The 56,606-nt window shown below is 68.1% G+C and carries 50 protein-coding genes and 1 pseudogene (1 of these 51 running past the window's edge); 42 read left to right on the top strand and 9 right to left on the bottom strand.

What is annotated here, in order from left to right:
- Nucleotides 1–636, top strand: the 3' portion of a protein-coding gene (locus K5880_RS21750; protein WP_297657555.1) for an alpha/beta fold hydrolase. Its footprint begins 354 nt before the window's first position; 636 of the gene's 990 nt are visible here — the last part of the coding sequence; the start codon falls outside the window, past its left edge; it ends in the stop codon at nt 634–636.
- Here K5880_RS21750 and phhA read toward each other — a convergent pair.
- Both phhA and hppD read right to left on the bottom strand, forming a co-directional pair.
- Nucleotides 558–1,412, bottom strand: coding sequence for a phenylalanine 4-monooxygenase (gene phhA / locus K5880_RS21745; RefSeq protein WP_297657553.1), 855 nt, complete (start codon nt 1,410–1,412; stop codon nt 558–560). The genes K5880_RS21750 and phhA overlap by 79 nt on opposite strands.
- 11 nt (nt 1,413–1,423) lie before the next feature.
- Nucleotides 1,424–2,545, bottom strand: coding sequence for a 4-hydroxyphenylpyruvate dioxygenase (gene hppD / locus K5880_RS21740; protein WP_297657550.1), 1,122 nt, complete (start codon nt 2,543–2,545; stop codon nt 1,424–1,426).
- 118 nt (nt 2,546–2,663) lie between these two features.
- Here hppD and K5880_RS21735 point away from each other — a divergent pair, with 118 nt between their 5' ends.
- The 20 genes from K5880_RS21735 (at nt 2,664) to K5880_RS21640 (ending at nt 23,444) form a co-directional block, all read left to right on the top strand.
- Nucleotides 2,664–3,137: an Lrp/AsnC family transcriptional regulator gene (locus K5880_RS21735; protein WP_297657547.1), complete on the top strand. Its 474-nt coding sequence runs from the start codon at nt 2,664–2,666 to the stop codon at nt 3,135–3,137.
- 87 nt (nt 3,138–3,224) lie between these two features.
- The gene (locus K5880_RS21730) at nt 3,225–3,953 is read left to right on the top strand and encodes a GNAT family N-acetyltransferase (RefSeq protein ID WP_297657544.1); all 729 of its coding nucleotides are present in this window, start codon (nt 3,225–3,227) and stop codon (nt 3,951–3,953) included.
- A 93-nt stretch (nt 3,954–4,046) separates the two neighbouring features.
- On the top strand, nt 4,047–4,913 hold the full coding sequence (locus K5880_RS21725) for a transporter associated domain-containing protein (RefSeq protein ID WP_297657541.1): 867 nt from the start codon (nt 4,047–4,049) through the stop codon (nt 4,911–4,913).
- 14 nt (nt 4,914–4,927) lie between these two features.
- Complete coding sequence (gene lnt, locus K5880_RS21720) at nt 4,928–6,811, top strand: apolipoprotein N-acyltransferase (protein WP_297657538.1); 1,884 nt, start codon at nt 4,928–4,930, stop codon at nt 6,809–6,811.
- A 140-nt stretch (nt 6,812–6,951) separates the two neighbouring features.
- Entirely contained in the window at nt 6,952–8,403 is a 1,452-nt protein-coding gene (locus tag K5880_RS21715; protein WP_297657535.1) for a hypothetical protein, read from the top strand.
- A 126-nt stretch (nt 8,404–8,529) separates the two neighbouring features.
- On the top strand, nt 8,530–9,435 hold the full coding sequence (glyQ, locus tag K5880_RS21710) for a glycine--tRNA ligase subunit alpha (protein WP_297657533.1): 906 nt from the start codon (nt 8,530–8,532) through the stop codon (nt 9,433–9,435).
- A gap of 25 nt (nt 9,436–9,460) precedes the next feature.
- Complete coding sequence (gene glyS / locus K5880_RS21705; RefSeq protein ID WP_297657530.1) at nt 9,461–11,587, top strand: glycine--tRNA ligase subunit beta; 2,127 nt, start codon at nt 9,461–9,463, stop codon at nt 11,585–11,587.
- 7 nt (nt 11,588–11,594) lie between these two features.
- Nucleotides 11,595–12,182 (top strand): D-glycero-beta-D-manno-heptose 1,7-bisphosphate 7-phosphatase, encoded by a 588-nt coding sequence (gmhB, locus tag K5880_RS21700; RefSeq protein WP_297657527.1) that lies wholly within the window; start codon nt 11,595–11,597, stop codon nt 12,180–12,182.
- A 28-nt stretch (nt 12,183–12,210) separates the two neighbouring features.
- A complete protein-coding gene (locus K5880_RS21695; protein WP_297657580.1) occupies nt 12,211–12,948 on the top strand; it encodes a lysophospholipid acyltransferase family protein in 738 nt (245 codons plus the stop codon).
- A 132-nt stretch (nt 12,949–13,080) separates the two neighbouring features.
- Nucleotides 13,081–13,980 (top strand): SprT family zinc-dependent metalloprotease, encoded by a 900-nt coding sequence (locus K5880_RS21690; protein WP_297657524.1) that lies wholly within the window; start codon nt 13,081–13,083, stop codon nt 13,978–13,980.
- 94 nt (nt 13,981–14,074) lie between these two features.
- On the top strand, nt 14,075–14,494 hold the full coding sequence (locus K5880_RS21685; protein ID WP_297657520.1) for a MerR family DNA-binding transcriptional regulator: 420 nt from the start codon (nt 14,075–14,077) through the stop codon (nt 14,492–14,494).
- A 47-nt stretch (nt 14,495–14,541) separates the two neighbouring features.
- Nucleotides 14,542–14,910 carry a DUF1304 domain-containing protein gene (locus tag K5880_RS21680; protein ID WP_297657517.1) on the top strand — a complete coding sequence of 123 codons (369 nt, stop codon included), beginning with the start codon at nt 14,542–14,544 and terminating at the stop codon, nt 14,908–14,910.
- 195 nt (nt 14,911–15,105) lie between these two features.
- Nucleotides 15,106–15,489 carry a PaaI family thioesterase gene (locus K5880_RS21675; protein ID WP_297657577.1) on the top strand — a complete coding sequence of 128 codons (384 nt, stop codon included), beginning with the start codon at nt 15,106–15,108 and terminating at the stop codon, nt 15,487–15,489.
- 38 nt (nt 15,490–15,527) lie between these two features.
- The gene (locus tag K5880_RS21670; protein WP_297657514.1) at nt 15,528–16,709 is read left to right on the top strand and encodes an isovaleryl-CoA dehydrogenase; all 1,182 of its coding nucleotides are present in this window, start codon (nt 15,528–15,530) and stop codon (nt 16,707–16,709) included.
- Nucleotides 16,710–16,738: 29 nt separating this feature from the next.
- Nucleotides 16,739–17,398, top strand: coding sequence for a carbonate dehydratase (gene can, locus K5880_RS21665; protein WP_297657512.1), 660 nt, complete (start codon nt 16,739–16,741; stop codon nt 17,396–17,398).
- Nucleotides 17,399–17,436: 38 nt separating this feature from the next.
- On the top strand, nt 17,437–18,621 hold the full coding sequence (locus tag K5880_RS21660) for an acetyl-CoA C-acyltransferase (RefSeq protein WP_297657509.1): 1,185 nt from the start codon (nt 17,437–17,439) through the stop codon (nt 18,619–18,621).
- Between the two features lie 100 nt (nt 18,622–18,721).
- Nucleotides 18,722–19,390: an SDR family oxidoreductase gene (locus tag K5880_RS21655; RefSeq protein ID WP_297657506.1), complete on the top strand. Its 669-nt coding sequence runs from the start codon at nt 18,722–18,724 to the stop codon at nt 19,388–19,390.
- 20 nt (nt 19,391–19,410) lie between these two features.
- A complete protein-coding gene (locus K5880_RS21650) occupies nt 19,411–20,541 on the top strand; it encodes an acyl-CoA dehydrogenase family protein (RefSeq protein ID WP_297657503.1) in 1,131 nt (376 codons plus the stop codon).
- A 44-nt stretch (nt 20,542–20,585) separates the two neighbouring features.
- The gene (gene trkA, locus K5880_RS21645) at nt 20,586–21,977 is read left to right on the top strand and encodes a Trk system potassium transporter TrkA (RefSeq protein ID WP_297657500.1); all 1,392 of its coding nucleotides are present in this window, start codon (nt 20,586–20,588) and stop codon (nt 21,975–21,977) included.
- A 6-nt stretch (nt 21,978–21,983) separates the two neighbouring features.
- On the top strand, nt 21,984–23,444 hold the full coding sequence (locus K5880_RS21640; RefSeq protein ID WP_297657497.1) for a potassium transporter TrkG: 1,461 nt from the start codon (nt 21,984–21,986) through the stop codon (nt 23,442–23,444).
- 130 nt (nt 23,445–23,574) lie between these two features.
- Here the strand turns inward: K5880_RS21640 and K5880_RS21635 are convergent, their stop codons facing one another.
- Nucleotides 23,575–24,279, bottom strand: a complete 705-nt coding sequence (locus K5880_RS21635) for a glutathione S-transferase N-terminal domain-containing protein (protein ID WP_297657494.1) — start codon at nt 24,277–24,279, stop codon at nt 23,575–23,577.
- Between the two features lie 112 nt (nt 24,280–24,391).
- On the opposite strand from K5880_RS21635, the gene K5880_RS21630 reads away from it, so the two are divergent.
- Both K5880_RS21630 and K5880_RS21625 read left to right on the top strand, forming a co-directional pair.
- Nucleotides 24,392–24,583 carry a DUF1496 domain-containing protein gene (locus tag K5880_RS21630; RefSeq protein ID WP_297657490.1) on the top strand — a complete coding sequence of 64 codons (192 nt, stop codon included), beginning with the start codon at nt 24,392–24,394 and terminating at the stop codon, nt 24,581–24,583.
- A 13-nt stretch (nt 24,584–24,596) separates the two neighbouring features.
- On the top strand, nt 24,597–25,082 hold the full coding sequence (locus K5880_RS21625; RefSeq protein WP_297657486.1) for a universal stress protein: 486 nt from the start codon (nt 24,597–24,599) through the stop codon (nt 25,080–25,082).
- Nucleotides 25,083–25,105: 23 nt separating this feature from the next.
- Here the strand turns inward: K5880_RS21625 and K5880_RS21620 are convergent, their stop codons facing one another.
- The gene (locus tag K5880_RS21620) at nt 25,106–26,995 is read right to left on the bottom strand and encodes an SLC13 family permease (protein WP_297657483.1); all 1,890 of its coding nucleotides are present in this window, start codon (nt 26,993–26,995) and stop codon (nt 25,106–25,108) included.
- Nucleotides 26,996–27,119: 124 nt separating this feature from the next.
- Between K5880_RS21620 and K5880_RS21615 the strand changes: the two genes are divergently transcribed.
- From K5880_RS21615 to K5880_RS21605, 3 genes are all read left to right on the top strand, one after another.
- The gene (locus tag K5880_RS21615; protein ID WP_297657480.1) at nt 27,120–27,545 is read left to right on the top strand and encodes a rhodanese-like domain-containing protein; all 426 of its coding nucleotides are present in this window, start codon (nt 27,120–27,122) and stop codon (nt 27,543–27,545) included.
- On the top strand, nt 27,542–27,919 hold the full coding sequence (locus tag K5880_RS21610) for a YchJ family metal-binding protein (RefSeq protein WP_297657477.1): 378 nt from the start codon (nt 27,542–27,544) through the stop codon (nt 27,917–27,919). Before K5880_RS21615 ends, K5880_RS21610 begins: the two co-directional genes overlap by 4 nt.
- 108 nt (nt 27,920–28,027) lie before the next feature.
- Complete coding sequence (locus K5880_RS21605; protein ID WP_297657474.1) at nt 28,028–28,690, top strand: HAD family phosphatase; 663 nt, start codon at nt 28,028–28,030, stop codon at nt 28,688–28,690.
- On the opposite strand, the gene K5880_RS21600 is transcribed toward K5880_RS21605, so the two are convergent.
- Nucleotides 28,655–29,707, bottom strand: coding sequence for an AraC family transcriptional regulator (locus tag K5880_RS21600; RefSeq protein WP_297657470.1), 1,053 nt, complete (start codon nt 29,705–29,707; stop codon nt 28,655–28,657). The two genes, K5880_RS21605 and K5880_RS21600, sit on opposite strands and share 36 nt — an antisense overlap.
- A 109-nt stretch (nt 29,708–29,816) precedes the next feature.
- On the opposite strand from K5880_RS21600, the gene K5880_RS21595 reads away from it, so the two are divergent.
- Genes K5880_RS21595 through rhtB form a run of 8 tightly spaced genes read left to right on the top strand, consistent with a single transcriptional unit; the run spans nt 29,817 to nt 38,591 of the window.
- On the top strand, nt 29,817–31,439 hold the full coding sequence (locus K5880_RS21595) for a carboxyl transferase domain-containing protein (protein ID WP_297657574.1): 1,623 nt from the start codon (nt 29,817–29,819) through the stop codon (nt 31,437–31,439).
- A gap of 40 nt (nt 31,440–31,479) precedes the next feature.
- On the top strand, nt 31,480–32,616 hold the full coding sequence (locus K5880_RS21590; RefSeq protein WP_297657571.1) for an acyl-CoA dehydrogenase family protein: 1,137 nt from the start codon (nt 31,480–31,482) through the stop codon (nt 32,614–32,616).
- A gap of 1 nt (nt 32,617) precedes the next feature.
- On the top strand, nt 32,618–33,409 hold the full coding sequence (locus tag K5880_RS21585) for an enoyl-CoA hydratase/isomerase family protein (RefSeq protein WP_297657467.1): 792 nt from the start codon (nt 32,618–32,620) through the stop codon (nt 33,407–33,409).
- A gap of 15 nt (nt 33,410–33,424) precedes the next feature.
- Nucleotides 33,425–34,054: a DUF4126 domain-containing protein gene (locus K5880_RS21580; protein ID WP_297657464.1), complete on the top strand. Its 630-nt coding sequence runs from the start codon at nt 33,425–33,427 to the stop codon at nt 34,052–34,054.
- On the top strand, nt 34,054–36,060 hold the full coding sequence (locus K5880_RS23190; RefSeq protein ID WP_366883392.1) for an acetyl/propionyl/methylcrotonyl-CoA carboxylase subunit alpha: 2,007 nt from the start codon (nt 34,054–34,056) through the stop codon (nt 36,058–36,060). The genes K5880_RS21580 and K5880_RS23190 overlap by 1 nt, the downstream gene beginning before the upstream one ends.
- A gap of 25 nt (nt 36,061–36,085) precedes the next feature.
- A complete protein-coding gene (locus K5880_RS21560) occupies nt 36,086–37,006 on the top strand; it encodes a glyoxylate/hydroxypyruvate reductase A (RefSeq protein ID WP_297657461.1) in 921 nt (306 codons plus the stop codon).
- A 21-nt stretch (nt 37,007–37,027) separates the two neighbouring features.
- Nucleotides 37,028–37,936, top strand: a complete 909-nt coding sequence (locus tag K5880_RS21555; protein ID WP_297657459.1) for a hydroxymethylglutaryl-CoA lyase — start codon at nt 37,028–37,030, stop codon at nt 37,934–37,936.
- A 13-nt stretch (nt 37,937–37,949) separates the two neighbouring features.
- Complete coding sequence (gene rhtB / locus K5880_RS21550) at nt 37,950–38,591, top strand: homoserine/homoserine lactone efflux protein (protein ID WP_297657456.1); 642 nt, start codon at nt 37,950–37,952, stop codon at nt 38,589–38,591.
- A gap of 9 nt (nt 38,592–38,600) precedes the next feature.
- On the opposite strand, the gene K5880_RS21545 is transcribed toward rhtB, so the two are convergent.
- Entirely contained in the window at nt 38,601–40,505 is a 1,905-nt protein-coding gene (locus K5880_RS21545) for a hypothetical protein (protein ID WP_297657452.1), read from the bottom strand.
- Nucleotides 40,506–40,671: 166 nt separating this feature from the next.
- Here K5880_RS21545 and K5880_RS21540 point away from each other — a divergent pair, with 166 nt between their 5' ends.
- The gene (locus K5880_RS21540; RefSeq protein WP_297657449.1) at nt 40,672–41,175 is read left to right on the top strand and encodes a YbaK/EbsC family protein; all 504 of its coding nucleotides are present in this window, start codon (nt 40,672–40,674) and stop codon (nt 41,173–41,175) included.
- Nucleotides 41,176–41,403: 228 nt separating this feature from the next.
- On the opposite strand, the gene K5880_RS21535 is transcribed toward K5880_RS21540, so the two are convergent.
- Entirely contained in the window at nt 41,404–42,789 is a 1,386-nt protein-coding gene (locus K5880_RS21535) for a hypothetical protein (RefSeq protein ID WP_297657445.1), read from the bottom strand.
- Between the two features lie 95 nt (nt 42,790–42,884).
- Here K5880_RS21535 and K5880_RS21530 point away from each other — a divergent pair, with 95 nt between their 5' ends.
- Together K5880_RS21530 and K5880_RS21525 are read left to right on the top strand one after the other, a co-directional pair.
- On the top strand, nt 42,885–43,124 hold the full coding sequence (locus tag K5880_RS21530) for a DUF1289 domain-containing protein (protein ID WP_297657442.1): 240 nt from the start codon (nt 42,885–42,887) through the stop codon (nt 43,122–43,124).
- Nucleotides 43,121–43,792, top strand: a complete 672-nt coding sequence (locus K5880_RS21525) for a 2-hydroxychromene-2-carboxylate isomerase (protein ID WP_297657439.1) — start codon at nt 43,121–43,123, stop codon at nt 43,790–43,792. The genes K5880_RS21530 and K5880_RS21525 overlap by 4 nt, the downstream gene beginning before the upstream one ends.
- A 16-nt stretch (nt 43,793–43,808) precedes the next feature.
- Here K5880_RS21525 and K5880_RS21520 read toward each other — a convergent pair whose 3' ends face one another.
- Nucleotides 43,809–44,888, bottom strand: coding sequence for a substrate-binding domain-containing protein (locus K5880_RS21520; RefSeq protein ID WP_297657436.1), 1,080 nt, complete (start codon nt 44,886–44,888; stop codon nt 43,809–43,811).
- A gap of 146 nt (nt 44,889–45,034) precedes the next feature.
- On the opposite strand from K5880_RS21520, the gene K5880_RS21515 reads away from it, so the two are divergent.
- The 3 genes from K5880_RS21515 (at nt 45,035) to K5880_RS21505 (ending at nt 50,274) form a co-directional block, all read left to right on the top strand.
- A complete protein-coding gene (locus K5880_RS21515; protein WP_297657434.1) occupies nt 45,035–46,753 on the top strand; it encodes an NADH-ubiquinone oxidoreductase-F iron-sulfur binding region domain-containing protein in 1,719 nt (572 codons plus the stop codon).
- The gene (locus K5880_RS21510; protein WP_297657431.1) at nt 46,750–49,746 is read left to right on the top strand and encodes a molybdopterin-dependent oxidoreductase; all 2,997 of its coding nucleotides are present in this window, start codon (nt 46,750–46,752) and stop codon (nt 49,744–49,746) included. The genes K5880_RS21515 and K5880_RS21510 overlap by 4 nt, the downstream gene beginning before the upstream one ends.
- Nucleotides 49,747–49,836: 90 nt before the next feature.
- Nucleotides 49,837–50,274 (top strand): universal stress protein, encoded by a 438-nt coding sequence (locus tag K5880_RS21505; protein ID WP_297657428.1) that lies wholly within the window; start codon nt 49,837–49,839, stop codon nt 50,272–50,274.
- A gap of 30 nt (nt 50,275–50,304) precedes the next feature.
- Here the strand turns inward: K5880_RS21505 and K5880_RS21500 are convergent, their stop codons facing one another.
- Nucleotides 50,305–51,432, bottom strand: coding sequence for an ABC transporter substrate-binding protein (locus K5880_RS21500; RefSeq protein WP_297657426.1), 1,128 nt, complete (start codon nt 51,430–51,432; stop codon nt 50,305–50,307).
- 231 nt (nt 51,433–51,663) lie between these two features.
- Between K5880_RS21500 and uvrA the strand changes: the two genes are divergently transcribed.
- Nucleotides 51,664–54,975, top strand: coding sequence for an excinuclease ABC subunit UvrA (uvrA, locus tag K5880_RS21495; RefSeq protein ID WP_366883403.1), 3,312 nt, complete (start codon nt 51,664–51,666; stop codon nt 54,973–54,975).
- Nucleotides 54,976–54,983: 8 nt separating this feature from the next.
- Nucleotides 54,984–56,606 (top strand): annotated as a pseudogene (locus K5880_RS21490) (excinuclease ABC subunit A); the annotation flags it as partial.

Raw genomic sequence — 56,606 nt, 5'->3', positions numbered from 1 at the left:
GCTGGCCCATCGGACGCGGACACACCTGCCGTGGTGCTCGTCCATGGCTTCGTGTGCAACCGGGGGTTCTGGCTGCCGTGGATGCGCCGTTTGCGCGCCCAGGGCATTCCCTATGCGTCGGTCAATCTGGAGCCCGTGTTCGGCGACATCGACGACTACATCCCGCTGATCGACGACGCAGTGCGCCGCGCGCACGCACTCACGGGGCGTCCACCGATGCTGGTGTGCCACAGCATGGGCGGTCTGGTGGCGCGGGCCTGGATGGCGAGCGCGCTTGGCACTCCAGTGCATGCCGTGGTGACCATTGGCAGTCCGCACCGCGGCACCTGGCTCGGGCGCTTCAGTCGCGTGGCCAATGGCCGTCAGATGCGACTGGACGGAGACTGGCTGCGTGGGCTGGTGGAGCGGGAGTCCCGGAACGCGCTCGCGAGCACCTACGCGCGCTTCGTGTGCTGGTACTCCAACGCCGACAATATCGTGTTTCCGGCGTCCACCGCCACGCTGCCCGGGGCCGACAACCGGCTTGTGCACGGCGCCGCCCATGTGGCGATGGCGTTTCACCCCAGGGTGATGGATGAGTCGCTGGCGATGCTGGCGTCGGCGGGCAGATCGCCGAGCGAGCGCACGGCCTCATAGAGCGGCGCGAAGTCGGGCGCCGTCATTTCGAACAGTTGCTCGAAGCTGTCGATCACGAAGTAGGTGGCCTGATAGTCGTCGATCTTGTAGCGCGTGCGCATGCAGCGCAGCAGGTCGAGCGCGATGCGCCGCGCTTGCGGGCTGGTGACGCTGTGGCGCAGCTCGCCCGATGAACTCAGGATGCCGGCCCCATAGGCGCGCAGCCCGTCGGGCTGGCGGATCAGTCCGAACTCGATCGTGTACCAGTACAGGCGCGAGAGCAACTCGCCAGCGCCCAGGTCGTGCGCCTTGAGGCCACCCGCACCGTAGCGCTGCACGTAGTCGGCGAACACCGGGTTGAACAGCAGTGGCACGTGGCCGAACAGGTCGTGGAACACGTCGGGTTCGACGATGTAGTCGAACTCCGCCGGTGTGCGGATCCAGTCCGTCACGGGAAATCGCCGGTGCGCCAGCAGGTCGAAGAACGGGCGCTCGGGGATCAGGCCCGGCACGGCCACGAGCTCCCAGCCGGTTGCCGGCCGTAGGCGCTCGTTGATTTCCTCGAAGCGCGGGATCCGGTTGCTCACGCCCAGTGAGGGCAATGCGTCGATGAAGGCCTGGGCGGCCAGCCCCGGCAGCAGCGCGCTCTGGCGTTCGTGGAGCCGGCGGTAGGTGTCATGGTCCGCGTCCGTATAGGCGGCCCAGTTCTGGGGGCAGGTGTAGTCGTCGCGGGCGCGCGAATAGTCGCCGCGCGGCGGACGCTCGCTGGCGCCGTAGACGACAGGTTCGACGGCCATGTTGCGCTCCTTCAGGCCTTCAGCACGCCACGTCGGACCTGGTCCAGTTCCATGGTCTCGAACAGCGCCTTGAAATTGCCCTCGCCAAAGCCCTGGTTGCCCTTGCGCTGGATGAACTCGAAGAAGATCGGGCCGAGCTGGTTCTCGCTGAAGATCTGCAGCAGCAGTTCGCCGGGCGTGCCGTCAACGAGGATGTTGCGTTGCTTCAGGGCCTCCAGGTCTTCGCCGTGGTTCGGGATGCGCCGGGGCAGCAGCTCGTAATAGGTTTCGCTGGTGTCGAGCAGCTTGACGCCGCTGAGCTCCAGCGCATCCACCGTGTCGTAAAGGTTGGTCGATCCCATGGCGATGTGCTGGATGCCTTCGCCGTGGTAGCGATCCAGGTACTCCTGGATCTGGCCGGCCTTCTCGTTGCCCTCTTCGTTGATCGGGATGCGGATCTTGCCGCAGGGGCTGGTCATGGCCTTGCTCTTCACGCCCGTGGCCTGGCCTTCGATGTCGAAGTAGCGCACCTCGCGGAAGTTGAACAGCCGCTCGTAGAAACCAGCCCACTCGTCCATGCGTCCGCGGTGCACGTTGTGGGTGAGGTGATCGATATAGGTCAGGCCGTGGCCCAACGGGTTGAGCTCGGCTCCGGGCAAGGGTTCGAAGTCCACGTCGAAAAAGCCGATGTTGCCGATGTCGCCGGTCCTTGCGCCGTTCTTGCCGCGCCACTTGTCGATGAAATAGATGATGGAGTCGCCAATGCCCTTGATCGCCGGGATGTTCAGTTCGCCGGGCCCCGCCGACTGCGCATAGCCCCAGGCGCCCAGCCCGATGGCGCGTTCGTACGCCGCCTTGGCGTCCTGCACGCGGAAGGCGATGGCGCACACGCTCGGGCCGTGCAGGCGTGCAAAGCGCTGCGCGAAGCTGTCGGGCTCGGCGTTGATGATGAAGTTGATCTCGCCCTGGCGGTACAGCGTGACGGCCTTGTGGCGGTGCTTCGCGATCACCTTGAAACCCATGCGCTCGAACAGCGCGCCCATGGCCACGGGATCGGGTGCGGCGTATTCGATGAACTCGAAGCCGTCCGTGCCCATGGGGTTCTCCCAGGCGGCGGTGGCGGTCTGGGCGGCGGCGGACAGGGGGGTGTTCATGGCAGTCTCCGTGGGCGTGAATTGGGATGCGCCACTGTATCGGCGCAGGGTGTCACGATTCCGGCGTTTGAGGGCGTTCCACTTGTCCGGATTGCAGGAAACCTGCAAAATTCAGGCGATGCAAGCACTGGACAAGCTGGATCGGCACATTCTGCGCAGCCTGCAGGCCGACGGGCGCGCCACCTATGACCAGATCGCGGAGGCGGTCGGGCTCTCGCCCAGCGCGGTGTTGCGCCGCGTGCGCCGGCTGGAGGACGCACATGTCATCGAGCGCTACGTTGCGTTGGTTCGCCCGGAGGCGGTGGGCCTGGGGCTGACGGCCTACGTCAATGTGCGGCTGGAGAAACACGCCGAGAGCGCCAAGCGCAACCCGATGGACCAGTTCCGGGCCAGCGTACTGGCCTGGCCCGAAGTGGTGGAGTGCGTGGCGCTTACCGGCGAGATGGACTTCCAGTTGCGACTACTGGTCTCGGACATGGCGGCCTATTCGCGCTTCATGATGGACACCTTGCTCAAGCACCCCAGCGTGCAGGACTGCAAGACCAGTTTCGTGATGGACAGGGTCAAAAGCACTACCGCACTGCCTCTGTGAGGGCCCATGGAGCCCGTCCGTCGGGCTGCGCCTTGTTTAGGGACAACAGTCCTTGTCGATATAGGGATAACCCGTACATTCCTTTCCATGGTTGATCCCACCCGCTGGTTCAAGTCGCTACCGCTGCAGGCGCAGGCCGTGGCGCGCGCGGCCTCGTCCGCACCCGGGGCCAGGCCGAATACGCCCAGCTCGGTGGTGGTGCCCATCCGTTCGATCGGCCCGGGCCAGCTCGACCGGATCGAAAACCACCTGCTGGAGCTGGACGCGCACGACCGCTACCTGCGCTTCGGCTATGCGGCCAATGACGAGCAGATCCGGCGCTATGTGGCGCAGCTGAACTTCGAGCGCGACGAACTCTTCGGCATCTTCAACCGGCGGCTGGAACTCATCGCCATGGCCCACCTGGCCTTTTCACTTGACCCGCAGTACACCAGCTGCGCCGAGTTCGGCGTGTCGGTGTCCAAGTCTGCCAGGGGGCGCGGTTACGGCAGCCGGCTGTTTGAGCGCGCCGTCATGCACGCGCGCAACGAAGGCGTGCAGATGCTGTTCATCCACGCGCTGTCCGAGAACACCGCCATGCTCCGGATTGCGCGCAAGGCGGGGGCGGACATCGAGCGCGATGGCTCCGAGTCCGAGGCACACCTGCGCCTGCCGCCGGCCGACTTCGACTCGCGCGTGACCGAGTTGGTCAACGAGAGGGTGGCCATCACCGACTACCACCTCAAGGCCCAGGCCCGTCAGTTCTGGGGCATTCTGGCAATGCTTCAGGAGATCCGGCAGGGAGTGCGCGAAGCGCGGGAACGCGTGCGCGGCTGAAAGCGGCCCCAGGCGCCCGGCCGGCCGCGGCTTTGCGTCCGGGCACGTGCTTGCGGTATCCTTTCGCACCGTTACAACCTCTCTCCATCCTCAGTGGCCGAATCCCCTCCCAGCGGTGGACCGCAGCGCAGCCTGCGTCAAGCTGACAAACGTGGTTTCCTGCAAAAGCTCGCGGAGTTCATCCATCCCGGCCCGGATTCCAAGGACGAACTGATCGAAACCCTCGCCGAGGCGGAGGACAACGACATCATCAACGCCGAGTCGCGCGTGATGCTCGAAGGTGTGATCCGCATCGCCGACATGAGCGCCGGCGACGTCATGGTGGCCGCGCCGCGCATGGACGTGCTCGACATCGATGCACCCTACGACGAACTGCTGCACCTGGTCATCGACACCGCCCACTCGCGCTTTCCGGTGTTCGAGGGCGAGCGCGAGAACATCATCGGCATCCTGCTGGCCAAGGACCTGCTCAAGCTGCAGCGCGCGCCCGAACTCAACATCCGCGCGCTGCTGCGCCCGGCCACCTTCGTGCCGGAGAGCAAGGGGCTCAACGACCTGCTGCGCGAGTTCCGCGGCAACCGCAACCACCTCGCCATCGTGATCGACGAGTTCGGGCGTGTGGCGGGGCTGATCACCATCGAGGACGTGCTGGAAGAAATCGTGGGCGAGATCGAGGACGAATTCGACGTGGTCGAAGACGACGGCGACATCTTCGCTCTGGCCGACAGCACCTGGCGGGTGAGTGGTGACACCCCCATAGAACGCATCAACGAGTCCTTCGGTCTGGCGCTGTCCGAGGACGACTTCGACACCATTGGCGGCATGATCGCCCACGCCATGGGCCACGTGCCCCGGCGCGGCGAGGTGCATGAACTCGATGGTCTGCGGTTTACCGTGCTGCACTCCAAGGGTGGCGCGGTGAAGTGGTTCAAGGTCCTGCCCGTGCCGGGCGAGGCCTGAGGCAGCGCCCGCCCATGCGCAGCCTGTTCGGGTCACTGCACACGCCGTCGAGCTTCAACCCGATGAGCCGCCGCCCACCCGGGCGTGCCGCGCGCGGTAGCGGCTTCGTCTGGTGGCTGGTGTGCCTGCTGGGGGGCGCGCTGCAGGCCGCATCCATCGCCTGGCCCTTGCCAGAATGGGTCTTGCCGGGCGCCGTGCCGGGTCAACCCAGTGGCGGCTGGCAGATCGTCTCGCTCGCCCTGCTGGTGCTGGCCCTGCAGTACGCCACGCGCGTCGGTCAGGCGGTCTGGCGGGGCTGGGTGTTTGCCACCGTCTGGCTGGCTGGCACCTTCTGGTGGCTGTTCATTTCGCTGCACACCTACGGTGGCCTGCCGGCCTGGCTGGCCGTGCTGGCGGTGTTCGCGCTGGCCGGCTTTCTCGCCATCTACTACGCGCTGGCCGTGGGCTTCCTGTGTGCCTGGGCGCCAGTCTCACGCACCGCCCAGGCCCTGATGTTTGCCTCGGTGTGGACACTGGCGGAGCTGGCGCGCGGCCACTGGTTCACCGGCTTCCCCTGGGGTGCCGGCGGTTATGCGCAGGTGGACCTGATGGCGCCCTGGGCGCCGCTGGTGGGGGTGTACGGCATGGGTTTCCTGGCGGCGGTGCTGGCCTACGCTCTGGCATCGCTCGTGTCCGGCGCGTGGAGGCGCTTCAGCGCCTGGATGCTGTCGCCGGTCAGCCGCCCCGCGAGTCGCACGGCGGCGGGATCGCGCATGGCCGCGCCCATGCCGCGCGTGCAGGCCCGGCTGGTGCCCGGTCTGGCCGATGGCTGGCCCGGCGCACTGCGCGCGCTGGCGCTGCTGCTGCTGGTGGGCGCGCTGCTGACCAGCCTGCTGGGCGGTGGCGCGGCGTGGCGCGGGCTGGGTCAGCGCGACACGGCAACCACCGGGGAACTGCGCGTCTGGCTCCTGCAGGGCAACATCGCGCAGGATCAGAAGTTCGAACCCGGCACCGGCGTGGCACAGGCGCTGGCCTGGTATCCGCAGCAGTTGGCCGCCGCCGTGCAGGCCGCACGCGGCAGCGCCACCGGGCCGCAGCTGGTGGTGGCACCCGAGACCGCCGTGCCCCTGCTGCCTGGGCAACTCGGTCCCGATTTCTGGCAACCCTTGCTGGGCGATCTGGCCCAGCAGCCGGCCGGCACCGGTGTGAGCGCACTGCTGGGTCTGCCACTGGGTAGCCTGGAGCAGGGCTACACCAACTCCGTCTGGGGGCTGACCTCTGGCGCCGCCATCCGTCTGCAGGGTCAGGCCCCCCTGGACACCCCGGACAACGGCCTTTTCCGTTACGACAAGCACCATCTGGTGCCGTTCGGCGAATTCATTCCGCCACTGTTCCGCTGGTTCACCGACCTCATGAAGATCCCGCTCGGCGACTTCAACCGCGGCGCGCTCGCGCAACCGGCCTGGGCCGTGGCGGGGCAGCGCATCGCGCCCAACATCTGCTACGAGGACCTGTTTGGCGAAGAGCTTGCGGCCTCGTTCCGCGACCCCACCGCGGCTCCCACGGTGCTGGTCAACCTGAGCAACATCGCATGGTTCGGCGACAGCATTGCGATCGACCAGCACCTGCACATCTCGCGCCTGCGCGCGATCGAGCTCGGGCGGCCCATGCTGCGCGCCACCAACACGGGCGCCACGGCCGTCATCGACCACCTGGGGCGGGTCACGCACGAACTGCCGCGCCTCACGCGCGGCCGGCTCGAGGCAGTGGTGCAGGGCCGCAGCGGCCTCACCCCTTATGCCCGCTGGACGGCGCGCTGGGGCCTCATGCCCTTGTGGGTGGGCTGCCTGGTGCTCGTGCTGCTGATCGCCTCGATGCGCAATTTCGGACGGCGCGGCGGTCGCACCCGGCGGCGCTGAAGGCGGCTGCCGTGCACGCGGCGGTGCACGGCTCCGGCGTCCGTCATGAAACGGTCATGAATACCTCATGAATGCCTCATGGCCGGGCGACCCGTCGAGGCTACAAAGGGTGCCGCACACAGCCTTTCGGGAACCCGCCGATGCCATCCACCATTCCTTTCGACCACCCGTCCCTGGTGCTGGGGCACGTGGTGGACACCGAACTGCTTGCGCTGCTCGAAAAGATGGGGGGATTGCAGGCCAGGAGCGATGCGGCATTCGACAAGATGAATTCGTTCATTGCCCTGCGGCGCGGCCTGAGCATGACGATCAACGAGATGGTGGGGCTGGGCGTCGACGTCACGGAGCTCAAGGCGCGCATCACCGACCTGAATCAGCAGGTGAGCGACGCGGCGCGTGACTACATGACCGCGCGGGTGACCAACGATGCCGCGACGCAGAAGATCCGCGAAGACATGGGGGCGATCGACAACGTGTCCGGGCTGGAGAGCCCGCTCGATTTCACAGGCGTGCAGGTTGCGCGCCTGCCGCTGGGCGCCGATTCGATCCGCATGGACGTGCAGTATTTTTCCTACGGCAGCAACGACGACGCCGCGGCGACCGCGCTGTCCGGAATCGAAAGCACCATCCGCGAATCTGTCTCTTCCATGGGGCCCCATGCGCGCGAGATCGCCCGCACCGCCGGTGCCCAGATCGACCAGCAGCGCAAGCACCACAACGTCAGTGGCACGCTGGTGATCACCGCCAGCTGCACCCACCGCGCGACGGCCATGCTCGACCCCCTGAACATCGACGTGGACCGGGCGATCGAAATCTGGAACCGCATGCACGGCGCGGGCGCTGCCGCGCTCGGCGCCGTGGGCGTCAAGGCCATGCAGGCTGCGGCAAAGGCCCCCGCTGGACCGGGCGACAAGAGCATGACGCTGCTGGTAGGCGCCCATTACGGCTCCAGCTTTGTCGGCATGGTGCACATGGTGAACCAGGAGATGACAGGGACCGGCCTGCAGGCCGGACAGGAGGAAGCCCTGCAGGAGCAGATGCGCCTGGGCGGCTGGCTGCAGGCTGCTGCTGGGGGCTTCGGCGTGGACGAGTCGGTGGTCGACAACGTGCGCAAGCTGCTGAGCACGCAGAGCGTGTCCACCCACGCCAACGTCATCGCGCTCGGCGTGGTGCCCACGTTCAGCTCCGCCCAGCTGCAGATGGGCGTGGCCAAGGTGCTGGACGACCAGTCGCGGCGCATGGGCTCGCAGGCCGAGGTGGTGCATGGCCTGGGTGGCGACGGTCTGCGCACCGTGCAGTCGAGCGCCGATGCGGCGCTCAAGGGGGGCCATCTGATGGCCATGCAGGGCGGCATGATGCAGAACCTGATCCAGGGGCTGGGCAAGATCGACCAGGGGGCCAACCGGGTCATGGACCTCAACAGCCTGATGAACGCATTCACGAATTACCTCGAACAGGTGCGCCAGCCGACGGCAGCGGGCATGCCGGTGAGCTTCCTGTTCCGCAAGATCACACGGGCACAGCTGGCGCGCCTGTGGCTGGAGAAGTACTACCCCGCGACACCGTCAACGGTGACCGGTACCGGCAACTGAGACCGGCACGCACTGCGCGTGCACCGTGCCGGGGTGGCGCGCCCGTAAAATCGAGGGCTCGCACGGGGGATGGGTCCATCCCCCGTGCCCCTTTGTTGCCACCCCCCGGCCGCGCCGGCCAGCCCCATGTTGACCTTCCAGCACATCATCCTGACCTTGCAGTCCTACTGGGACAAACAAGGCTGCGCACTGCTCCAGCCCTACGACATGGAGGTCGGCGCCGGCACCAGCCACACCGCCACCTTCCTGCGCGCGCTCGGCCCAGAGCCCTGGAAGGCTGCCTACGTGCAGCCCAGCCGCCGGCCCAAGGACGGCCGCTATGGCGAGAACCCCAACCGCCTGCAGCACTACTACCAGTACCAGGTGGTGCTCAAGCCCGCGCCCAGCAACATCCTGGAGCTGTACCTGGGCAGCCTGGAGGCGCTGGGCTTCGACCTGAAGAAGAACGACATCCGCTTCGTGGAAGACGACTGGGAAAACCCCACACTGGGCGCCTGGGGCCTGGGCTGGGAGGTCTGGCTCAATGGCATGGAGGTGACCCAGTTCACCTACTTCCAGCAGGTCGGCGGCATCGACTGCAAGCCCATCACGGGTGAGATCACCTACGGCCTGGAGCGCCTGGCCATGTACCTGCAGGGCGTGGACAACGTCTACAACCTGAAGTGGACCGACACCCTGAGTTATGGAGACGTTTACCTGCAGAACGAGAAGGAGCAGTCGGCCTACAACTTCGAGCACAGCGACGCCGACTTCCTCTTCACCGCCTTCAACGCGCACGAGAAACAGGCGAAGCACCTGATGGAGCAGCAGCTCGCGCTGCCGGCCTACGAGCAGGTGCTCAAGTGCGCGCACAGTTTCAACCTGCTGGACGCGCGCGGCGCCATCAGCGTGACCGAGCGTGCCGCCTACATCGGCCGCATCCGCAACCTCGCGCGCGCCGTGGCCCAGAGCTACTACGACAGCCGCGAGCGCCTGGGCTTCCCGATGGCGCCGCGCGAGTGGGTGGAACAGATGGTGAAGAAGGCCGCGTGAGCGCAGGCCAGGTGAAAGAACAAGAATGACTGCACAGAATCTGCTCGTCGAGCTGTTTGTTGAAGAACTGCCGCCCAAGGCGCTGAAGAAACTCGGCGATGCCTTTGCCGGCGTGCTGGCCGACCAGCTCAAGGCCCAGGGTCTTGCGCCGGCCGATGCGGCCGTGACGGCCTTCGCTTCGCCACGCCGCCTGGCCGCGCACGTCACGGGCGTGTTGCCCCGCGCGGCCGACAAGGCCGTCTCACAAAAGCTCATGCCGGTGAGCGTGGGCCTGGACGCGAATGGCCAGCCCACGCCCGCGCTGCTCAAGCGCCTGGTCGCACTCGGTGCCGATGCATCGGCCGTTGCGGGCCTCAAGCGCGCGCCCGACGGCAAGGCCGAGGCCTTGTTCTACGACAGCGTGGCGCCCGGTGCCGAGCTGGCCGCTGGTTTGCAGAAGGCACTCGACGAGGCGATTGCCAAGCTGCCCATCCCCAAGGTCATGAGCTACCAGTTGGAGACCGACTGCGAACTGCCGGGCTGGAGCAGCGTGAACTTCGTGCGCCCGGCGCACGGCCTGGTCGCACTGCACGGCGGCAGTGTCGTGCCGGTGAAGGCGTTGGGACTAACGGCAGGCCACACCACGCAGGGCCACCGCTTCGAAGCGGCGGTCTCGCCCGTGGTGCTGAAAGACGCCGACAGCTATGCCGCCACGCTGGCGAAGGACGGCGCCGTGATCGCCTCGTTCGCCGAGCGCCGCGCCGAGATCGTGCGCCAGCTCGCGGCGGCCGCTGCCAAGGTGGGCGGTGGCTGCAAGCCCATCGAGGATGATGCCCTGCTCGACGAGGTGACCGCACTCGTCGAGCGCCCCAACGTGCTCGTCTGCGAGTTCGAGCCACAGTTCCTCGGCGTGCCGCAGGAATGCCTCATCCTCACGATGAAGGCGAACCAGAAGTACTTCCCGCTGCTCGACGCGCAGGGCCGCCTGACGAACAGGTTCCTCGTGGTCAGCAACATCACGCCCGACGATGCGAGCGCGGTGATCGGCGGCAACGAGCGCGTGGTGCGCCCGCGCCTGGCCGACGCCAAGTTCTTCTTCGACCAGGACCGCAAGAAGACGCTGGCCTCGCGCGTCGAAGGCTTGGGCAAGGTGGTCTACCACAACAAGCTGGGCACGCAGGGCGAGCGCACCGAGCGCGTGCGCGCCATCGCCCGCGCCATTGCCCAGCAGTTGGGCGGCGACGTGCTGGCGAAAAGCGCCGACACCGCCGCGCAGCTGGCCAAGACCGACCTGCTGACCGACATGGTGGGCGAATTCCCGGAACTGCAGGGCATCATGGGTGGCTACTACGCGCGCCACGATGGCCTGGGCGAGGACATTGCCTTCGCGATCGAGGATCACTACAAACCGCGCTTCGCGGGCGACGAACTGCCACGCAACATGCCGGGCGTGGTAGTGGCGCTGGCCGACAAGCTGGAGACGCTGATGGGTTTGTTCGGCATTGGCCAAAGACCCACGGGAGACAAAGACCCCTTTGCATTGCGTCGTCATGCGCTGGGCGTCATTCGGATCGTGATCGAGAAGCAGATTCCGTTGTCGGCGGATGAATTGGTGAACGCGGCCATTGGTGGATTTCCCCAAGGCTTCAGCGACGCAGGCACTGACGTTCTGCAGTTCATGGCGGAGCGGCTTGAAAGCTACTGCCGCGAACAAGGTTTCTCGACCGCCGAGGTGGATGCCGTAGTGGGCGCTGGTCGCTGGCTTGGCCTGGCCGCGTTGCCGCGCATGTTGTCTGCAGTACGTGCCTTCGCAGCCCTCCCCGAAGCCCCTGCACTTGCCGCCGCCAACAAGCGCATCGGCAACATCCTCAAGAAGGCCGACGGCGAGGGTGCGGAAGTCGTCAATGAATCTCTGCTTGTCGAAGCCGCCGAGCAACAACTGTTCGCCGCCATGCAGGCCACCGTGCCCGCCGCCAACGCGCAATTCGACGCCGGCGACTACACCGCCTCGCTGCAAGCCCTCGCCGCGCTGCGCGCACCGGTCGACGCCTTCTTCGACGGCGTGATGGTCAACGCCGACGATGCTGCGCTCAAGGCCAACCGCCTCGGTCTGCTCAAACAATTGCACGATGCGATGAACCGGGTGGCCGACCTGTCCCGTCTCGCGTCATGATCACCGCATGAAACTCCTCATCCTCGACCGCGACGGCACGCTCAACCGCAGCCGCGACGACTACGTCGCCTCGCCCGAGGAGTGGGAGGCCCTGCCCGGCGCGCTCGAGGCGGTGGCGCGGCTCAACCAGGGTGGCTGGCGCGTGGTGCTCGCCACCAACCAGTCCGGCATCGGGCGCGGCCTGTTCGACATGGCCTCGCTCAATGCCATCCACGCCAAGATGCACCGCCAGCTCGCCGCGGTGGGTGCACGCGTCGAAGCGGTGTTCTTCTGTCCACATGCGCCGGAAGATGCCTGTGCCTGCCGCAAACCCGCGCCCGGCCTGTTCACGCAGATCGGTGCGCGTTTCGGTGCGCCGCTGGCCACCGTGCACGCTGCCGGCAACGCGATGCGCCACGTGCAGGCCGCTGCGACCGCCGGCTGCATGACCCATTTGCTGATGACCGGCAAGTCCGAACACCTGCGGGGTCGCCTGGGTCAGGGCTTGCCCGCCGACCTGGCCGCGCTCGCTCCCGACCTGCCGCCCGGCGCGCACCCGCACGACGACCTCAATGCCTTCGCCGACTGGCTGCTGGCGCAGCAACCATCGGCCTGAACCTTCTTCGCCCCATTCCATGATCCTCATCAACCTGTTGCGCTCGGTCCTGCACACCCTGTTCATGGCCGTGACCGTGGTGCCATGGGCGCTGGCGGTGCTGGTGGCCGCGCCCTTCCTCAACAGCACGCAGATCTACTGGATGTGCGCGGGCTGGCTCAAGCTGGCGGTGGGCAGCGGCCAACTGATCCTGGGCATCCGCAACCACGTCATCGGCTACGAGAACCTGCCGGTGGGCAGCACCGCGCCGGCCGTCCTGCTGCTCAAGCACCAGTCCACCTGGGAAACCTTCTGCATGCCCGCGCTGATGCCGCACCCGCTGGCCTATGTGTTCAAGAAGGAACTGCTCTACGTGCCCTTCTTCGGCTGGGCCATGGGCCGCATGGACATGATCCACATCGACCGCAGCAAACGCGCGCAGGCCTTCAACAAGGTGGTCGAACAAGGCCAGCGCCTGCTCAACCAGGGCACCTGGGTCATCATGTTCCCCGAGGGCACGCGCATCCCGCGCGGCCAGAAGGGCACCTACAAGAGTGGCGGTACGCGGCTGGCGGTGGAAACCGGTGCGCCGGTGATCCCGATTGCCGTGACCTCGGCCAAGTGCTGGCCGCGCAAGGCTTTCATCAAGAAGCCCGGCACGGTGGAGTTTTCCATCGGCAAGCCCATCCCGAGTCAGGGCCGCGAGCCCGACGAGCTGATGCGTGAGGTCGAGACCTGGATCGAGGCCGAAATGCGCCGACTCGACCCCGACGCCTACAAAACATGAATACCCCCGTTGCTTGCTCACTGCGTGTCGCCGCATCCCCCCTCAAGGGGGCAATGCCTGTGGCCCGGCAAAGCCGGTTCCACGGCATTTCTGGTTCAGGGGTGCGCGTGCCTGACACGAGGTAACAAGGCCATGCAGCGCTTCGTGCAACTGGCGCTCGATTTTCTCGGCGGTTCCGCGCCCGAATCTTTGCCGCTTGCGCCCGCGCCGCCGCCTGCCTCCCAGGTGGCCGCGCCCCCGGCCCTGCCCATGACGCAGGTGTTCCAGCCCGCAGCCTGGCACCACCCGCGTGCCAACCGCATGCTGCGCCTGGGCTCCTGCGACGTGGCCTATGAGTTCAAGCGCGGCAAGCGCCGCACCATCGGCCTGTCGGTCAGCACCGATGGCCTGAGTGTGAGCGCGCCGCGCTGGACGCCGGTGGGCGAGGTCGAGGCGCTGCTGCACGACAAGTCGGCCTGGGTGCTGGAGAAACTGCAGAGTGCGCGCCAGCGCGCTGGCGAGATGGCGCAGGCGCGCATCCGCTGGGCCGACGGTGTGGAGTTTGATTACCTGGGCGAGCGGCTGCGCCTGGTGCTCGATCCCACACATGCGTTCACGCAGGTGGGTGCCGTGTTCGAACCCGCCGCAGTGCCCGGTGGCGCGGCGACCTTGCGCATCGGGCTGGCGCGCAACGCGCAGGAGACCCAGATCCGCGATGCCGCGCAGGCCTGGCTGATGAAGCGGGCCAAGGCATTGTTCGCCGAGCGCCTCGACCACTTCGCGCCACAACTGGGCGTGCGCTACAGCAAGCTGCGCCTGTCCAGCGCGGGCACGCGATGGGGCAGCGCCAGCGCCGACGGCTCGATCCGCCTGAACTGGCGGCTCATCCACCTCAAGCTGGACATGATCGACTACGTGGTGGTGCACGAACTCAGCCATCTGCACCACATGGACCACAGCCCGCAGTTCTGGGACGTGGTGGCCAGCGTGCTGCCCGACCACGCGCAGCGGCGGCGCGCGCTGCGCGAGGCGGCGGTGCCACTGGACGAGTGAGTAGCGAGCGCGCGTGCCCGTGACCGAGACAGGGTGATTCCGTTAAGATCGCCGCCTGACGTTGACGTAAACGTCAATAACAGGGCACGAACCCATGGCGACGAACCCGACCTACACCATCAGCGACCTGGCGCGCGAGTTCGACCTGACCACCCGCGCCATCCGCTTCTACGAGGACATGGGGCTGCTGCAACCCCAGCGCGAAGGCCCGGGCGGTCGCAACCGGGTCTACACCGCCCGCGACCGCACGCGCCTCAAGCTCACGCTGCGCGCCAAGCGCCTGGGCCTGTCGCTGACCGAGGCCAAGGACATCATCGACACCTACGACAGTCCGCGGGACACCGGGCCGCAGCTGCGCAAGTTCCTCGCCGTGCTGGCCGACCATCGGCGTCAACTGGAAGAACAGATGGCTGATCTCGTGGCCAACCTCGACGAGGTGAAGACGCACGAGAAGGAAGCCCGGGCCTTGCTGGGCAAGATCGAAAAAGGCGCGCGGTCCGGGTCCGCCAGTTAAGCTCGCGGCGTTCTGCGGCTGCCGTGGCCGCATCGGAAAGGTCTCCCATGTCCCTGGTTGCCAGCATCGTCATCGCGCTCGTCGCGCTGCTCCACGTCTACTTCCTGGTTCTCGAGATGTTCCTCTGGGACAAGCCCGCGGGCATGCGCGCGTTTGGCCAGACGCCCGAATCCGCGGCGGCCACCAAGGTGCTGGCGGCCAACCAGGGGCTGTACAACGGTTTTCTGGCGGCCGGCCTGCTCTGGGGCCTGTGGCTTGGTCCCGAAGGCTTCGACGTGCAGGTGTTCTTCCTGCTTTGCGTGCTGGTCGCCGGCCTGTACGGTGCGGTCACGGCCAGCCGCAAGATCCTGTTCGTGCAGGCGCTGCCTGCCGCTGTGGCGCTGGCACTGCTGTACCTTGGTCGCGTGGTGGCCTGACGCCACCCGCCATGCGCTCGGGCTGCCGCCTGTGCGCCTTGATCCGGCGGAGGCGAATTGACGTTTACGTAAACGTCAACGTAGAATCGCGGGTCCTTTTCGTGCCGAGCACACACCGTGAACATTCCCGCCTTTGAACCCCGCAACCCCGGTTTTGATGCCCGCACCCGCGAGAGCTTCGCGCGCCAGGCGGCCATGCGCACGCTGGGCGCCACGCTCGCCGTGGTCGAGCCCGGCCGGGTCGAGGTCACCTTGCCCTGGGCCGAGCCGCTGACGCAGCAGCACGGTTTCCTGCATGCCGGCATGGTGGCCACCGCGCTGGATTCGGCCTGCGGCTACGCGGGCTTCACGCTGATGCCCCTGGAGGCGGCGGTGCTGACCATCGAATTCAAGATCAACCTGCTCGCGCCCGCCCAGGGCGAGCGCTTCCGCATGGTCGGCACGGTGGTCAAGCCCGGACGCACGGTGACCGTGTGCGAGGGACACGCCTACGCCATCGACGGCGGGCGCGAAAAGCTGATCGCGACCATGGGCTGCACGCTCATGGCGGTGATCGGCCGCGACAATATCCAGGGCTGAGCCCGATCGGCCCTTCACGACTTCCCACGGAGACATTCATGACCAACCTGCCCGGCCTCAACTTCCAGCTCGGCGAGGACATCGACGCCCTGCGCGACGCGGTGCGCGACTTTGCGCAAGCCGAGATCGCACCGCGCGCGGCCGAGATCGACCGCGCCGACCAGTTCCCCATGGACCTGTGGCGCAAGATGGGCGAACTCGGCGTGCTCGGCATCACCGTGGGCGAGGAATTCGGTGGCGCCAACATGGGCTATCTGGCGCACATGATCGCCATGGAAGAAATCTCGCGCGCCTCGGCCAGCGTGGGGCTCTCGTACGGCGCGCACAGCAACCTGTGCGTGAACCAGATCAAGCGCAACGGCAGCGACGCGCAGCGGCAGAAGTACCTGCCGAAGCTCATCAGCGGCGAACACGTGGGCGCGCTGGCCATGAGCGAGCCCGGCGCGGGTTCGGACGTCATCAGCATGAAGCTCAAGGCCGAGGACAAGGGCGGCTACTACCTGCTCAACGGCAGCAAGATGTGGATCACCAACGGCCCGGACGCCGACACCATGGTGGTCTACGCCAAGACCGAGCCCGAGATGGGCGCGCGCGGCGTCACCGCCTTCATCGTCGAGAAGGGCATGAAAGGCTTCAGCACGGCGCAGAAGCTCGACAAGCTGGGCATGCGCGGCAGCCACACCGGTGAGATGGTGTTCAACGACGTCGAGGTGCCCGAGTCCCACATCCTGGGTGGCCTGAACAACGGCGCCAAGGTGCTCATGAGCGGGCTGGATTACGAGCGCGCCGTGCTCACCGGCGGGCCGCTGGGCATCATGCAGGCCGTGATGGACAACGTGGTTCCCTACATCCACGACCGCAAGCAGTTCGGCCAGAGCATCGGCGAGTTCCAGCTGATCCAGGGCAAGGTGGCCGACATGTACACCGTACTGCAGGCCGGCCGGGCCTTTGCCTACACCGTGGCCAAGAACCTGGACCTGCTGGGCAGCGAACACGTGCGCCAGGTGCGCAAGGACTGCGCCTCGGTGATCCTGTGGACCGCCGAAAAGGCGACCTGGATGGCTGGCGAAGGCCTGCAGATCCACGGTGGCAATGGCTACATCAACGAATACCCGCTGGGGCGCCTGTGGCGCGATGCCAAGCTGTACGAAATCGGCGCCGGCACCAGTGAGATCCGCCGCATGCTGATCGGTCGGGAGCTGTTCGCGGAGACCTGCTGAGGCATTGGCCGGCATCCTAAGATCGACCCATGACCTCCGAACTCAAAGACCTCTTCGAGCGCAACCGCAGCTGGGCTGCCGACATGGTGGCCGCGCGCCCGACCTTCTTCACCGACCTGCTGGCCCAGCAGAGCCCGCAGTACATGTGGATCGGCTGCTCAGACAGCCGCGTGCCCGCCAACCAGATCACCGGCCTGGACCCGGGTGAGGTCTTCGTGCACCGCAACGTGGCCAATGTGGTGGTGCCCACCGACCTCAATTGCCTTTCGACGATCCAGTTCGCGGTGGACATGCTCAAGGTGCAGCACCTCATGGTGGTGGGGCACTACGGCTGTGGCGGCGTGCAGGCCGCGCTGCGCGATGTGCGCGTGGGCCTGGCCGACAACTGGCTGCGCCACATCAAGGACGTGCGCGACCGCCACGCGGCGTTGCTGGAAGCCACGCCCGAAAAGCACCGTGCCGACGTGCTGTGCGAGCTCAATGCGATCGAGCAGGTGATGAACGTGGCCCAGACGACGGTGGTGCAGGACGCCTGGGCACGCGGGCAGTCGCTCACGCTGCATGGCTGGGTCTATGGCCTGCGCGATGGCCTGCTGCACGACATGCACATGACGCTGGACGGCAACGAGCAGATTGACGCCGTGTACCGCGCGGCCGTGGCCGGCGTGGGCGCGGTGCGCCAGAGCTGATCCCCCTTTTTTTGTTCTCAGTCTTCAGGAGATTCCCGATGTCCCAAGATCCAATCGTCATCGTCGGCGCCGCACGCACCCCCATGGGCGCTTTCCAGGGCGACTTCGCCAGCCTCGCCGCGCACGACCTGGGCGGTGCCGCCATCCAGGCCGCGATGGAACGCAGTGGCGTGAAACCGGACCAGGTGGACGAAGTTCTGTTCGGCAACTGCCTGATGGCTGGCCAGGGCCAGGCGCCCGCGCGCCAGGCCGCATTCAAGGGCGGCCTGCCGAAGTCGGCCGGCGCGGTCACGCTGTCCAAGATGTGCGGTTCGGGCATGAAGGCCACCATGCTTGCGCACGACATGCTCGCCGCGGGCAGTGCCACCGTGATGGTGGCCGGCGGCATGGAGAGCATGACTGGCGCGCCCTACCTGCTGCAGAAGGGCCGCGGTGGCTACCGCATGGGCCACGACAAGGTGTACGACCACATGATGCTCGACGGCCTGGAAGACGCCTACGAGCCCGGCCGTTCCATGGGCACCTTCGGCGAGGACTGCGCGGCCAAGTACGGTTTCACGCGCGAGCAGCAGGACGCATTCGCGATCGCCTCGGTGACGCGCGCCAAGGCCGCCACCGACAGCGGCGCCTTCGCGAAGGAGATCACGCCCGTGACGGTGAAGGACCGCAGTGGCGAGCGGGTGGTGGCCACCGACGAAGGCCCGGGCAAGGTCAAGCTCGACAAGATCCCCGGTCTCAAGCCCGCGTTCAAGAAGGACGGCACCATCACCGCCGCGTCCAGCTCGTCCATCAACGACGGCGCTGCCGCGCTGGTGCTGATGCGCGAGTCCACCGCGAAGCAGCTGGGCGCGCAGCCGCTGGCGCGCATCGTCGGCCACGCCACGCACGCGCAGGAGCCGAACTGGTTCGCCACCGCGCCGGTGGGCGCGACGCAGAAGCTTCTGAACAAGACCGGATGGAAAGTCGCCGACGTGGATCTGTGGGAAATCAACGAGGCCTTCGCCGTGGTGCCCATGGCGCTCATGACCGAACTGGACATCCCGCACGAGAAGGTCAACGTCAACGGCGGCGCCTGCGCGCTCGGCCACCCCATCGGCGCCAGCGGCGCGCGCATTCTCGTCACGCTGCTGCACGCGCTGCAGGCACGCGGCGGCAAGAGGGGCGTGGCCACCCTGTGCATCGGCGGCGGTGAAGCCACGGCGATGGCGATCGAGTTGCTGTAACCCCCCGCGCCGCCTACGGCGTCACCCCTTCGAAGGGGTGCCACCAGCGGCCCGGCAACGCCGGTTCCGTGGCAGCCTTGGTGAAAACACCCTTCACTCCATGAACACCGTTCTCGTCATCGGCGCGTCTCGTGGAATCGGCCTCGAGCTCGTGCGCCAGTACCTGGAGGCGGGCGATCGTGTGATTGCCACCGCGCGCGACGAGGCCGGCCTGGCGCGCCTGCGCGGGCTCGGCGCCGAAGCGCTGCGTGTGAACGTGGCCGACCCGGCGAGTGTGAGCGGCCTGGCCTGGTCGCTCGATGGCGAAGAACTCGATATGGCCCTGTACGTGGCCGGCGTCTACGACACCGCCGACGCGCGCACGCCGCCGACGCGCGAGTCCTTCGACCGTGTGATGCACGCCAACGTGCTGGGCTTGATGCAGGCCATACCGCAGGTGATGCCCGCGGTCGAGGCGGGCGGCGGCGTGTTTGGCGCGTTTTCCAGCGGAATGAGCCAGGTCGGCCTGGTGGAGGGCGACGATGCCTGGCTCTACCGCGTGAGCAAGGCCGCAGTCAACATGGCCGTGGCCAGTGCCCGGCACCGCTACCCTGCCGCCACCTGCGTCGCGCTGGACCCGGGCTGGGTGCAGACCGAAATGGGTGGCGCATCCGCGCCGCTGACGGTCGAGCGCAGCGTGGCGGGTCTGCGCCACGTGCTGGCTTTGCTCACCCCCGACGACAATGGCCTCCTCATCCACCATGACGGCCGGCGCGCCAGCACCTGGTGATTCACCCGAAAGACACCCGCATGCCACTCAACCAAGACCAACTCATGATCCGCGATGCGGTGCGCGCCTTTGCCCAGGAGCAACTCTGGCCAAACGCCGCGACCTGGGACAAACAGCATCATTTCCCGAAGGACGTGCACAAGGGCCTGGCCGAGCTGGGGGCTTACGGCATCTGCGTGCCTGAATCACTGGGTGGCGCCGGGCTGGACTATGTGACGCTGGCCGTGGTGCTGGAAGAAATCGCCGCCGGCGACGGTGGTACCAGCACCGCCATCAGCGTCACCAACTGCCCCGTCAACGCCATCCTCATGCGCTACGGCAATGCGCAGCAGCAGGAACGCTGGTTGCGCCCGCTCGCGGCCGGCCAGATGCTCGGCGTCTTCTGTCTGACCGAGCCGCACGTGGGTTCGGACGCTTCGGCCCTGCGCACGACGGCGGTGAAGCAGGGCGGCGACTACGTCATCAACGGCGTCAAGCAGTTCATCACCAGCGGCAAGAACGGCCAGCTCGCCATCGTGATCGCCGTGACCGACAAGGGCGCGGGCAAGAAGGGCATGAGCGCCTTCGTGGTGCCCACTGACACCCCGGGCTACGTGGTCGCGCGGCTGGAGGACAAGCTCGGCCAGCACAGCAGCGACACCGCGCAGATCAACTTCGAGAACTGCCGCATTCCCGCCGAGAACCTGATCGGCGCCGAGGGCGAAGGCTACCGGATCGCGCTCTCGGCCCTGGAAGGCGGGCGCATCGGCATTGCCGCGCAAAGCATCGGCATGGCGCGCAGCGCGTTCGAGTGCGCGCTCGCGTACGCCAAGCAGCGCGAGAGTTTCGGCCAGCCCATCTTCAACCACCAGGCCGTGGGCTTCCGGCTGGCCGGGATGGCCACGCAGATCGAGGCCGCGCGCGCGCTCACCCACCATGCCGCTGCATTGCGCGACGCGGGCGAACCCTGCCTGAAGGAAGCCGCGATGGCCAAGCTGATGGCCAGCGAGATGGCCGAGAAGGTCTGCTCGGACGCGATCCAGGTGCTCGGGGGCTACGGCTACGTGAGCGACTTCCCGGTTGAACGCATCTACCGCGACGTGCGCGTATGCCAGATTTACGAGGGCACCTCGGACGTGCAGAAGATCATCATCCAGCGCGCACTGGCCTGAGTGGCAGCGGGGCGTGCGCAGGCCGGGCGTATGATCCCTCGACCATGAACATCATCATCCTGGGCGCCGGCCGAGTGGGCGAGAGCGTTGCGGAAAACCTGGTTTCCGAACAGAACGACATCACCGTGATCGACATGAACCCGTCCCGGCTGCGCTTGCTGGAGGACCGGTTGGACCTGCGCGGCGTGGTCGGCAACGGCATACAACCTTCAGTGCTGCGCAATGCCGGCGCGAAAGATGCGGACATGGTGATTGCCTGCGCCGCCAGCGACGAGACCAACCTGGTGGCCTGCAAGGTGGCGCACGACATCTTCAATGTGCCCAGCACCATTGCCCGCCTGCGATCGCCCGAGTTCGTCGAAGGCGACGAGCTGATGGGCAAGAACGGCTTCGCGGTGGACCACGTGATCTGCCCCGAGGAGTCGGTCACGCGCTACATCCACCAGCTCATCAGCTACCCCGAGGCCTTGCAGGTGCTGGAGTTCGCCGATGGCCGCGCGAGCCTGATCGCCATGCGTGCCACCCACGGCGGTGCCCTGGTGGGGCACACCATCGGCGAGTTTCGCGACCGCTTTCCGCACGCCGAAATGCGCGTGGTGGCGCTGTACCGGCTCGACACCGAGATGGAGGCCACCAAGCAGACGCGCATCCTCGCCGGTGACGAGGTGTTTGTGCTGGCCGACACGCGGAAGATCCGCTACGTGCTCGGCGCCATCCACAACATTGACGAGCCGGTGCGCCGCATCATGATCACCGGCGGCGGCAAGGTCGGGCTGAGGCTGGCGCGCTCGCTGGAGGGTCAGTGCCAGGTCAAGCTCATCGAGCGAGACCCGAAGCGCTGCGAATACCTGGCCAGCCAGTTGCCATCCAGCATGCTGATCCTGCAGGGAGACGGCGCGGATGAGGACCTGTTGCAGGAAGAAAATGTGGGCGAGATGGACATGTTCCTCGCGCTCACCAGCGACGACGAGGACAACATCATGTCGGCGATGCTGGCCAAGCGCATGGGCGCGGGCCGCGTGATGTCGCTGATCAACCGCCGGGCCTACGCCGACATGATGCAGGGCAGCACGATCGACATTGCGATCTCACCGTCGCAGACCGTGATCGGCGAACTGCTTGCCCACCTGCGGCGTGGCGACGTGGCCGCCGTGCACAGCCTGCGACACGGGGCCGCCGAGGCCCTGGAAGGCATTGCCCGCGGCGATGTGAAGACCAGCAAGCTGGTAGGCCGCAAGGTCGAGGAGGTCAAGCTGCCCAAGGGAACGCGCATTGGCGCCATCGTGCGCGGCGAGGGCCGCAAGTCCGAGGTGTTGATGCCGCACCACGACACGGTCATCGAGACAGACGACCACATCATCATCTTCATTCCCAACAAGCGCCTGGTGCGCGAGGTCGAGAAGCTGTTCCAGGTCAGCGCCACCTTTTTCGGCTAGAGCTTCGTGTACAGCCTGCTGCCCGTCCTGCTGGTCTTCTCGCGCATCCTGCTGGCGTTCGCGCCGGCCTTCCTCGTGCCACTGGCCTGGGCCTGGTTCCTGGACGCGCAGGGCCATGCGCTGGTGTGGGCCTACGGCTTTGCGCTGACGACAGCTTGCGGCATGGCCCTGTGGCGCCTGACCCGCGCGCATCGCCGCGAACTGCAGGCCAAGGACGGCTTTCTGCTGGTCAACCTGGTGTGGATGCTGCTGCCGGCCTTTGCTGCCGCGCCGCTCATGTTCACCGTGCCCGACATCACCTGGACCAAGGCCTACTTCGAATCCATGAGCGCGCTCACCGCCACGGGCGCGACCGCGCTGTCGGGGCTGGATGCGCTGCCGGTGTCGGTGAACGTCTGGCGCTGTTTCCTGCAGCTGCTCGGCGGGCTGGGCATCATGCTGCTGGTGGTGGCGGTATTGCCGATGCTGGGTCTGGGTGGTGTGCAGCTCTACCGGGCCGAGACGCCGGGGCCCATGAAGGACACCAAGTTCACGCCGCGCATTGCAGAGACCGCGCGCGGCCTGTGGGGTGTGTACGTGCTGTTTGCCGTGGCCTGCATGCTCGCCTACCGCTGGGCCGGCATGAGCTGGGCCGACGCGTTCATGCACATGTGCACCACCATGGGCCTGGGCGGATTCTCCTCGCACGACGCCAGCTTCGGGCACTGGGACTCGGCGCGCATCGAGGCCGTGGCCACCGTGTTCATGGCACTGGCGGGGGTGAGCTTCATGCGCTACTTCATCGTGCTGCGTCAGCGCTCTCTGCGCCCCATCACACGCGACCGCGAAATCCGCACCTATGTGGCGGTGCTCGTGGTGTCCATCATGGTGGTGGCGGTGCTGCTGGTGGCGCATGGCGACTACGATCATTTCCCCGACGCACTGCGCATCAGTGCCTTCCACGTGGTCTCGCTCGCCACCACCACCGGCTACGCCTCGGTGGACTATGCGCAGTGGCCGGTGTTCGCGCCGGTGCTGCTCATGTTCCTCGGCTGTTTTGTGTCGTGCGCGGGTTCCACGGGGGGCGGCATCAAGCTGGTTCGCATGGTGCTGCTGATCAAGCAGGCCCGGCGCGAGCTGGTGCGCATCGTCCACCCGCGGGTGGTCAATCCGGTCACGCTGGGTGGCGCCATCATGCCGACCTCGGTCATGACCGCGGTGCTGGGCTACATGCTGATCTATGGCGCGGCCACCATGGGGTTGACCATGGTGCTGCTGTTCACCGACATGGACATCGTCACCGCGTTCTCTGCCGTGGTGGCCACGGTCAACAACATCGGCCCCGGGTTGGGCGACGTGGGTCCAGCCAGCAACTATGGCGTGCTGGGCAGTTTCCAGATCTGGGTGCTGAGCTTCGCCATGCTGCTCGGGCGTCTCGAACTGCTGACCGTGCTGGTGCTCTTCACCGGGCAGTTCTGGAGGAAGTAGACCCACCCCCGCGCCGCGCTTTCAGCGCGTCACCCCCTCAAGGGGGGCGGCACTGGCAGACCGGCGGAGCCGGATCCGCGGTGCCCTGGGGTCCGGTCATCGCTGGCGCGCTGACCGGACTGCTCGAAAGTCAGCCTCGAGCGGGAATTGCCAGGCCGCGTTGCACGGCAGGGCGTTTTTCGAAGGCATCGAGCACGCGCGCGAGGTTCGGGAAGTCGGCAAAACCCACCAGGTCACCCGCGCCATAGAAGCCCACCAGGTTGCGCACCCAGGGCCAGGTGGCGATGTCGGCGATGCTGTAGTCCGTGCCCATGATCCAGTCGCGGCCTTGCATGCGCTGGTTCAGCACGCCGAGCAGGCGTTTCGTCTCGGCCACGTAGCGGTCGCGCGGGCGCTTGTCCTCGTAGTCCTTGCCGGCGAACTTGTGGAAGAAGCCGAGCTGGCCGAACATCGGGCCCACGCCGCCCATCTGGAACATCAGCCACTGCAGGGTTTCGTAGCGGGCCGCCGGGTCCGCCGGCAGGAACTGCCCGGTCTTCTCGGCCAGGTAGATCAGGATGGCGCCCGATTCCCACAGCGCCATGGGTTTGCCGCCGGGCCCTGCGGGGTCGAGGAGGGCGGGAATCTTGTTGTTCGGGTTGAGCGAGAGAAAGGCCGGCGACATCTGGTCGTTGGTGTCGAAGCGCACCAGATGCGCCTCATAGGGCAGGCCGGTTTCCTCCAGCATGATGGACGCCTTCACGCCATTGGGCGTGGGCAGCGAGTACAGCTGCAGCCGGTCGGGGTGGGCCGCAGGCCACTTCTGCGTGATCGGGAAGGCGGTCAGGTCGTTCATGTTGGGTCTCGTGATGGGTCGCGCAGTGTACCGAGGCACGCCATTTCTGCAGGGTGGGCAGGGAATTGTTTCGCGTGTATAAGCGACGGGATCGCATGAAAGGAGCGCGACCTTGAAGCCTTGCATTTACGGAGACCAGACGTACCCTGAAGGCGCGACCGTCTGCGTCAACGGTCGCGAGCTGCTGTGCGTGGCGGGCGAATGGACCGAGACCGGACATGCGTGCACGGACGCGACCAGCCAGCCCGCGGCCGAAGATCGACCCCCTGCACCGCCCGCGTCGGACACCGACCGCCCTGCCTGAATCCCTATACCCCATGAGCGTTTTTCCCCGCATCCTGGTCGCCGTCGGCGACGACGATCTTTCCAAGCCGGCCATCCAGATGGCCATCCGCCTGGCCCGTGACCAGGGCGCGAAGCTGCGGCTCGCTTACGTGAGCGAGGTGGTGCCGACCAAGGCATCGTCGGCGCAAGACCTTGCGGAATTGGAGTCGACCCTGCGCGAAGAGGGCAATGCCATCCTGCACCGCGTGACCGAGCAGGCCGAAGCGCAGGGTGTGGACGCCGAGTCCGCCCGGTTGTCCATCGGCACGGTCAAGGACAGCATCGCCGAGGCCCTGGCGCGCGATGCCGAGGAGTGGGGTGCCGACCTCGTGATCACGGGCAGCCACGGTCGCAAAGGCATCGTGCGCTGGCTGGCTGGCAGCGTGGCCGAGTCGCTCGCACGTGTCTCCCGGGTTCCCGTGCTGATCGTGCGTGACGCGAGGGAACAGGGCGCTGCGGCCGAAGCGCCCGAAGCCTGAGCCACCCATGCAGCCTTGTCAGGTCACAGCGGCCAGACGATGAGCAGCAGCGGCATGCTGACCCCGACCACCAGCACCTCCAGCGGCAGTCCCAACTTCCAGTAGTCGCCAAAGCGAAAACCACCCGGCCCCAGAATCATGGTGTTGTTCTGGTGACCGATCGGCGTCAGGAAGGCGCATGAGGCACCGATGGCCACCGCCATCAGGAAGGGATCGGGGTTGACACCGAGCGCCGCGGCGCTGCCGATGGCCACCGGGCACATGACCGCCGCAGTGGCCGCGTTGTTCATCAGGTCCGACAGGAACATGGTCACCAGCAGCACCAGCGCCAGCGCCACCACCGCGTTGCCCTGGGCGACCGAACCCATCAGACCCCGCGCAAGCAGATCGGCCGCACCCGTGGACTGCATCGCGCTGGCGAGCGGGAACAGGGCGCCCAGCAGGATGATGACGGGCCAGTCGATGGCGTCGTACAGCTGGCGCAGGGGCAGGGCACGCAGCAACAGCGTGAACAGGGCTCCCGTCAGGAAGGCGACGGCCGCCGGCATCACGCCCAGCGCGGCAGCGGCCACCGAGAGCAGCATGATCAGCGAGGCCTGGATGGCCTTGCGCTTGTTGGGAATCTGCAGGTCGCGCCCGGCCAGGGGCACGCAGCCGGTGTCGCTGGCGAACTCGGCGATGGCGCCTGGTGGGCCCTGCAGCAGCAGGATGTCGCCCGGGCGCAGTGCCAGCGAGCGCAGCCGTTCGATGGACCGGTTGCCCTGGCGGGAGACGGCCAGCAGGTTCAGTCCGTAGCGGCTGCGCAGCGAGATGTCGCTGGCCGAACGCCCGGTCAGCATGGGGCCCGGCAGCACGACCAGCTCGACCAGCACGATGTCCGCGGCGTCGCCGCGCGGCTTCTCTTCTTCCTTTTCCCTGTCTTTTGCCGGGGCCTCCTTCCCGGTTGCCGGCTCGACGGTTGCAGTCGCCTCGGTGGCCGCATCGTCTGCGTTCTTGTCCTCTTTCCGGTCGGCAGGGCGCCCCGATTCCTCCAGCTTGAGCCCGAGTGCCGACAGCACCGTGGACAAGGTGTCCACGTCCGCCTCGATGACCAGGATGTCCTGCGCGCGCAGCACGCGCATCGGGCTGGGCGCGGTGATGCGCATCTCGTGGCGCACCAGGCCCACCACCTGCGCGCCCGCGTCCTCCAGCACCTTCTCTACCTCGGCCAGTGTCTTGCCCACCGAAGCGCCGTCTTCAAGAATCCGGGCCTCGGTCAGGTAGGCCCCGGTGTCGAAGCCTTCCAGACCCTCTGCCTGGCGCCTGGGCACGAGTCGCCACCCCAGCAGGGCAATGAACACCACGCCCAGCACGGCCACCGGCACGCCGATGGCGGCGAAGTCGAACATCGCGAACGAACCCCTGCCATCGCCCATGCCGGCCCGGAAACCGGCCACGATCAGGTTGGGCGGCGTGCCGATCAGGGTCGTCATGCCGCCCAGGATGGTGCCGAAGGCCAGCGGCATGAGCATGCGCCCCGGCGGGATGGACAGGCGCTTGGCGACCTTGAGCGCGATCGGCATCAGCAGCGCCATGGCGCCCACGTTGTTCATGAAGCCGGAGAGCAGTGCGCCCACGCCCATCAGCGCTGCCAGGCTGAGCACCTGCCCCGCCTTGGCGGGGATGGCGAAGCGCGCCAGCACCTCGACCGCGCCCGAAACCTGCAGGGCCTTGCTCATGATCAGCATGCAGGCCACCGTGATCACCGCCGGGTGACCGAAGCCGCTGAACGCGTCACCGGGCTTGACCAGACCCGACCACACGCAGGCCACGAGCGCGCTCACGGCCACGAGGTCGTGTCGCCATTTTCCCCAGAGGAACAGGCCGACGACGAGGCCCAGGATGAGCAGCACGGTGATCTGGTCTGGCGTCATGCGAAAGCTTTGTGGTGAGGTGTGGATCGGGGGGGTGCTGGCATGGCTCGAATGTACCCATCATCGGGGCTGCGCCTGCAGGGTGACGCCCCGGCGCCGATAATCGACGCCTCAGGAGCCTTTCATGCCCATCACCAAAGGATTCCGCGCGCTCGTGGACGAGGCCAGCGCTCAGATCACCACCTACAGCGTGACCCAGGTGCAGGAACGTCTGCAGGCTGGCGACCCGAGGCTGCAGCTGGTGGATATCCGCGACCTGCGCGAACTCGAGCGCGAAGGCACGGTACCCGGCGCGCTGCACGCGCCGCGCGGCATGCTGGAATTCTGGGTCGACCCTGACTCGCCTTATTTCAAACCCGCCTTCGGCGACGAGAGCCGGGAGTTCGTGCTGTTCTGCGGCGCGGGCTGGCGCAGCGCGCTGGCTGCCAAGGCCTTGCAGGACATGGGCATGCGCAACGTGGCGCACATCGACGGCGGTTTCACCGACTGGTTGAGCGCTGGCGCACCGGTGGAGACGCTGGAGCAGCGCAGGGCGAAGAAGGCTCGATGAAGGAAGCCTGCCCCTGCGGACGCGGCGCGGCTTTCGCGGTCTGTTGCGGTCGCTACCTCGGCACCGGCGTGCCCGCACCCGACGCCGAAGCGCTCATGCGCTCGCGCTACAGCGCCTTCGCGCGCGGCGACGTGGCGCACCTGCTGGCCACCTGGCATCCGAGCCACCGGCCGGCCGCGCTGGAACTGGAAGCGGGCGTGAAGTGGTTGGGCCTTGATGTGAAGCGCCACCGGGTGCTCGACGAGACCCGCGCCGAGGTCGAGTTCGTTGCCCGCTCGCGGGTACAGGGCCGCGGGCAACGCCTGCACGAACGCAGCCGCTTCGTGCGCGAAGACGGAAACTGGTATTACGTAGACGGAGAACAGCTTGCATGACCGAAACGACGTGGCGCACACCGGAAATACCGCGGGACCGGTTTTGCCGGGCCGCAGGTGATGCTCCCCTGTGGGGGGTGACATCGCAGGCTGCGTGGGGGGCATCTCATGTTTGAGGCGGTGCTTTTTGATTGCGACGGCGTGCTCGTGGACAGCGAGCCCATCACCAACGGCGTGCTGCGCGAGGTGCTCAACGAAAGCGGCTGGGCCATCACCCAGGCCGAGTGCATGCAGATCTTCATCGGCAAGGCGGTGCGCGATGAACGCGCGCGCATCGAGGCCGAGACCGGCCAACCGCTCACCGAGGCCTGGATGCAGGCCTTCTACGCGCGGCGCAACGCCCGGCTGCGGGCCGAGCTGCAGGCGGTTCGGGGCGCGGTGGAGGCGGTGGCAGCCATCCACCGGCACGTCGGGGGCCGCATCGCCTGCGCCTCCGGCGCGGACCGACCCAAGGTGGTGATGCAGCTTGAGCATGTCGGCCTGCTGTCCTATTTCGGCGATGCGGTCTTCAGCGGCCACGATCAACCGCGCTCCAAGCCCGCGCCCGATGTGTACCTGGCCGCTGCCGCGCACCTGGGCGCCGACCCGGCGCGCTGCCTGGTGATCGAGGACACGGGTACAGGTGCCCAGGCCGGGCTGGCGGCGGGCGCGACGGTATGGGGCTATTGCCCCGATGGGCACGGCCGCGCGTTCGAGGGCTTGGCGCTGGCGCGCGTCTTCCACCACATGGACGAACTACGCGGCCTGTTCGCTGCGCCACTCGCCGGGTGAGCGGCCGGTCCAGCCGCGAAACGCGCGGATGAAGCTTTTTTCGTTGCGAAACCCGATGTCCTGCGCCACCTGCTTGATCGGGCGGCGCGTGCGCAGCAGCAGCTCGGTGGCGCGCTGGCGCCGCACCTCGTCCTTCAGGGCCTGCAGCGAGGCGCCTTCGTCCCGCAACTGGCGGTGCAGCGTGCGGGCGGAGACGTTGAGCAGCGCGGCCAGGTCTTCGGCGTTGTGCGCGTCCAGAGGCTGCGCGGCGAGCACCTGGCGCACGCGCTGCACCAGCAGGCGGTCGCGCCGGTAGGCGCGCACCGTCAGCGGCAGCGCCCGCTGCAGCATCTGGTTCATGGAGGTTTCGTCGCGCCGCATCGGCAGGGCCAGGTAGCTGGCGTCGAACGCAATGGCGGCGTGCTCCGCGCCGAAGGCGCAGGGGCCATCGAACAGTACGCGGTAGGCGTCGACATGCGGTGGTGGCGCATAGGGGAACTGCGCGCCCTGCAGTGGAATGCGCGAATCGACGTACCAGCTGGCCAGGCCATGGATGTTGCGCAGCACCGAGACGACGCAGAACTCGGTCGGCGGCGCCGGCCGGCGGTGCGGGCGCAGGGCGATGCGCGCGCTGTCGCCCGTGGCCTCCAGCGACAGCAGCACATCGTCGGTGAGCAGGCTGTGGTGGCGGCACCAGCGCCGCAGCGCCAGCCCCAGGGTGGGCGCCGAGAGCGAGGCGCGCGCCAGCATGCCGTAGCTGCCCCAGGGCAGGGCACGGCTGAAGCAGCCCAGGCCCTCGTCGTCGAGTTCGCGCATCGCCGCGTCGGACACCGCCTCCATCTGGGCGGCGGTGATGCGTGCGCCGGCGTTTCGCACATCCGCTGGCGCAATGTGTGCCGTCTTCAGCGCCCCGTCCGGGTCCAGGCCGCGGGCCTCGTAGGCCTCCGTCATGGCGCGCACGAAGGCCATGGGCGTGAGCGCGGGCCCGACCAGAAGGCGGGCAGGATCCAGGGGGGCGCGGGTGGTGCTTGCGGGCATTGCAGGAGTTTCTGCCGATCTGGCGGGATTTGCAACCTGTGTGACCGGCGGCCACCGGCCACCGTGTCTATCCTCCACAATGACCCGAAACACCACAACGGATGCCGCCATGCCGATCCTGGAGACACAACTCAACGCCCGTTCCGCCGACTTCCAGGCCAATGCCGAGGCCATGCGCGCGGTGGTGGAAGACCTGAAAGCGCAGGTCGAAAAAGCCACCCTGGGCGGTGGCGAGGCGGCCCGCGCCAAGCACACCGCGCGCGGCAAGCTGCTGCCGCGCGACCGCGTTCAGATGCTGCTGGACCCGGGCACGCCCTTCCTCGAACTCAGCCCGCTGGCCGCGCTCAACATGTACCCCGACCGCGACGGCACCGACAGCGCGCCCTGCGCCGGCGTGATCACCGGCATCGGCCGCGTCAGCGGGGTCGATTGCATGATCGTCTGCAACGACGCCACCGTGAAGGGCGGCACCTACTACCCGATGACGGTGAAGAAGCACCTGCGGGCGCAGGAAGTGGCGCTGCAGAACAACCTGATGTGCATCTACCTGGTGGACTCGGGCGGCGCCAACCTGCCGAACCAGGACGATGTGTTTCCCGACCGGGAGCACTTCGGGCGCATCTTCTACAACCAGGCCAACATGAGCGCCAACGGCATCGCGCAGATTGCCGTGGTGATGGGCTCGTGCACGGCGGGCGGCGCCTATGTGCCCGCCATGAGCGACGAGACCATCATCGTCAAGAACCAGGGCACCATCTTCCTGGGTGGCCCACCGCTGGTGAAGGCCGCGATCGGCGAGATCGTCAGCGCCGAGGACCTGGGGGGCGGCGACGTGCACACGCGCCTTTCGGGCGTGGCCGACCACCTGGCGCAGAACGACGCGCACGCGCTCGCGCTGGCGCGCCAGGCCGTGGCCACGCTCAACCGCCGCAAGATCGCCACGCAGGCGCTGCGCGAGCCGCGCGCGCCGCTGTACGACACGAAAGAGATCTACGGCGTGATCCCGGTCGACACGCGCAAGCCCTACGACGTGCGCGAAATCATCGCCCGCATCGTCGACGGCAGCGAGTTCCACGAATTCAAGGCGCGTTACGGCGCCACCCTGGTCTGCGGTTTCGCGCACATCGAGGGCATGCCCATCGGCATCGTCGCCAACAACGGCGTGCTGTTCTCGGAAAGCGCACAGAAGGGCGCGCACTTCATCGAGCTGTGCTGCCAGCGCAAGGTGCCCCTGTTGTTCCTGCAGAACATCACCGGCTTCATGGTCGGCCGCAAGTACGAGAGCGAGGGCATCGCGCGCCACGGCGCCAAGATGGTCACGGCCGTGGCCACCGCGCAGGTGCCCAAGTACACCGTCATCATCGGCGGCAGTTATGGCGCCGGCAACTACGGCATGTGCGGCCGGGCCTACAGCCCGCGTTTCCTCTGGATGTGGCCCAACGCGCGCATCAGCGTCATGGGCGGCGAGCAGGCCGCGAGCGTGCTGGCCACCGTGCGGCGCGACGGCATCGAGGCCAAGGGCGGCAGCTGGAGCGCCGAGGAAGAGGCGAAGTTCAAGCAGCCGCTGCTCGACCAGTTCGCCCACCAGTCGCACCCCTACTACGCCAGCGCCCGCCTGTGGGACGACGGCGTGATCGACCCCGCCGACACCCGCCGCGTGCTCGGCCTGGCCCTGTCGGCCGCGCTCAACACCCCGATCGGTGAACCGAAATTCGGCATCTTCCGGATGTGAAGACGACAGCCGCGCATCAGCGGCCGGAGACATGGGCATGATGACAAAAACGATCTACGACAACCCCGATCACGAGCTGCTGCGCGACCAGGTCGCGCGCTTCCTCGCGCGCGAGGTGGAGCCGCACGCCGCCGCCTGGGAAGACACCGGCATGGTGCCGCGCGACGTATTGCGCCGCATGGGCCAGGCGGGGCTGCTCGGCATTGCCTTCGAGGGGGCCTACGGCGGCGGCGACGCCGACGCGCTGACCAACCTGGTGTTCGCCGAGGCCCTGTCGCAGTCCACCTTTGCCGGCTTCATCATCACGGTGCTGGTGCACACCGACATGGCCGGCCCGCACCTGCACCACGCCGGCAATGCGGCGCAGAAGGCGAAGTACCTGGGCAAGGTGACGGCCGGCGAGATGATCACCGCGGTCGGCATCACCGAGCCTGGCGCGGGCTCCGACGTGGCGGGCATCCGCACCACGGCGCGCAAGGAAGGGAACGAATGGGTGCTCAACGGCACCAAGATGTTCATCACCAACGGCGTGCACGCCGACCTGTATTTCATCGCCGCCAAGACCGGCGCCGCGCGCCACGACATGACGATGTTCATCGTCGAGAAGGGCACGCCGGGTTTCTCGGTGGGCCGCGCGCTCAGGAAAACCGGCTGGATCTCCAGCGACACGGCCGAGCTGATCCTGGACAACGTGCGCATCCCTGAGGAGAACCTGCTCGGTGAGCAGGGCAAGGGCTTTTATTCGGTGATGAAGAACTTCCAGACCGAGCGCATCGCGCTGGGCGCCATGGCCATCGGCCACTGCACCCAGGCCCTGCAGCTCACGCTGGATTACGTGCGCCAGCGCCAGGCCTTCGGCGGCACGCTGTGGGACAAGCAGGCGATTCGCCAGCGCATCTCCATGCTCGACGCCAGGGTGCGCGCGGCGCGCCAGTTCATGTACCACTGCGCCTGGAGCGTGACCCAGGGCCACGACATCGTGCAGGAGGTCTCCATGCTCAAGGCGCTCACGGGCGAACTTGTCAACGAGGTGGTGCAGACCTGCCAGCAGTTCCACGGCGGCATGGGCTTCATCCGCGAGACCGCGATCGAGCGCCTGTGGCGCGACGCGCGCGTGCTCGCCATCGGCGGCGGCGCGACCGAGGTGATGCTCGAAGAAGTGGCGAAAAGGTATTGACATGAATGAAGTGCTTGATGTGACCCGGCCCAGCGCCCATGTGGCGCGCGTGTGGCTCAACCGCCCGGACGTGCGCAACGCATTCAACGACGACGTGATCGCCGCGTTGACCGCCACCTTCGAAACCCTGTCGAAGGACGAAGAGCTGCGTGTGGTGGTGCTCGGCGCGCACGGCAAGGCCTTCTGCGCCGGCGCCGACCTGAACTGGATGAAGACCATGGCCGGCTACGACTGGGACCAGAACCGCGCCGACGCCCAGAAGCTGGCCGACATGCTGTGGACGCTGGACCAGTGCCCGGTGCCCGTTGTGGGGCGCATCCAGGGCGACTGTTACGCCGGCGGCATGGGGCTGGCTGCGATCTGCGACGTGCTGGTGGCGGTGGAGGGTGCGACCTTCTGCCTGTCCGAGGCCCGCCTGGGCCTGCTGCCCGCCACCATCAGCCCCTATGTGGCACGCGCCCTGGGCGTGCAGGCCTCGCGCCGCTACATGGTCACGGCCGAACGCTTCAGCGCGGTGCGTGCGCACGCGCTGGGCATGGTGCACGAGCTGGCCACGCCCGATACGCTGGACGCGCGAGTGGACGAGATCGTCGCCACGCTGGTGGCCAACGGCCCCAAGGCCGCGCGCGAGTGCAAACGCCTGGTGCGCGACGTGAGCAGCATGCCGATCACCGCCGAGCTGCGCGCCGAGACCGCGCGCCGCATCGCCGACGTGCGCGCCAGCGACGAGGGCCGTGAAGGTCTGCAGTCCTTCCTGCAGAAGCGCGCGCCCGCCTGGCTGCCCGCGGCCTGACGACGACACGGCACCATGGCCGACTGGTTCACCACCCTGGGTACACCCGAGTTGCTGGCGCTCGCGGGTGCGCTCGGCTGGGCCAGCGGCTTTCGCCTCTATGCCGTGGTGTTCCTCGTCGGCATGGCAGGCGCCGCCGGCTGGATGGACCTGCCCGCCGGCTTGCAGGTGCTGCAACACCCTGTGCTGCTGGGTACCAGTGGCTTCATGCTGTTCGTGGAATTCTTCGCCGACAAGATCCCGGTGGTGGATTCGCTCTGGGACATGGTCAACAGCGTGGTGCGCATTCCGGCCGGCGCGGCGCTGGCGGCGGGCGTGTTCGGCGCCGACAGTGGCGCGCTGGCGCTGGCCGCCGCGCTGCTCGGCGGCACCCTGGCCGCCACCAGCCAGGCGGCCAAGACCACCACACGCGCGGCCATCAACAGCTCGCCCGAGCCGTTCTCCAACCTCGCCATGAGCCTGGTCGAGGACGGCCTGGTGGTCGGCGCCGTGTGGCTGGCCACCAACCACCCTGTCGCCTTCGGTGTGCTGCTGCTCATCACCGTTGTGCTGATGTGGGGCGTCACCTGGATGCTTTTCAAATTCCTGCGCGCGGTGTTTCATCGCGCGCAGCGTTTCTTCACCGGACCTGTCAAGGAAGCCTGATGTTCACCAAAATCCTGATTGCCAACCGAGGTGAGATCGCCTGCCGCGTGGCCGCCACCGCGCGCCGCCTCGGTGTTCGCTCCGTGGCCGTGTACTCCGACGCCGACGCCAGCGCCAAGCACGTGGCGGCCTGCGACGAGGCGGTGCACATCGGCGGCAGCGCGCCCAAGGACAGCTACCTGCGCTGGGAACGCATCATCGAGGCCGCCAAAGCCACCGGCGCGCAGGCCATCCACCCGGGCTACGGATTCCTGAGCGAGAACGACGCCTTCGCCAACGCCTGCGCCGAGGCCGGCATCGCCTTCATCGGCCCGCCGGCTTCCGCCATCCTGGCCATGGGCCTGAAGGCCGAGTCCAAGCAACTGATGGAAAAAGCCGGCGTGCCGCTGGTGCCCGGTTACCACGGCAGCGACCAGGACCCGTCCCTGCTGCAGCGCGAGGCCGACCGCATCGGCTACCCCGCGCTCATCAAGGCCAGCGCCGGCGGTGGCGGCAAGGGCATGCGCGTGGTGGAGAAGAGCGAGGACTTCGCCGCCGCGCTCGCGAGCTGCCAGCGCGAGGCCCGCAACAGCTTCGGCAGCGACGCGGTGCTGATCGAGAAGTATGTGCAGCGCCCGCGTCACATCGAGATCCAGGTGTTTGGCGACACGCAGGGCCACTGCGTCTACCTGTTCGAGCGCGACTGCTCGGTGCAGCGCCGCCACCAGAAGGTGCTGGAAGAAGCGCCCGCGCCGGGCATGACGCCCGAGTTGCGCGCGCAGATGGGCGCGGCGGCGGTGGCAGCCGCCAAGGCGGTGAACTACGTGGGTGCGGGTACGGTGGAGTTCATTGTCGAGCAGCCACCCGAAGGCGGCATGCGCTTTTACTTCATGGAGATGAACACGCGCCTGCAGGTGGAGCACCCGGTGACCGAAGCCATCACGGGCCTGGACCTCGTGGAGTGGCAGTTGCGCGTGGCCGGTGGCGAACCACTGCCGCTCCGGCAGGAAGACCTGCACATCCACGGCCACGCGATCGAGGCGCGCATCTGCGCCGAGACGCCGGACAACAACTTCCTGCCCGCGACCGGCACGCTCACGGTCTACCGCAAGCCGGCTTGCTCCGCCTTCGAGCGCGGTGTGGTGCGTGTGGACGACGGTGTGCGCGAGGGCGACACCATCAGCCCCTTCTACGACTCCATGGTGGCCAAGCTCATCGTGCACGGCGCCACGCGAGAGGAAGCGCTGGCGCGCATGGACGCGGCCCTGGCCGAGACACGCATCGTCGGCCTGTCCACCAACGTGCAGTTTCTGCGCCACGTGGTGAACAGCCGCTCGTTCGCGCAGGCCGATCTGGACACCGCGCTGATCCCGCGTGAAGCCGCGGCGCTGTTCCACCAGGACAAGGTCGGCAAACCGCTGGCTGTGGCCGCCGCCGTGGCGCAAACCCTGCTGACAGAACGCGCAGCGGAAAGCGCGGACCCGTTCTCGCGCCGCGACGGCTGGCGCCCGCACGGCATCACCGTGCGGCGTTTCGACTTCGAGTACCAGGGCGAGTCCATGCTGGCGCACCTGAGCTATCTCCACGACGGCGCACTGCACCTCGCCTTCGGCGACGTGAGCGGCCCGCTGGCCTTTGACGCCTTGCCCGCCGAGACCGGCACCCGCATGGACCTGCGCTTCAGCGGCCAGCGCCAGACCGTGCAGACCTGGCAGGTGATTGAGACCGTGCACGTGTTCTGCGCGCTCGGCGCGACGCAGATCGTCGAGATCGACGCGCTGGCCCACGCCGGCGAGGCCGCTGCCGAGGGCGGGCGCCTGACCGCGCCCATGCCCGGCAAGGTGGTGTCGTTCGCGGTCAAGGCGGGCGATGCGGTGAAGAAGGGCCAGGCGCTGGCCGTGATGGAGGCCATGAAGATGGAGCACACCATCGCCGCACCGGTGGATGGCACCGTGGCCGAACTGCTGTACGCGCCGGGCGACCAGGTCAACGAGGGCGCGGAACTGCTCAAGCTGGCGGTGGGCTGAACCCGCCGCCGGATAAGCTCAGCGCATGAACATCACCTTCTGCTGTACCGACACCAAGGCCGAACCCTGGCTCGCCGGCCTGCGCGCGGCACTGCCGCAGGCCACCGTGGCCGAATGGCAACCCGGCGCGCCACCGGCCGACCACGCCGTGGTCTGGGCGCCGCCGCAACAGTTTCTGGACGAACAACAGGGCCTCAAGGCCCTGTTCAACATCGGCGCGGGGGTCGACGCCCTGCTCAAGCTCAGGCTGCCGCCGGCCCTGAAAGTGGTGCGGCTGGACGACGCGGGCATGTCGGTGCAGATGGCCGAGTACGTGTGCCACGCGGTGATCCGGCACTTCCGGGAGTTCGACGGCTACGAGGCCGACGTGGCGCAGGGCCGCTGGTCCTACCGCAAGCCGCGCGCGCGGGCCGACTTCCCGGTGGGCGTCATGGGCCTGGGCGTGCTCGGCCAGCGCGTGGCCGGGGCGCTGCGCCAGTTCGACTTTCCCGTGCGCGGCTGGAGCCGCTCGGCCAAGGCCGTGGACGGCGTGGCCTGTTACGCCGGCCCGGCGACCTTTCACAACTTCCTCTCGTCGTGCCGGGTGCTGGTCAACCTGCTGCCGCTCACCCCCGACACGCAGGACATCCTGAACCGCGACACGCTCTCGCGCCTGCGCCCCGGTGCCTACCTGATCAACGTCGCTCGCGGCGCGCATCTGGTGGACGACGACCTGCTCGCCCTGCTGGACGAGGGCCACATGGCCGGTGCCACGCTCGACGTGTTCCGCGCCGAACCGCTGCCCGCCGGGCACGTTTTCTGGAAACACCCGAAAATCACGGTCACACCCCACACCTCGGCGCGCACGCTGCGCGACGAGAGCATCGCCCAGATCGCCGGCAAGATCCTCGCGCTCGAACGCGGTGAGCCGATCGCCGGTCTGGTCGATCCGGCCCGTGGGTATTGAACGCAACACCAGAGACACCCCATGAAACTTCCCTACCTCGTCCAGCTGGTCGAAGTCGGTCCGCGCGACGGCCTGCAGAACGAAAAGCAGCCCGTGCCGGCGGCCACCAAGATCGAACTGGTGCAGCGCCTTCAGGCGGCCGGCCTGAAAGAGATCGAGGTCACCAGCTACGTCAGCCCGAAGTGGGTGCCGCAGATGGCCGACAACCACGCCGTCATGAGCGGCATCGCGCGCGTGGACGACGTGCGCTACTCGGTGCTCACGCCCAACCTCAAGGGCTATGAAGCCGCGGTAGCCGACAAGCCCGACGAAATCGTGGTGTTCGGTGCGGCCAGTGAGGCCTTCAGCCAGAAGAACATCAACTGCTCGATCGCCGAGAGCATCGAACGCTTCGCGCCGGTCGTGCAGGCGGCGCTTGCGGCGGGCATTGCCGTGCGTGGCGCCATGAGCTGCACCGTGGGCTGCCCGTATGAAGGCGAGATCTCGCCCGAGCGCGTGGGCTATCTGGCGGGCCTCATGAAAGGCATCGGCGTGCAGCGCGTGGACGTGGCCGACACCATCGGTGTGGGCACACCGCGCAAGGTGCAGGCCGCGATGGAGGCCGCGCTGAAGCACTTCGACATCGACCATGTGTCGGGCCACTTCCACGACACCTACGGCCAGGCCCTGTCCAACACCCTGGCCGCGCTCGAGATGGGGGTCTGGAACTTCCAGTCGTCGGTGGCGGGCCTGGGTGGCTGCCCCTATGCGAAGGGCGCGACCGGCAACGTGGCGACCGAGGACGTGGTCTACCTGCTGCACGGCATGGGTATCGACACCGGCATCGACCTCGACGCGCTGGTGGACGCGGGCGCCTGGATCAGCGAACAGCTGGGCCGGCCCACCGGTTCGCGCGTGGCGCGTGCCCTGCTGGCCAAACGCGCCGGTTGAAGGAGGAGATCGCATGGAGCTGCATGTCTGGATGGCGTATTTCGTGGCCTCATGGGCCATCGCCCTGTCGCCGGGTTCGGGCGCCGTGCTCTCGATGACGCACGGCCTGGCCTACGGCGTGAGGAAGAGCAGCGCCACCATCGCCGGTCTTCAGCTGGGCCTGTCGGTGATCCTGCTGGTCGCCGGTGTCGGGGTGGGTGCCTTGCTGCTGGCCTCGGCCACCGCGTTCACGGTCGTCAAGTTCGCGGGCGCGGGCTACCTGATCTGGCTCGGCCTGCGGCAATGGCGCTCGCGTGACGGCGTGGTGCCCGAATCGGGCGAGGCCGCACCGGTGCGCAGCGGCGAGCCTTCGGCGCGCGAGCGCTTCACCATCGGCTTCTTCACCAACGTGACCAACCCCAAGGGCATCGTGTTCATGGTGGCCGTGCTGCCCCAGTTCATCGACCCGCAGCGCGTGCTGTGGCTGCAGTTGCTGATCCTGTTGCTGACCACCATCGCGGTCGATCTGGTCGTGATGCACGGCTACGCCTTCCTGGCTTCGCGTGCCCAGCGCTGGCTGGCCACGGCGCGCGCGCGCCGCGCGCAGAACCGCGTTTTCGGCGGTGTGCTGATGGCCATGGGAGCGAGCCTGCTGCTGGTCAAGCGCGCGGCCTGAACGTGCCCCCTAAGCGGGGGGCACGTGCAGCACCGCGCAGGGAACGCGGGTGTCGCGCCAGTCGCGGGTGTTCATCGGTGGGTAGGCGCCCACCTCCAGGCTGGGCAGACCGCCACCGCCGGGTTTGCGACACCACAGATGCACCGACACGTCGAACGCATACTGGCTCTGGCTGCTGCCGGTCACATACAGCGCGAGCGCCTGATCGGCCTGCAAAGGCACCAGCAACCCGTCCATCTCCAGCCGCTGCACGGGAAGCCAGCGCTGGTGGAAGGTCTGGTGCACCCAGCCCCAGTCGGCCTGCCGCATGGGGCAGGCGATGACCCCGCCGTGGCGTTTGCCGTACACCAGCGGCTCCTGGCGCAGCGCCTGGTTGAGTGCCCCTGTGAAGCGCTGGTGCACGCGCTCGGTCACTTCCGTGGCGAGCACGCCCCGGCGCAGGGACTCGATGGCCGATTCCGCCCGCTGCAGCAGGTCGCGCGCTTGCAGCTCGTCGGTGGAGGGGTGCCGGATCAACGCCTGCAGCGGCTCCACCAGGGCGGTGCAGGCGGTCAGCAGCTCGGGCGCGACCTTCACGTGTTTCGCGCGCACCACCATGTCGTGGATGTCGCCCAGCAGGAAATCGGCCATGCCGCTCAGGCCACTTTCCCACACCAGGTCCACGTCCTTTTCGGTCAGGTCTTCTTCGCCGTGCGGGTCTGGGGTGGCTTGCCCGGCGGCTTTGCGGGCGAGCAGGCGCGTCTGACTTTCTTCGGCGGCGATCTGCTGCCGGTTCAGCCGCTGCGGCGCGTCATTGGAGGTGGCCGGGCCTTCGATCCAGCGCACCAGCCATTCCACCGAGCGCGCATGGATCGGGTCGAGATCGGGCGCCTGCTCATCGGGCTTCTGCGCTGTGGTGGGTCGCGCCTGCGCGAGCACCTTGCGCACGCGTGGTGCCGTCATGCCGAGCTTCGCCAACGCCTGCGCCTTCGCGCTGGCGGCCAGTGCGGTGGTGTTCCTTGCCATGGACGCGGGATCGAACAGAACGCCTTGTTCCATGGCGGCCTTGGTGGCCAGCACGATCTCGGAGCATCTCGCCGAGCGCTCGGCGGCCAGGCGGTCCAGCGCGACGGCCACCAGGGTGTCGATGTCGTGGGCATCGAGGTTCTGCGCCGCCAGGGCCACGCCGGCCTGCAACACGGTGAACACCGCATCACCGATCTCGGCGCCCAGCAGGTCCTTTTCGCGTTTCGCCAGGCCGTCCAGCAGCTGGGGGAGCAGCTTGTCCAGGCTGGCGGCGCGGGCCTGCCTGATGAGCGTGAGGCAGGCCGGTCGATCATTGGGCAGGCGGCCAAAATAGCAGGCCTGCAAAGCCTGCTTGAACCTGGGATCTTCCCAGTGGGCGGCTGTGCAGATCTCGTCGAACAGGCGGAGGGGCTCCTGGAACAGCACCTGGCCGTAGGCCACGGCCGCAATGCTCCGGTTCGTGAGGATCACCTGCGAGCGCAGCACCACCTCCAGCGCCGCATCCGGGACCATCACCGCAACGGTCTTCACCCTGCGCAGCTGCTGCTGCACGGCGGCCGGGGTGTCGCCCGCGAAATAGGGCGCCATGATCGCCGCGATGCGCTGCTCGCGGCGGGTGCGCGTGGCGTCGTCCAGCCGGCAGTGGGCCAGGGCCATGTGCATTTCGAAGCTGATCGACGTCATGTAGTCCGGCAGGTGCCTGACCACGGCACAGACCTGCTCGACCAGCGCGGCCTTGGCGTCGCCGGACAGGCCGGACACCTTGAGCTTCACGAGGATGGTCGCGCCGTTCCTGCGTGCCTTTTCCAGATCGGGTTGCAGCTGTTCGGCCACGCCCGGCAGGGCGAAATAGCTGGCGGTCCAGGGAGTGACCGGGTTCTGGATGTCGAAGTCGAGGTAGCTGTACAAGGTGTTCTTTCCTTCAGTTCGGTGTCCTTGCAGACGGTTTCGATGGCCCGGTGGTCCATGCCCTTGCCAGAGCAAGACGGGTCCGGTGAGTCTGGGTGAATCGGGCCTGGACGGCCATCGCGTCGGAGCCGTAGGCGGTGTGTCGCGGGCCTTACCATTGGCGCCCATGAAACCGGACTTTTTTTCTTCCACCCCCGCTGTCCAGCGGGTGGCCGAGCACCTGCGCGCGCTGGACCATCCGCACGCGCCGCGTTTGCTCGACGACGCCGCGCGCACCGCGCAGCAGGCCGCCGACGCCCTGGGCGTGGCGCTCGGCCAGATCGCCAAGAGCATCGTGTTCCGCCGCAAGTCCGACGACGTGGCCGTGCTGGTTGTCACGTCCGGCGATCTGCGCGTGGATGAAAGAAAGGTGCAGGCTCTCGTCTGCGCCGACGGTGGCAAGCTCGGCCGCGCCGACGCCGAGTTCGTGAAGGCCGCCACCGGCTTTTCCATCGGGGGCGTTTCGCCACTGGCGCACGCCACGGCGGTGGTCACGCTGATCGATGCCCAGCTGTTCCGTTTCGAGGAAGTTTGGGCCGCGGCGGGCCACCCGCATGCGGTGTTCCGGCTCACGCCTGCGCAACTGCAGGCCCTCACTGGCGCGCCGGTGCACGACGTCACGGTGGATTGATCGCCGCGCCTGTCGGGGGCGATGGGGGCCGGGCCTGGTGGGTCATCTGCACGTGCAACACGCGGCAGGTGGTGCAGGGGTCAAACCAGCTCTTCGTGTTCCTGACCGGAAAGAGCCGCCCGGAAGGTCCTGGCTGTCGCCGTCCCGGCGCCACAGATGCACCGGCACGTCGAATGCGTGGCCGCTCTGGCCGCTGCCTGTGAGGCGGTGCCATGGCCTTGAACGTGTTCAGTGCGCGTAGCCGGGTGGAAGGAAGTTCAGCCGGTTGCCCTGTCGGGCCTGCGCAATGACTTTTTGTTTGTCCGCGGGCAGCAAGTCCAGCTGAGGGTGCTGGAGCAGTGCGGAGAGCAGTTCGAGGCAGCGGGGCCGGTCGTTGGTGCGGATGTAGATCAGCGCCGCTTCCCGGAAACCCGCGCTGCGCAGCTTGATCGCGCTCTGGTGGGTGGCCTTGCAGAGCAGCGCCATCATGGCGCCGCTGTAGGCGCGCTCGGCCGGGGTGGGCGCCACCTGCAGCGCCAGCCGCGTGCCCAGGTCCGGGGGCATTGCCACCTGCTGCAGGAAGGCCTCTGCCGCGCCGAGCACGAAGTCTGGCGAGAACCAGTAACGCTGGCGGCGGTTTCTGCGCACCGGTGGCGGCACCTCGTTGCCGAACGGCGCCAGCGGCGTCAGGGAGATCAGCGAGTGGTTGGCGTTCAAGCTGTCGCTCAACGGGCCCAGAGCCGCCCTGGCGCACATCTGGATACCGGGGACATTGAGCAGCTCCAGTGTGGTGTTGGCCATCAGGCACCGGCTCAGGTGCTGCAGGAAATACGTGTTGAAGGGGCCGTGTTGCCCGTTACCCACGAAAAGGGTCAGTTGCGTCAGCGCAAGCTGGTCGTTCATGAGCGGGGTCAGCAGCATGGCAGGGTCGTGATGCGCCTGGTACGCGGGATCGCCTGGCAACGCGGGCGTGATGGCGCTGTACACGGCCAGAGTGGTGACCTTCGGGTTGTGCTGCAGCATCTGGGCGATCGCCGCGAAGTTCAACGCGTTCTGGTGCGTGCTCAGGCTCAGGTTCTCCAGATGGACCCAGCCGGCCAGGGCGCTCAGCATCTGGTCCATCGGTGGCAGACCGCCAGCGATGCCGGTGTCGGTCCAGCTGAACGTGCGTACGGTCGCTGCCTGCAGCGGGAACTGCACATGGGCGTCCGCGAAGGCGCAGTTCGAGAACATCAGGCTGGTGAGTGCGCAGGCCGGATGGACCAGGGCGGTCTGGAACAGCTGGCAACATGCCGACGACAGCACGGTGTTGTGCACCACGAGGTGGCGGACGGAGGCCGCCTGGTCGATGTGTTGCAACAGGTATTCGAGCAGGCCGTCGGGAAGGGGCACCATGTCGTCGTCTTCATCCCGCGCCAGCAGCACCATGGCGCTGCTTTCGGTGACCCTGATGAGCTCGAGCAGCAGGGCTGGCTCGTTGGCGGTGATGAACTTTTCCGCCAGCGTGTCGTACACGAACTCGACGGCGTTGTTCAGAAAATCCACCACCTCCGGGTCTTTCAGCAGCGCGTGGCGGTGCAGGATGAGCGATCGGCGGTTGGGGTGGGGCGCGATGGGGTCGTCGGATGTTTTCATGGCGAGGTCCTTGATTGGAAGTGGCGCAGGCCGGCAGGCGTCGCGCAGTATCCTTGGCGTCCTGCGCCGATACATGACCGAATCCTGAAGAACCCATGACCTTGCCCACTCCCGCCGTCACCCTGCAGGCCGCGCGCCGCCGCAGCGGCCTTGCGCCCGGTGTGCCGTCGCCCTGCATCTCGGTCTGCCAGATCGACGCCACCAGTGGCCTGTGCAGGGGCTGCTACCGCACGCTGGACGAGATCCGCCTCTGGAGCCAGTCGGGCGATGCCAACAAGCTGCTGGTGTGGCAGCAGGTGGAGTTGCGCCAGCAGCGCGAGCAGGAAACGCCATGAAAGACGTCGCCTTTTTCTACGACCCGATCTCGCCCTACGCGCACCTCGCCTTCGAGCGCCTGCCCGAGGCCCTCATGGGCCACAGCGTCGCGGTGCGCTACAAGCCGGTGCTGTTCGCCGCGCTGCTCAAGGCCAACGGCCAGCTCGGCCCGGCCGAAATTCCCGCCAAGCGCGACTGGACCTACCGCCAGGTCGCCTGGCTCGCGCACCACCACGGCGTGGCGCTCGATCTGCCGGCCGCGCACCCCTTCAATCCCTTGCCGCTGCTGCGCCTGGGGCTGTCCTGCGCCATGGACGGCGCGCCCGGCGAGACCAACCGCTACGTCACCGAGCAGCTGTTCCACCATGTCTGGCGCGGTGGTCTCGACGCCGCCGACCCTGCGCGGCTCGCTGCGCTGCAGGCGCGGCTGCAGGACCACATGGCGCAGCGCGAAAAACCCTGGCACGCGCCCGACAGCGACGTGGTGAAACAGCGCCTGCGTGCCAACACGGACGAGGCGCTCGCGCTCGGCCTGTTCGGCGTGCCGGCGATGGTGGTCGACGAGCGCGTGTTCTGGGGTTTCGACGCGCTGCCCATGCTGCGTGCCTACCTCGATGGCGATGCCTGGTTCCAGGGCGGCGCCTGGGAGGCCGCGGCTGGCACGCCCGAGGGCGTGAAGCGGCGCTGACGGGCACGGGCGCGCCTCAAGCGGGAAAGGCCTCCCCCAACGCCAGCACCTGGCCTGTGTTCGCCGCCTCGTAACCCTTGAGCGCGGCCACACGCGCACGAAACGCCGGCGAGCGCAGCACGCCCAGCACCGGACGCAGCTCGGCGCGGTCCAGTGCATCGGCCGGCAGTGCGAAGAAGTAGCGCTCCTTCAGCAGCGGAATGAAGTGCAGCCCGAAGCGGTGCGCCGCGGTCTGCACGCCGATGCCGGCGTCGGCCATGCCGCTGGCCACGTAGGCGGCCACGGCGGCGTGGGTCAGTTCGGTGTTGTCGTAGCCGGCGACGGCGCGCGGCGCAATGCCCTCGCGCCGCAGCAGCAAGTCGGTCAGCACCCGCGTACCCGAACCTTCGGGCCGGTTGACAAAGCGCAGCCCGGGCCGCGCCAGATCGCCCAGGCCACGCAGGCCCAGCGGATTGCCGGGCGCGACGAACAGGCCCTGGCTGCGCACCGCCAGGTGCACCAGCAGGTGCTGATCGCGCTTGAGCCAGGGCAGGTAGCGCTGCGCGGCGGCGGCCTCGAACTCGCCCAGCGGCACATGAAAGCCGGCCAGTTCGCAGTCGCCCTGCGCGAGCGCGGCCACGGCCTCCAGGCTGCTGCGGTAACGCAGCTCCACCGGCACCTGGCGCGCCGCGAGCTGCTCGCGCAGCGCGGCCACCGCAAACCCGTGGCTGGCGTGCAGGCGCGGCACCGCGCGCTGGCGGCGCTGCACGCGCCCGAGCTCGCCTTCGAGCTCCGAGGCCAGCGACTCCAGCAGCGGCTGCAGGCGCGCACCGATGCGCGTGTCGGCCCAGATGAGCTTTTCGCCGAGCTCGGTCAGCGCCGACCCCCGGCCGCGCCCGCGCACCAGCAGGGCCTGCCCGAACAGCGCTTCGGCCTGCTGCAGCAAGCCCCAGGCGTGGCGGTACGACAGGCCGATCTCGCGCCCGGCCTGCGCGATGCTGCCCGAGCCCTGCACCGCCGCCAGCAGATGGAGCAGGATGTTGGCGTCGAGCGCGGCCGCGCCGTCGCCATCGTCCTGGCCAATGCGCCAGTGGGGTTGCAGGGTGATGCGCAGCATGTCGGAGGGTGTGACTTTATGAAATGAGGAACATATTAAGCCGCTGCTGCGGTGCTACGCTGAAAAGCAACCACCAGAGCGGTCCACCAGGGCCTGTTCGCACTTGGAAAAATAGTGTGAACAGGCCCTAGACCGGCCAACGCCCCATGAACCCCACCGTGATTCCCATCCGTCCGCTGGACATCCCGAACCGAGGCCGCCCGCGCCATACGCCCAAGGGTCGCCAGGTGGAGCCCGCGGCACGCGAGCGCGTGGCCGCGCTGTGCGCAGGCCTCGACCCCCGCGCCGACCTGCTGATCGAGCACCTGCACCGCCTGCAGGACGCCGAGGGCGGGCTGCGACATGGCCACCTGGCCGCGCTGGCCGAGCGTCTGCGCCTGAGCCAGGTTGAGGTGTTCGAGGTCGCGAGCTTCTACCACCACTTCGAGATCGTGGACGACGCGGCGCCGCTGCCCGCCACCGTGGTGCGCGTGTGCACCAGCCTCTCATGCGCCATGGCCGGTGGCGAGGCGCTGCTCGCCAATCTGCAGACCGCGCTGGCGGGTGACGCTTCGGTGCGCGCGCAGGCCGCGCCCTGCATCGGCCAGTGCCATGTGGCGCCCGCAGCCTGCGTGGGCCAGCGGCAGTTGCCCAGGGCCAGCGTGGCGGCGGTGCACGATCTGCTGGCGCACGGCGAGACCGGGCCGCGTGCCTTGCCCATGCCCGAGCGCTCCGACCTGCCGCAGCTGCGCCGTTTGCTCTCGGGCGCGCTCTCGGCCGACAACGTGCTGGCCGAACTCAAGGCTTCAAACCTGCGCGGCCTGGGCGGCGCGGGCTTTCCGGCCTGGCGCAAGTGGGAGACGGTGCGTGCGCAGCCCGGTCCGCGACACATGGTGGTGAACATCGACGAAGGCGAGGTCGGCACCTTCAAGGACGGGCAGCTGCTGAGCCGCGAACAGGGCGGTGCGCCGCAGATGCTCGAAGGCCTGCTGATCGCCGCGCAGGTGGTCGGTGTCGAGCGGGTCTGGATCTATCTGCGCGACGAATACCACGACCTGCGCGGTCTGCTCACTCGGGAACTGGCCGCGCTGCAGGCCACGCTGCGTGCCCTCACCGTGCGCCACCCCGACTACGTGCCACCGCGCATCGAACTGCGGCGTGGCGCCGGGGCCTACATCTGCGGCGAGGAGTCGGCGCTGATCGAATCGGTGGAGGGCAAACGCGGGCTGCCGCGTCTGAAGCCGCCCATCGTCGCGTTCAACGGGGTGTTCGGCCGACCCACGCTGGCGCACAACCCCGAGACCCTGTGGTGGGTGCCCACCCTGCTGGACAAGGGCGGTGCCTGGCTGGCGGGCCAGGGCCGGCGCGGGCGCAGCGGTCTGCGGCGCTTCTCGGTTTCTGGCCGCGTGAAGAAGCCCGGTGTGTACCTGGCACCGGCGGGCACCACGCTGCGCGAGCTGGTGGACGACTTCGCGGGGGGCATGGCCGAGGGCCAAACGCTCCACGCCTGGTTGCCCGGGGGCGCCTCGGGCGGCATCCTGCCCGCGTCGCTGGCCGACGTGCCGCTGGATTTCGACACCCTGGCCGAATACGGTGCCTTCGTCGGCTCGATGGCGGTGGTGGTGCTGGGCCAGCACGACAGCGCGCGCGGCGCCGCGCTCAACCTCATGCAGTTCTTCGAGCACGAGTCCTGCGGCCAGTGCACGCCCTGCCGCGCCGGCACCACGAAAGCGGTGCAGCTGATGCAGGCGCCGGTATGGAATGTGCCGTTGCTGGGCGAGCTCTCGCAGGTGATGCGCGACGCCAGCATCTGCGGCCTGGGCCAGGCCGCGCCCAACCCGGTGGACAGCGTGTTGCGCTTCTTTCCCCACGAGGTGTCCGCATGAAGAGCAACGACCTGCCGAAGGACGCGACGCCGGTCGCCTTCACGCTCAATGGCCGCGCCGTCGAGGCCGCACCCGGCGAGACCCTGCTCAAGGCGGCGCAGCGGGCGGGCGTGGCCATCCCGCACCTGTGCCACAAGGACGGGCTGCGCAGCCCCGGCAACTGCCGCGCCTGCGTGGTGGAGATCGAGGGCGAACGCGTGCTCGCGCCTTCGTGCTGCCGCGCGCCCACGCCGGGCATGGTGGTGCACAGCGACAACCCGCGCGCGGCCGCCGCGCAGAAGACCGTGCTGGAGCTGCTGCTGTCGGACGCGCCGGACACCGCCGCGCTCAAGTTCGACAGCGAACTGGCGCACTGGACGCAGGCCACGGGTGCGCAGACAGGGCGCTTCCCCGCGCGCGCCCAATACGCCGTATCCCCTGAGCCAGTCCTTCGAGCGCAGGACCATCGGTACTCCAACCCCGTTCGGGCTGAGCCTGTCGAAGCCCGGCGCGAACCACCCGTGGACACCCTTCGACAGGCTCAGGGCGAACGGGGCGTGGCTCAACCCGCACCGTGGGGCCGCGACGCCAGCCACCCGGCCATGACCGTCAATCTCGACGCCTGCATCCAGTGCACGCGCTGCATCCGCGCCTGCCGCGAGACCCAGGGCAACGACGTGCTGGGACTGGCGTTTCGCGGCGGCCATGCGCAGATCGTGTTCGACCAGAACGACCCCTTGGGAGAAAGCACCTGCGTGGCTTGCGGCGAATGCGTGCAAGCCTGCCCCACCGGCGCCATCGCGCCGGCCAACGGTGCGTACGCCCAGCCCTCGCAGCGGCAGGTGGATTCGGTGTGTCCCTTCTGCGGCGTGGGCTGCCAGCTCACCTACCACGTCACGGAAGAAAAGATCGAACACGTCGAAGGCCTGGCCGGCCCGGCCAACGACGGCCGGCTCTGCGTCAAGGGGCGTTTCGGCTTTGACTACGCGCACAGCCCCGAGCGCCTCACGCGCCCACTGATCCGCCGCGCCGGCGTGCCGAAAGACCCGCAGGGCGAGTTGCGGCGCCTCACGCCCGAACAGGTGCGCGAACGCTTCCGCGAGGCGAGCTGGGACGAGGCGCTGGACGCCGCCGCCGAGGGCTTTCGCCGCGCGCTCGCCGCCACGGCCGAGCGCGGCCGCCGCAGCCCGGTGGCGGGTTTCGGCTCGGCCAAGGGCACGAACGAAGAGGCCTATCTGTTTCAGAAGCTGGTGCGCACCGCGTTCGCCACGCACAACGTCGACCACTGCACGCGCCTGTGCCACGCATCCAGCGTCGCCGCGCTCATGGAAGGCCTGGGCTCGGCCGTGGTCACCAACCCGCTGCGCGACGTGCAGCACGCCGACTTCGTGCTGCTGATCGGCGCCAACCCGGCGCAGAACCACCCGGTGGGCGCGACCTGGATCAAGAACGCCGTGCGCAACAACGGCCTGAGGCTGGTGCTGGCCGACCCGCGCCGCACCGAACTCGCGCGCCACAGCTGGAAACACCTGGGCTTCAAGGCCGGCACGGACGTGGCCCTGCTCAACGCGCTGCTGCACACCATCGTGTTCGAAGGCCTGACCGATCCGGCCTACATCGAAGCCCACACGCTGGAGTTCGCACAACTCCAGGCGCACCTGGCCGATTTCTCGCCCGAGGCCATGGCGCCAGTCTGCGGCATCGACGCGGCCACGCTGCGCGAGGTCGCGCGCGCCTACGCCACGGCAAGGAACGCCATGATCCTCTGGGGCATGGGCATCAGCCAGCACACGCACGGCACCGACAACGCGCGCTGCCTGATCGCGCTCTCGCTCATTACCGGGCAGATCGGGCGCCCCGGCACCGGCCTGCACCCGCTGCGCGGGCAGAACAACGTGCAGGGTGCGAGCGATGCGGGCCTGATCCCGATGGTGCTGCCCGACTACCAGCGCGTGGCCGACGCACCGGCGCGCGAGAAGGCCGAGCGTCTGTGGGGCCTGCCCGCCGGCACGCTGGGCAGCGAGCCCGGCCTCACGGTGGTGGAGATCATCGACGCCGCGCACCGCGGCGAGATCACGGCCATGCTGATCCAGGGCGAGAACCCGGCCATGAGCGACCCCGACGCGACCCACGCGCGCGAAGCTCTCGCCGGCCTGGACCACCTGGTGGTGCAGGACATCTTCCTGACCGAGACCGCGGGCCTGGCCGATGTGGTGCTGCCCGCCACCGCCTGGCCCGAGAAGACCGGCAGCGTGACCAACACCGACCGCTGCGTGCAGCTCGGCCGCAAGGCCGTTGCCGCACCGGGTGAGGCGCGCGCCGATGCCTGGATCACCGAACAGCTCGCGCGCCGCCTGGGCCTGGGCTGGCGCTACGGCGTCGCCGCGGACGGCACCGCCAGCGACGACGCGGGCGAGGGCATTGGCGCGGTGTTCGAGGAAATGCGCGCGCTCATGCCCAGCATCGCCGGCCTGCCGTGGACGCGCCTGCGTCGCGAAGGTGCGGTGACCTACCCCGTGGGCCGCGAGGACGAGCCTGGACAGGAGGTGGTGTTCGTCGATGGCTTTCCCACCGCCAGCGGCCGTGCCACGCTGGTGGGTGCCGCGCTCACGCCGCCGGACGAGCAGCCCGATGCCGGCTTCCCGCTGGTGCTGATCACTGGCCGGCAGTTGGAACACTGGCACACGGGCAGCATGACGCGGCGCAGCGGCGTGCTCGACGCGCTCGAACCTGGCCCCGTGGTGAGCCTGCACCCCGAGACGGCGGCGCGTCTGGGCCTGGTGGCGGGCGCGCAGGCACAGGTGCGTTCGCGCCGGGGGGATGTGGCGTTGCCGGTGCGGCTGGACGACGGCATGCCGCGCGAGACCGCCTTCATCCCCTTCGCCTATGCCGAGGCGGCGGCCAACCTGCTGACCAACCCCGCCCTGGACCCGGTGGGCAAGATCGCCGAATTGAAGTACTGTGCAGTGGACGTGCGGCCCCTGCCGGCCGCGCGCGCCACGGTCCGGCATTGACCTGTCTCAAACCTGCGGGCAGGCCGGACGCCTACGATGAACCCATGCCCCCGCCGGGGCAGGTTCATCCCACACCACAGGAGAGTCGCCATGTTCAAGAAAATCCTGGTTCCCACCGACGGTTCCACGCTCGCGGCCCAGGCCACCACCGCCGCGGTGCAGCTCGCCAAGCGCCTGAACGCGCAGATCGTCGGTGTCAACGTGATCGATCCGTTTCCCTATATCGGCATAGGTGACGCCTCGGCCATCGGCCTGCAGGCCTACCTGACCGAAGCCAAGGGCGCGGCCACCCAGGCGCTGGACGCCTTGCGCCTGGCCTGCAAGGCCGACGGCGTCGAATGCGTGGGGGACACCATCGAGCGCAACGTGGTCTACGAAGGCATCATCGAAACCGCCGAGGCCGAGGGCTGTGACCTGATCGTCATGGGCTCGCACGGTCACCGTGGCGTGAAGGCCCTCATTCTCGGCAGCGTGGCGCAGAAGGTGCTCACGCACTCGAAGACGCCGGTGCTCATCGTGAAAGGGTGAAGAAGAACAGCGCCCCCTCGGCGCGGAGCGTTACCGCCTGAACTTGCCGCTCGCGTCCACGATGGACAGGTCGGCGAAATCCAGCCCGGTGTGGTTGGTCGGGCTGTAGCTCACCGACAGCCCGCCCAGATCGTAGTTGCGCAGACCTTCGAGCGCGTCGCGCAAGGCGGCGGGCGTGGGCTTGGGGCCGGCGCGGCGCAGGCCTTCGGCCACCACCTTGGCGGCGGCGAAGCCCTCCATCATGGCCGGCGACACCCCGGGCATGCCCTTGGCCTTGGCCAGGTCCTGCGCTTCCTTGATCAGGCCGTAGGCCACCGAGCGCTCGTTGGGGAAGACCTGCGTGACGATCACGCCGCGCGCATGGTCACCCAGCAGTTTGATGAAACCTTCCGAGGCGTTGTTCGACAGCGTCACCGCCTGCGCCCGCGAGCCCGCAGCGCGGATCGCCTTGACGGCGTTGGCGGTGTTGCCGGCCGAGCCGATCACCATCACCGCCTGCGCATTGCTGCCGTGCACGCCCTTGGCCAGTTCGGTGAACACGGGCTTGTCGCGCGGAAATTTCTCCAGCAGCACCGGCTTGAGCTGGGCTTCGGCGAAGCCCTTGAGCGCGCCCTCGGCCCCATCGGCGCCGAAGGTATCGTCGGTCGTCAGCACCGCAATGCGGGTGATGCCGATGCTGGCCAGGTGCTCGACCGCCTTGGCGGCCTCTCGCTGGTAGGTCGCGCGCACGTTGAAGACCCACGGGTTCACCGGCTCGTGCAGCACCATGGCGCCCGTGCTCGGCCCCACCAGCGGCACCTTGTGCTCGGCCAGCAGCGGCAAAAGTGCCTGCGAGTGCGGGGTGCCGCGGTTCAGGAACAGCGCCAGCACGCCCTTGCTGGTGATCAGTTCGCGAGCGACTTCCACGGTGACCTTGGGGTCGAACTTGTCGTCCACCGAGATCAGTTCGATCTTCTGCCCGTTGATGCCGCCGCGCGCATTGACGGCATCGAAGTACAGCTTGGCCCCCTCGGTGTTTTCCTTGACGCCGGCCGCCACCGAACCGGTGAAGCCCGAGGGCTGGCCGATGCGCAACTGGGCCGAAGCCGGGGCTGCAAGCAGCAGACCACACAGGCCGATGGTCGCAAGGATCTGCTTGTGCATATGGAACTTTTTCATAGGGGTGTGTCTCCGGAGGTGGGCTGAGTCTATGCAGTGGACGCGGACCGGAAATTGTGGATATGACGTACGCGCCGGTGGCTTTGTCACACGGCTCCGTAGAATCTTTGCGTCCCCCTCTGGAGCCCCTGCATGTCCGATGCCTTCCTGCCCGCCGAGATGTCCGCGGCCGACATTTCATCCGCGTCTGACGCACAAGGGCGCGACCGACCGACGGAAGGCGGTACCGGGCTGATCCGCATCCGTGGTGCGCGCCAGCACAACCTGAAGAACCTCGACCTGGACATCCGCACGGGCGAGCTCACCGTGGTCACCGGGCCCAGCGGCTCGGGCAAGTCCAGCCTGGTGTTCGACACCCTGTTCGCCGAAGGCCAGCGCCGCTACGTGGAGACCTTCAGCGCCTACGCGCGCCAGTTCCTGGACCGCATGGACAAGCCCGCGGTGGACCGGGTCGAAGGCGTGCCACCGGCGATCGCGATCGACCAGACCAACCCGGTGCGCAGCTCGCGCTCCACGGTGGGCACGATGACCGAACTCAACGACCACCTCAAGCTGCTGTTCGCGCGCGGCGCCGAGCTTTTCGACCGCGAGACGGCAGCGCTGGTCCGGCACGACTCGCCCGAGTCGATCTACCTGGAGCTGAAGCAGCGTGCGCAGGAGCGGGGTGATCCCCGGCTGGTCGTGACCTTTCCCGTGGAGCTGCCCGCGAGCACCACGCCCGAAGAGATCGAACAATGGCTTTCCGCCAGCGGCTACACGCGGGTGCAGGCCGAGCGCGTCGTGCAGCGCGCGGCGCCCGCAGGGGACGACAGGACGAAGAGCAAAGGCTCAGCAAAAGCCAAGGCCGCGCCCATGGAGTCCATCAAGGTGCTCGACGTCGTGGCCGACCGTTTTCGGATCGGCACCGCCGAGCCCGCGCGCGTGATGGAGGCGATCGAGGTGGGTTTGAAGCGCGGTGGCGGCAAGCTGATGGTGCATGCGCTGAAATCGGAATCTGACCCCGAATCCCCCGAATCCCTCGAATCGGGCGGCGAGCCTGTCCGATCCGACGCCGGGCCGCCCCAAGTCGGATCAGTCCCCTCGGGGGGCAGCGAACCACGCAAAGCGGGGAGCGTGGGGGCTCCCGAGATCTGGCGTTTCTCGACCGGGCTGCATTGCCCCGAGAGTGATATCCGCTACAGCGAGCCCACGCCGTCGATGTTTTCGTTCAACTCGGCGGTGGGGGCCTGCGAGGCCTGCCGGGGTTTCGGGCGTGTCATTGGTGTGGACTACGGCCTGGTGATTCCGAACGACAAGCTCACGCTGCGCGCCGGTGCGATCAAGGTGTTCCAGACACCGGCCTGGAAGGAATGCCAGGACGACATGATGCGGCACGCCGAGGCCGCCGGCATTCCGCGCGACACGCCCTGGGCCAAGCTCACCGACGAGCAGCGGCACTGGGTGAAGAACGGCTCGCCGCAGTGGAACGGCAAGTGGAACCAGCACTGGTACGGGGTGGACCGCTTCTTCGAATACCTGGAGAGCAAGGCCTACAAGATGCACATCCGCGTGCTGCTGTCCAAGTACCGCAGCTACACCGAGTGCCCCACCTGCAATGGCGCGCGCCTCAAGACCGACAGCCTGCTGTGGCGCATCGGGACGAAGGCGCAGGCGGATGCCGTGCTGCCAGCGCCGAAGCGCTACCTGCCGCAGGGCGTGAAATGGAGCCGTGCGCAGCTGGAGGCGCTGCCAGGTTTGTGCCTGCACGACCTGATGCTGATGTCGCTGGACAAGCTGCGCACGTTCTTCGCTTCTCTTGCTCCCTCCCCCGCTGGGGGAGGGCTGGGGTGGGGGCTCGTTGGCGAACAAGCCCCCATCCCGACCTTCCCCCAGGGGGGGAAGGAGCCGAACACTGGCCAGGCGCAGGCCCTCAAACTCCTGCTCGACGAGATCAATACCCGTATCCGCTACCTCTGCGAGGTCGGTATCGGCTACCTCACGCTGGACCGCCAGAGCCGCACGCTCAGCGGTGGCGAGGTGCAGCGCATCAACCTCACGACCGCGCTCGGCACTTCGCTGGTGAACACGCTGTTCGTGCTCGACGAGCCCAGCATCGGACTGCACCCGCGCGACATGGCGCGCATCAACGACGCCATGCTGCGCCTGCGTGATGCCGGCAACACACTGGTGGTGGTCGAGCACGACCCGGCCGTGATGCTCGCGGCCGACCGCCTGATCGACATGGGCCCGGGCCCCGGCGAGCGCGGCGGGCAGATCGTGTTCGACGGCACGCCCGAGGCGATCCGCTCGGCCGACACGCTCACCGGCGCCTACCTCGGCTCGCGCAAGACCATCGGCATGGGCTTCAAGCGCGCGGTGACCGACAGCACGCCGCGCCTCATCCTCGAGGGCGCGCGCGAGCACAACCTGAAGGACGTCTCGGTCGAGTTCCCGCTGCAGCGCCTGGTGGTGGTCACCGGCGTGTCCGGCTCGGGCAAGTCCAGCCTGATCCAGGACGTGCTGGCGCCCGCGCTGCTGCGCCACTTCGGCAAGTCCACCGACAGCCCGGGCGCGCACGACCGCCTGCTGGGCGCCGACTTCCTGAGCGAGGTGGTGTTCGTCGACCAGTCGCCCATCGGCAAGACCGCGCGCTCCAACCCGGTGAGCTACGTCGGCGCCTGGGACGCGATCCGCGCGCTGTTCGCCGACGCGCCGCTGGCGCGCCAGCGCAGCTACACGCCGGCCAAGTTCAGCTTCAACAGCGGCGACGGGCGTTGCCCCACCTGCGGCGGTTCGGGTTTCGAACATGTGGAGATGCAGTTCCTCTCCGATGTCTACCTGCGTTGCCCCGACTGCGACGGCAAGCGCTACCGGCCCGAGATCCTGGAAGTGCGCATCGAACGCGGTGGCCGTCACCTCAATGTGGCCGACGTGCTCAACCTCACCGTGAGCGAGGCCGCGGCCCTGTTCGCGGGCGACCGCGAGGTGATCCGCGTGCTGCAGCCCATCGTGGACGTGGGCCTGGAGTACGTGAAACTCGGCCAGCCCGTGCCCACGCTGTCGGGCGGCGAGGCGCAGCGCCTCAAGCTCGCGGGCTTCCTGGCCGAGGCCTCGAAGACCGGCAGCGCGAGCCGCCAGGCGGTGGCGCGCAAGGGCACGCTGTTCCTGTTCGACGAACCCACCACGGGACTGCACTTCGACGACATTGCCAAGCTCATGCGCTCGCTGCGCAAGCTGCTCGACGCCGGCCATTCGCTGGTGGTGATCGAGCACAACCTGGACGTGATCCGCTCGGCCGACTGGCTGATCGACCTCGGCCCCGAGGGGGGTGACGCGGGCGGCCTGATCGTCGCCGAAGGCCCGCCTGAGCAGGTGCGCGAGCACGCCAGCAGCCACACCGCCAAGGCGCTGCGCGAGTACGCGCTGGCCATGGGCGAGGTGCATGCGGTGTCTGACTCCCTCCCCTCCTGGGGGAGGGAGCGAACTGCATCCGCATCGTCAACGCCAAGGAACACAACCTCAAGAACCTCAGCGTCAACATCCCGCGCGGCCGGTTCAACGTGATCTCGGGCGTGAGCGGGTCGGGCAAGTCCACGCTGGCTTTCGACATCCTGTTCAACGAAGGGCAGCGGCGTTACCTGGAGAGCCTCAACGCCTATGCCCGCAGCATCGTGCAGCCCGCGGGCCGGCCCGAGGTGGACGCGGTCTACGGCATTCCGCCCACGGTGGCGATCGAGCAGCGCCTCTCGCGCGGTGGCCGCAAGTCCACCGTGGGCACGACCACCGAGATCTGGCACTTCCTGCGCCTGCTGTACGTGAAGCTGGGCACGCAGCACTGCGTGCACGACGGTGCGGCGGTGATGCCGCAGAGCGCCGACAGCATCGCCGCCGCCATCCTCTCGCGCTACAAGGGCCGGCACATCGGCCTGCTGGCACCGCTGGTGGTCAACCGCAAGGGCGTCTACACCGAGCTGGCCGACTGGGCGCGACCGCGCGGCCACACCCACCTGCGGGTGGACGGCGAGTTCCTGCCCACCACCGGTTTTCCGCGCATCGACCGCTTCAAGGAGCACACCATCGAGCTGCCGGTGGCCGACTTCGCGGTCAGCGCCGACCACGAGGCCGCACTCCGCCAGCAGCTCAACAAGGCGCTGGAGATCGGCAAGGGCGTGGTGCACGTGCTCGCACCGCTCGATGGCCTGGCGCAGGCGCTGGCCGATGGCCTGTCCACCCGCGATCTCGGCATGCTGGAGGTGTTCTCCACCACGCGCGCTTGCCCTGTCTGCGCCACCAGCTACCCCGAGCTGGATCCGCGTCTGTTCTCCTACAACAGCAAGCACGGCTGGTGCCCGGATTGCGTGGGCACCGGCGTGAAGCTCTCGCGCGACCAGCGCAAGGTGCTCGACGATTCGGTGCGCGACGACAAGGAAAAGGGCCGGGAGCAGAGCTTTGCCGAACCCGAGGTGGAGGACATCGTGGACGAGGCCTGCCCGAGCTGCGAAGGCACGCGCCTGAACGCGCAGGCGCGTGCGGTGAAGTTTGCGGGCGTGGGCATCACCGATGTGGCGCGCCTCGCCGTGCGCGATGTGCGTGTCTGGGTGAAGGGGCTGATGAGCGACCTGGCGCTCACCACGCGCGAAGCCGACATCGCGCGCGACCTGCTGCCCGAGATCGAGGGCCGCCTCGCCTTCCTCGAAGAGGTCGGCCTGAACTACCTCACGCTTGACCGGGGTGCGCCCACGCTCAGCGGCGGCGAGGCGCAGCGCATCCGGCTGGCGGCGCAGCTGGGCAGCAATCTGCAGGGCGTGTGCTACGTGCTCGACGAGCCCACCATCGGCCTGCACGCGCGCGACAACGCCATCCTGCTCAACGCGCTGCACAAGCTCGGTGACCAGGGCAATACGCTGGTGGTGGTGGAGCACGACGAGGACACGATCCGCCGCGCCGACCACATCATCGACATCGGTCCCAGCGCTGGCAAACGCGGTGGCCGCGTGGTGGCGCAGGGCTCGGTGCACGACCTGTCGGCGAACGCCGACTCGGTGACCGGGCGTTACCTGCTGCACGCGATGAAACATCCGTTGCAGGCGCGGCGCGCGGTGACCCCGCCTGACTCCTTCCCCCGCTGGGGGAAGGCAGGGATGGGGGCACGCGCACCAGAAGCCTCTCTAGCGGCAAGGGCGCCCCCCCCCCCA

The organism is Hydrogenophaga sp. (genome assembly GCF_025699295.1).
Classification (GTDB): Bacteria; Pseudomonadota; Gammaproteobacteria; order Burkholderiales; family Burkholderiaceae_C; genus Hydrogenophaga.
The sequence above is the reverse complement of the archived record's forward strand: the minus strand, read 5'-3'. Positions and strand labels throughout refer to the sequence as shown.

What these genes read in the sequence shown, in the direction of transcription:
- gmhB (WP_297657527.1), top strand. Translation starts at nt 11,595, where the DNA reads ATGAAACTCCTCATCCTCGACCGCGACGGCACGCTCAACCGCAGCCGC.
- K5880_RS21680 (WP_297657517.1), top strand. Translation starts at nt 14,542, where the DNA reads ATGTCCCTGGTTGCCAGCATCGTCATCGCGCTCGTCGCGCTGCTCCAC.
- K5880_RS21595 (WP_297657574.1), top strand. Translation starts at nt 29,817, where the DNA reads ATGCCGATCCTGGAGACACAACTCAACGCCCGTTCCGCCGACTTCCAG.
- K5880_RS21685 (WP_297657520.1), top strand. Translation starts at nt 14,075, where the DNA reads ATGGCGACGAACCCGACCTACACCATCAGCGACCTGGCGCGCGAGTTC.
- K5880_RS21540 (WP_297657449.1), top strand. Translation starts at nt 40,672, where the DNA reads ATGAAACCGGACTTTTTTTCTTCCACCCCCGCTGTCCAGCGGGTGGCC.
- K5880_RS21530 (WP_297657442.1), top strand. Translation starts at nt 42,885, where the DNA reads ATGACCTTGCCCACTCCCGCCGTCACCCTGCAGGCCGCGCGCCGCCGC.
- hppD (WP_297657550.1), bottom strand. Translation starts at nt 2,545, where the DNA reads ATGAACACCCCCCTGTCCGCCGCCGCCCAGACCGCCACCGCCGCCTGG.
- K5880_RS21580 (WP_297657464.1), top strand. Translation starts at nt 33,425, where the DNA reads ATGGCCGACTGGTTCACCACCCTGGGTACACCCGAGTTGCTGGCGCTC.
- K5880_RS21535 (WP_297657445.1), bottom strand. Translation starts at nt 42,789, where the DNA reads ATGAAAACATCCGACGACCCCATCGCGCCCCACCCCAACCGCCGATCG.
- K5880_RS21560 (WP_297657461.1), top strand. Translation starts at nt 36,086, where the DNA reads ATGAACATCACCTTCTGCTGTACCGACACCAAGGCCGAACCCTGGCTC.
- K5880_RS21525 (WP_297657439.1), top strand. Translation starts at nt 43,121, where the DNA reads ATGAAAGACGTCGCCTTTTTCTACGACCCGATCTCGCCCTACGCGCAC.
- K5880_RS21515 (WP_297657434.1), top strand. Translation starts at nt 45,035, where the DNA reads ATGAACCCCACCGTGATTCCCATCCGTCCGCTGGACATCCCGAACCGA.
- K5880_RS21625 (WP_297657486.1), top strand. Translation starts at nt 24,597, where the DNA reads ATGAGCGTTTTTCCCCGCATCCTGGTCGCCGTCGGCGACGACGATCTT.
- K5880_RS21505 (WP_297657428.1), top strand. Translation starts at nt 49,837, where the DNA reads ATGTTCAAGAAAATCCTGGTTCCCACCGACGGTTCCACGCTCGCGGCC.
- K5880_RS21510 (WP_297657431.1), top strand. Translation starts at nt 46,750, where the DNA reads ATGAAGAGCAACGACCTGCCGAAGGACGCGACGCCGGTCGCCTTCACG.
- K5880_RS21620 (WP_297657483.1), bottom strand. Translation starts at nt 26,995, where the DNA reads ATGACGCCAGACCAGATCACCGTGCTGCTCATCCTGGGCCTCGTCGTC.
- can (WP_297657512.1), top strand. Translation starts at nt 16,739, where the DNA reads ATGACCTCCGAACTCAAAGACCTCTTCGAGCGCAACCGCAGCTGGGCT.
- K5880_RS21715 (WP_297657535.1), top strand. Translation starts at nt 6,952, where the DNA reads ATGCCATCCACCATTCCTTTCGACCACCCGTCCCTGGTGCTGGGGCAC.
- K5880_RS21675 (WP_297657577.1), top strand. Translation starts at nt 15,106, where the DNA reads ATGCGCACGCTGGGCGCCACGCTCGCCGTGGTCGAGCCCGGCCGGGTC.
- K5880_RS21660 (WP_297657509.1), top strand. Translation starts at nt 17,437, where the DNA reads ATGTCCCAAGATCCAATCGTCATCGTCGGCGCCGCACGCACCCCCATG.
- phhA (WP_297657553.1), bottom strand. Translation starts at nt 1,412, where the DNA reads ATGGCCGTCGAACCTGTCGTCTACGGCGCCAGCGAGCGTCCGCCGCGC.
- K5880_RS21615 (WP_297657480.1), top strand. Translation starts at nt 27,120, where the DNA reads ATGCCCATCACCAAAGGATTCCGCGCGCTCGTGGACGAGGCCAGCGCT.
- K5880_RS21605 (WP_297657474.1), top strand. Translation starts at nt 28,028, where the DNA reads ATGTTTGAGGCGGTGCTTTTTGATTGCGACGGCGTGCTCGTGGACAGC.
- K5880_RS21600 (WP_297657470.1), bottom strand. Translation starts at nt 29,707, where the DNA reads ATGCCCGCAAGCACCACCCGCGCCCCCCTGGATCCTGCCCGCCTTCTG.
- glyS (WP_297657530.1), top strand. Translation starts at nt 9,461, where the DNA reads ATGACTGCACAGAATCTGCTCGTCGAGCTGTTTGTTGAAGAACTGCCG.
- glyQ (WP_297657533.1), top strand. Translation starts at nt 8,530, where the DNA reads ATGTTGACCTTCCAGCACATCATCCTGACCTTGCAGTCCTACTGGGAC.
- K5880_RS21555 (WP_297657459.1), top strand. Translation starts at nt 37,028, where the DNA reads ATGAAACTTCCCTACCTCGTCCAGCTGGTCGAAGTCGGTCCGCGCGAC.
- K5880_RS21735 (WP_297657547.1), top strand. Translation starts at nt 2,664, where the DNA reads ATGCAAGCACTGGACAAGCTGGATCGGCACATTCTGCGCAGCCTGCAG.
- K5880_RS21520 (WP_297657436.1), bottom strand. Translation starts at nt 44,888, where the DNA reads ATGCTGCGCATCACCCTGCAACCCCACTGGCGCATTGGCCAGGACGAT.
- K5880_RS23190 (WP_366883392.1), top strand. Translation starts at nt 34,054, where the DNA reads ATGTTCACCAAAATCCTGATTGCCAACCGAGGTGAGATCGCCTGCCGC.
- K5880_RS21730 (WP_297657544.1), top strand. Translation starts at nt 3,225, where the DNA reads ATGGTTGATCCCACCCGCTGGTTCAAGTCGCTACCGCTGCAGGCGCAG.
- K5880_RS21585 (WP_297657467.1), top strand. Translation starts at nt 32,618, where the DNA reads ATGAATGAAGTGCTTGATGTGACCCGGCCCAGCGCCCATGTGGCGCGC.
- lnt (WP_297657538.1), top strand. Translation starts at nt 4,928, where the DNA reads ATGCGCAGCCTGTTCGGGTCACTGCACACGCCGTCGAGCTTCAACCCG.
- trkA (WP_297657500.1), top strand. Translation starts at nt 20,586, where the DNA reads ATGAACATCATCATCCTGGGCGCCGGCCGAGTGGGCGAGAGCGTTGCG.
- K5880_RS21655 (WP_297657506.1), top strand. Translation starts at nt 18,722, where the DNA reads ATGAACACCGTTCTCGTCATCGGCGCGTCTCGTGGAATCGGCCTCGAG.
- K5880_RS21635 (WP_297657494.1), bottom strand. Translation starts at nt 24,279, where the DNA reads ATGAACGACCTGACCGCCTTCCCGATCACGCAGAAGTGGCCTGCGGCC.
- K5880_RS21650 (WP_297657503.1), top strand. Translation starts at nt 19,411, where the DNA reads ATGCCACTCAACCAAGACCAACTCATGATCCGCGATGCGGTGCGCGCC.
- rhtB (WP_297657456.1), top strand. Translation starts at nt 37,950, where the DNA reads ATGGAGCTGCATGTCTGGATGGCGTATTTCGTGGCCTCATGGGCCATC.
- K5880_RS21590 (WP_297657571.1), top strand. Translation starts at nt 31,480, where the DNA reads ATGACAAAAACGATCTACGACAACCCCGATCACGAGCTGCTGCGCGAC.
- K5880_RS21670 (WP_297657514.1), top strand. Translation starts at nt 15,528, where the DNA reads ATGACCAACCTGCCCGGCCTCAACTTCCAGCTCGGCGAGGACATCGAC.
- K5880_RS21610 (WP_297657477.1), top strand. Translation starts at nt 27,542, where the DNA reads ATGAAGGAAGCCTGCCCCTGCGGACGCGGCGCGGCTTTCGCGGTCTGT.
- K5880_RS21500 (WP_297657426.1), bottom strand. Translation starts at nt 51,432, where the DNA reads ATGAAAAAGTTCCATATGCACAAGCAGATCCTTGCGACCATCGGCCTG.
- K5880_RS21690 (WP_297657524.1), top strand. Translation starts at nt 13,081, where the DNA reads ATGCAGCGCTTCGTGCAACTGGCGCTCGATTTTCTCGGCGGTTCCGCG.